This is a genomic window from Phyllobacterium calauticae (genome assembly GCF_019991125.1).
Taxonomy (GTDB): Bacteria; Pseudomonadota; Alphaproteobacteria; order Rhizobiales; family Rhizobiaceae; genus Phyllobacterium; species Phyllobacterium calauticae.
The window spans coordinates 169,150-223,256 of record NZ_JAGENB010000003.1 but is presented as its reverse complement, the minus strand read 5'-3'; the positions used below and the strand labels follow the sequence as shown (position 1 = coordinate 223,256).

61 protein-coding genes and 1 other RNA gene (2 of these 62 only partly in view) are annotated in these 54,107 nt (G+C 61.3%); 37 read left to right on the top strand and 25 right to left on the bottom strand.

Annotated features, from left to right (window positions below):
• Both J1W56_RS12940 and J1W56_RS12935 read left to right on the top strand, forming a co-directional pair.
• Positions 1 to 735, top strand: the 3' portion of a protein-coding gene (locus J1W56_RS12940; protein ID WP_223613698.1) for an MFS transporter. 507 nt of this gene lie to the left of the window's left edge; only the last 735 of its 1,242 coding nucleotides appear in the window; the start codon falls outside the window, past its left edge; it ends in the stop codon at positions 733 to 735.
• 64 nt (positions 736 to 799) lie between these two features.
• Entirely contained in the window at positions 800 to 1,063 is a 264-nt protein-coding gene (locus J1W56_RS12935; protein ID WP_223613697.1) for an ArsR/SmtB family transcription factor, read from the top strand.
• A gap of 119 nt (positions 1,064 to 1,182) precedes the next feature.
• Here the strand turns inward: J1W56_RS12935 and J1W56_RS12930 are convergent, their stop codons facing one another.
• Positions 1,183 to 1,362 (bottom strand): YdcH family protein, encoded by a 180-nt coding sequence (locus J1W56_RS12930; RefSeq protein ID WP_105734402.1) that lies wholly within the window; start codon positions 1,360 to 1,362, stop codon positions 1,183 to 1,185.
• A 226-nt stretch (positions 1,363 to 1,588) separates the two neighbouring features.
• On the opposite strand from J1W56_RS12930, the gene J1W56_RS12925 reads away from it, so the two are divergent.
• The 5 genes from J1W56_RS12925 (at position 1,589) to J1W56_RS12905 (ending at position 4,441) form a co-directional block, all read left to right on the top strand.
• Entirely contained in the window at positions 1,589 to 1,792 is a 204-nt protein-coding gene (locus J1W56_RS12925; protein ID WP_008128260.1) for a YdcH family protein, read from the top strand.
• Between the two features lie 95 nt (positions 1,793 to 1,887).
• Complete coding sequence (gene purE, locus J1W56_RS12920; protein WP_223613696.1) at positions 1,888 to 2,385, top strand: 5-(carboxyamino)imidazole ribonucleotide mutase; 498 nt, start codon at positions 1,888 to 1,890, stop codon at positions 2,383 to 2,385.
• Between the two features lies 1 nt (position 2,386).
• Positions 2,387 to 3,460 carry a 5-(carboxyamino)imidazole ribonucleotide synthase gene (locus J1W56_RS12915; protein WP_223613695.1) on the top strand — a complete coding sequence of 358 codons (1,074 nt, stop codon included), beginning with the start codon at positions 2,387 to 2,389 and terminating at the stop codon, positions 3,458 to 3,460.
• Positions 3,461 to 3,628: 168 nt separating this feature from the next.
• The gene (gene ykgO, locus J1W56_RS12910) at positions 3,629 to 3,754 is read left to right on the top strand and encodes a type B 50S ribosomal protein L36 (RefSeq protein WP_091880250.1); all 126 of its coding nucleotides are present in this window, start codon (positions 3,629 to 3,631) and stop codon (positions 3,752 to 3,754) included.
• A gap of 60 nt (positions 3,755 to 3,814) precedes the next feature.
• The gene (locus J1W56_RS12905; RefSeq protein WP_226904672.1) at positions 3,815 to 4,441 is read left to right on the top strand and encodes a tetratricopeptide repeat protein; all 627 of its coding nucleotides are present in this window, start codon (positions 3,815 to 3,817) and stop codon (positions 4,439 to 4,441) included.
• A 55-nt stretch (positions 4,442 to 4,496) separates the two neighbouring features.
• On the opposite strand, the gene pyk is transcribed toward J1W56_RS12905, so the two are convergent.
• Entirely contained in the window at positions 4,497 to 5,933 is a 1,437-nt protein-coding gene (gene pyk, locus J1W56_RS12900) for a pyruvate kinase (protein ID WP_223613694.1), read from the bottom strand.
• Positions 5,930 to 6,433, bottom strand: a complete 504-nt coding sequence (locus J1W56_RS12895) for a DUF1036 domain-containing protein (protein WP_226904671.1) — start codon at positions 6,431 to 6,433, stop codon at positions 5,930 to 5,932. The genes pyk and J1W56_RS12895 overlap by 4 nt, the downstream gene beginning before the upstream one ends.
• 176 nt (positions 6,434 to 6,609) lie before the next feature.
• Here J1W56_RS12895 and J1W56_RS12890 point away from each other — a divergent pair, with 176 nt between their 5' ends.
• From J1W56_RS12890 to J1W56_RS12875, 4 genes are all read left to right on the top strand, one after another.
• Complete coding sequence (locus J1W56_RS12890; RefSeq protein WP_223613693.1) at positions 6,610 to 7,404, top strand: N-formylglutamate amidohydrolase; 795 nt, start codon at positions 6,610 to 6,612, stop codon at positions 7,402 to 7,404.
• 2 nt (positions 7,405 to 7,406) lie between these two features.
• Positions 7,407 to 7,712 (top strand): DUF1244 domain-containing protein, encoded by a 306-nt coding sequence (locus J1W56_RS12885; protein WP_223613692.1) that lies wholly within the window; start codon positions 7,407 to 7,409, stop codon positions 7,710 to 7,712.
• A 135-nt stretch (positions 7,713 to 7,847) separates the two neighbouring features.
• Positions 7,848 to 8,117, top strand: a complete 270-nt coding sequence (locus J1W56_RS12880) for a DUF2312 domain-containing protein (protein WP_175540565.1) — start codon at positions 7,848 to 7,850, stop codon at positions 8,115 to 8,117.
• Positions 8,118 to 8,322: 205 nt separating this feature from the next.
• Positions 8,323 to 9,672, top strand: coding sequence for an MFS transporter (locus J1W56_RS12875; RefSeq protein WP_223613691.1), 1,350 nt, complete (start codon positions 8,323 to 8,325; stop codon positions 9,670 to 9,672).
• Positions 9,673 to 9,746: 74 nt separating this feature from the next.
• Here the strand turns inward: J1W56_RS12875 and J1W56_RS12870 are convergent, their stop codons facing one another.
• The 10 genes from J1W56_RS12870 to J1W56_RS12825 all read right to left on the bottom strand — a co-directional run bounded on the left by J1W56_RS12870 (position 9,747) and on the right by J1W56_RS12825 (position 17,137).
• The gene (locus tag J1W56_RS12870) at positions 9,747 to 10,130 is read right to left on the bottom strand and encodes a hypothetical protein (protein WP_223613690.1); all 384 of its coding nucleotides are present in this window, start codon (positions 10,128 to 10,130) and stop codon (positions 9,747 to 9,749) included.
• A gap of 85 nt (positions 10,131 to 10,215) precedes the next feature.
• Complete coding sequence (locus tag J1W56_RS12865) at positions 10,216 to 11,517, bottom strand: CynX/NimT family MFS transporter (RefSeq protein WP_223613689.1); 1,302 nt, start codon at positions 11,515 to 11,517, stop codon at positions 10,216 to 10,218.
• Positions 11,514 to 12,191, bottom strand: coding sequence for a FadR/GntR family transcriptional regulator (locus tag J1W56_RS12860; RefSeq protein WP_223613688.1), 678 nt, complete (start codon positions 12,189 to 12,191; stop codon positions 11,514 to 11,516). The genes J1W56_RS12865 and J1W56_RS12860 overlap by 4 nt, the downstream gene beginning before the upstream one ends.
• A gap of 103 nt (positions 12,192 to 12,294) precedes the next feature.
• Entirely contained in the window at positions 12,295 to 12,624 is a 330-nt protein-coding gene (locus J1W56_RS12855) for a hypothetical protein (protein WP_162800130.1), read from the bottom strand.
• A gap of 30 nt (positions 12,625 to 12,654) precedes the next feature.
• Positions 12,655 to 13,803 (bottom strand): DUF1501 domain-containing protein, encoded by a 1,149-nt coding sequence (locus tag J1W56_RS12850; RefSeq protein WP_223613687.1) that lies wholly within the window; start codon positions 13,801 to 13,803, stop codon positions 12,655 to 12,657.
• Positions 13,804 to 13,805: 2 nt separating this feature from the next.
• A complete protein-coding gene (locus J1W56_RS12845) occupies positions 13,806 to 15,197 on the bottom strand; it encodes a DUF1800 domain-containing protein (RefSeq protein ID WP_223613686.1) in 1,392 nt (463 codons plus the stop codon).
• Between the two features lie 75 nt (positions 15,198 to 15,272).
• Complete coding sequence (locus J1W56_RS12840) at positions 15,273 to 15,743, bottom strand: periplasmic heavy metal sensor (protein WP_223613685.1); 471 nt, start codon at positions 15,741 to 15,743, stop codon at positions 15,273 to 15,275.
• Entirely contained in the window at positions 15,744 to 16,154 is a 411-nt protein-coding gene (locus J1W56_RS12835) for a hypothetical protein (RefSeq protein ID WP_223613684.1), read from the bottom strand.
• Complete coding sequence (locus tag J1W56_RS12830) at positions 16,151 to 16,711, bottom strand: RNA polymerase sigma factor (protein ID WP_223613683.1); 561 nt, start codon at positions 16,709 to 16,711, stop codon at positions 16,151 to 16,153. The genes J1W56_RS12835 and J1W56_RS12830 overlap by 4 nt, the downstream gene beginning before the upstream one ends.
• Before the next feature lie 18 nt (positions 16,712 to 16,729).
• Positions 16,730 to 17,137 carry an EF-hand domain-containing protein gene (locus J1W56_RS12825; protein WP_223613682.1) on the bottom strand — a complete coding sequence of 136 codons (408 nt, stop codon included), beginning with the start codon at positions 17,135 to 17,137 and terminating at the stop codon, positions 16,730 to 16,732.
• A gap of 395 nt (positions 17,138 to 17,532) precedes the next feature.
• Here J1W56_RS12825 and J1W56_RS12820 point away from each other — a divergent pair, with 395 nt between their 5' ends.
• From J1W56_RS12820 to phoB, 6 genes are all read left to right on the top strand, one after another.
• Positions 17,533 to 18,579 (top strand): substrate-binding domain-containing protein, encoded by a 1,047-nt coding sequence (locus J1W56_RS12820; protein ID WP_223613681.1) that lies wholly within the window; start codon positions 17,533 to 17,535, stop codon positions 18,577 to 18,579.
• 89 nt (positions 18,580 to 18,668) lie between these two features.
• Positions 18,669 to 20,135 carry a phosphate ABC transporter permease subunit PstC gene (gene pstC, locus J1W56_RS12815; protein WP_223613680.1) on the top strand — a complete coding sequence of 489 codons (1,467 nt, stop codon included), beginning with the start codon at positions 18,669 to 18,671 and terminating at the stop codon, positions 20,133 to 20,135.
• The gene (gene pstA / locus J1W56_RS12810; protein WP_223613679.1) at positions 20,132 to 21,451 is read left to right on the top strand and encodes a phosphate ABC transporter permease PstA; all 1,320 of its coding nucleotides are present in this window, start codon (positions 20,132 to 20,134) and stop codon (positions 21,449 to 21,451) included. The genes pstC and pstA overlap by 4 nt, the downstream gene beginning before the upstream one ends.
• A gap of 66 nt (positions 21,452 to 21,517) precedes the next feature.
• A complete protein-coding gene (pstB, locus tag J1W56_RS12805; protein WP_223614121.1) occupies positions 21,518 to 22,291 on the top strand; it encodes a phosphate ABC transporter ATP-binding protein PstB in 774 nt (257 codons plus the stop codon).
• 23 nt (positions 22,292 to 22,314) lie between these two features.
• The gene (gene phoU / locus J1W56_RS12800) at positions 22,315 to 23,040 is read left to right on the top strand and encodes a phosphate signaling complex protein PhoU (protein WP_105734424.1); all 726 of its coding nucleotides are present in this window, start codon (positions 22,315 to 22,317) and stop codon (positions 23,038 to 23,040) included.
• A 20-nt stretch (positions 23,041 to 23,060) separates the two neighbouring features.
• The gene (gene phoB / locus J1W56_RS12795) at positions 23,061 to 23,747 is read left to right on the top strand and encodes a phosphate regulon transcriptional regulator PhoB (protein ID WP_162700294.1); all 687 of its coding nucleotides are present in this window, start codon (positions 23,061 to 23,063) and stop codon (positions 23,745 to 23,747) included.
• Here phoB and J1W56_RS12790 read toward each other — a convergent pair whose 3' ends face one another.
• Both J1W56_RS12790 and J1W56_RS12785 read right to left on the bottom strand, forming a co-directional pair.
• Entirely contained in the window at positions 23,748 to 24,938 is a 1,191-nt protein-coding gene (locus tag J1W56_RS12790) for a vWA domain-containing protein (protein WP_223613678.1), read from the bottom strand.
• Positions 24,939 to 25,003: 65 nt separating this feature from the next.
• Entirely contained in the window at positions 25,004 to 25,843 is an 840-nt protein-coding gene (locus J1W56_RS12785) for an AAA family ATPase (RefSeq protein ID WP_223613677.1), read from the bottom strand.
• Between the two features lie 684 nt (positions 25,844 to 26,527).
• Between J1W56_RS12785 and ssrS the strand changes: the two genes are divergently transcribed.
• The 5 genes from ssrS to J1W56_RS12760 all read left to right on the top strand — a co-directional run bounded on the left by ssrS (position 26,528) and on the right by J1W56_RS12760 (position 29,906).
• Positions 26,528 to 26,684: non-coding RNA, 6S RNA (ssrS, locus tag J1W56_RS12780), on the top strand.
• 27 nt (positions 26,685 to 26,711) lie between these two features.
• Positions 26,712 to 27,326 carry a 5-formyltetrahydrofolate cyclo-ligase gene (locus tag J1W56_RS12775; protein WP_223614120.1) on the top strand — a complete coding sequence of 205 codons (615 nt, stop codon included), beginning with the start codon at positions 26,712 to 26,714 and terminating at the stop codon, positions 27,324 to 27,326.
• Positions 27,327 to 27,386: 60 nt separating this feature from the next.
• A complete protein-coding gene (locus J1W56_RS12770; protein WP_223613676.1) occupies positions 27,387 to 28,211 on the top strand; it encodes a TIGR00282 family metallophosphoesterase in 825 nt (274 codons plus the stop codon).
• A 66-nt stretch (positions 28,212 to 28,277) separates the two neighbouring features.
• Positions 28,278 to 28,859, top strand: a complete 582-nt coding sequence (locus tag J1W56_RS12765; RefSeq protein ID WP_223613675.1) for a biotin transporter BioY — start codon at positions 28,278 to 28,280, stop codon at positions 28,857 to 28,859.
• A 297-nt stretch (positions 28,860 to 29,156) separates the two neighbouring features.
• Positions 29,157 to 29,906 carry a YebC/PmpR family DNA-binding transcriptional regulator gene (locus tag J1W56_RS12760; RefSeq protein ID WP_223613674.1) on the top strand — a complete coding sequence of 250 codons (750 nt, stop codon included), beginning with the start codon at positions 29,157 to 29,159 and terminating at the stop codon, positions 29,904 to 29,906.
• A gap of 89 nt (positions 29,907 to 29,995) precedes the next feature.
• Here J1W56_RS12760 and J1W56_RS12755 read toward each other — a convergent pair whose 3' ends face one another.
• Complete coding sequence (locus J1W56_RS12755) at positions 29,996 to 30,466, bottom strand: GNAT family N-acetyltransferase (RefSeq protein WP_223613673.1); 471 nt, start codon at positions 30,464 to 30,466, stop codon at positions 29,996 to 29,998.
• A 104-nt stretch (positions 30,467 to 30,570) separates the two neighbouring features.
• Between J1W56_RS12755 and J1W56_RS12750 the strand changes: the two genes are divergently transcribed.
• Entirely contained in the window at positions 30,571 to 31,308 is a 738-nt protein-coding gene (locus tag J1W56_RS12750) for a class I SAM-dependent methyltransferase (protein WP_223613672.1), read from the top strand.
• A 65-nt stretch (positions 31,309 to 31,373) separates the two neighbouring features.
• On the opposite strand, the gene rpmE is transcribed toward J1W56_RS12750, so the two are convergent.
• Positions 31,374 to 31,595, bottom strand: a complete 222-nt coding sequence (rpmE, locus tag J1W56_RS12745) for a 50S ribosomal protein L31 (protein WP_223613671.1) — start codon at positions 31,593 to 31,595, stop codon at positions 31,374 to 31,376.
• A gap of 206 nt (positions 31,596 to 31,801) precedes the next feature.
• On the opposite strand from rpmE, the gene J1W56_RS12740 reads away from it, so the two are divergent.
• The gene (locus J1W56_RS12740) at positions 31,802 to 33,607 is read left to right on the top strand and encodes an ABC transporter transmembrane domain-containing protein (protein WP_223613670.1); all 1,806 of its coding nucleotides are present in this window, start codon (positions 31,802 to 31,804) and stop codon (positions 33,605 to 33,607) included.
• A 3-nt stretch (positions 33,608 to 33,610) separates the two neighbouring features.
• On the opposite strand, the gene J1W56_RS12735 is transcribed toward J1W56_RS12740, so the two are convergent.
• Positions 33,611 to 35,299 (bottom strand): FAD-binding dehydrogenase, encoded by a 1,689-nt coding sequence (locus tag J1W56_RS12735; RefSeq protein WP_223613669.1) that lies wholly within the window; start codon positions 35,297 to 35,299, stop codon positions 33,611 to 33,613.
• Between the two features lie 68 nt (positions 35,300 to 35,367).
• On the opposite strand from J1W56_RS12735, the gene J1W56_RS12730 reads away from it, so the two are divergent.
• Positions 35,368 to 35,718, top strand: a complete 351-nt coding sequence (locus tag J1W56_RS12730; RefSeq protein ID WP_223613668.1) for a DUF1304 domain-containing protein — start codon at positions 35,368 to 35,370, stop codon at positions 35,716 to 35,718.
• A gap of 3 nt (positions 35,719 to 35,721) precedes the next feature.
• Here the strand turns inward: J1W56_RS12730 and J1W56_RS12725 are convergent, their stop codons facing one another.
• The 7 genes from J1W56_RS12725 to J1W56_RS12695 form a co-directional block, all read right to left on the bottom strand.
• A complete protein-coding gene (locus J1W56_RS12725; protein WP_223613667.1) occupies positions 35,722 to 36,753 on the bottom strand; it encodes a peptidoglycan -binding protein in 1,032 nt (343 codons plus the stop codon).
• A gap of 2 nt (positions 36,754 to 36,755) precedes the next feature.
• Complete coding sequence (locus tag J1W56_RS12720) at positions 36,756 to 37,778, bottom strand: MotA/TolQ/ExbB proton channel family protein (RefSeq protein WP_223613666.1); 1,023 nt, start codon at positions 37,776 to 37,778, stop codon at positions 36,756 to 36,758.
• Between the two features lie 151 nt (positions 37,779 to 37,929).
• The gene (locus J1W56_RS12715; protein WP_223613665.1) at positions 37,930 to 38,721 is read right to left on the bottom strand and encodes an inositol monophosphatase family protein; all 792 of its coding nucleotides are present in this window, start codon (positions 38,719 to 38,721) and stop codon (positions 37,930 to 37,932) included.
• Positions 38,722 to 38,790: 69 nt separating this feature from the next.
• A complete protein-coding gene (gene efp / locus J1W56_RS12710; RefSeq protein ID WP_223613664.1) occupies positions 38,791 to 39,354 on the bottom strand; it encodes an elongation factor P in 564 nt (187 codons plus the stop codon).
• Positions 39,355 to 39,503: 149 nt separating this feature from the next.
• The gene (locus tag J1W56_RS12705) at positions 39,504 to 40,667 is read right to left on the bottom strand and encodes a M20 aminoacylase family protein (RefSeq protein ID WP_223613663.1); all 1,164 of its coding nucleotides are present in this window, start codon (positions 40,665 to 40,667) and stop codon (positions 39,504 to 39,506) included.
• A gap of 50 nt (positions 40,668 to 40,717) precedes the next feature.
• Positions 40,718 to 41,818 (bottom strand): tetratricopeptide repeat protein, encoded by a 1,101-nt coding sequence (locus tag J1W56_RS12700; protein WP_223613662.1) that lies wholly within the window; start codon positions 41,816 to 41,818, stop codon positions 40,718 to 40,720.
• A gap of 4 nt (positions 41,819 to 41,822) precedes the next feature.
• Positions 41,823 to 42,479, bottom strand: coding sequence for a thiamine phosphate synthase (locus J1W56_RS12695; RefSeq protein ID WP_223613661.1), 657 nt, complete (start codon positions 42,477 to 42,479; stop codon positions 41,823 to 41,825).
• A 236-nt stretch (positions 42,480 to 42,715) separates the two neighbouring features.
• Between J1W56_RS12695 and J1W56_RS12690 the strand changes: the two genes are divergently transcribed.
• From J1W56_RS12690 to tolB, 12 genes are all read left to right on the top strand, one after another.
• Positions 42,716 to 43,483: a sulfite exporter TauE/SafE family protein gene (locus J1W56_RS12690; RefSeq protein WP_223613660.1), complete on the top strand. Its 768-nt coding sequence runs from the start codon at positions 42,716 to 42,718 to the stop codon at positions 43,481 to 43,483.
• 140 nt (positions 43,484 to 43,623) lie between these two features.
• Positions 43,624 to 44,847 carry an OpgC family protein gene (locus tag J1W56_RS12685; RefSeq protein WP_223613659.1) on the top strand — a complete coding sequence of 408 codons (1,224 nt, stop codon included), beginning with the start codon at positions 43,624 to 43,626 and terminating at the stop codon, positions 44,845 to 44,847.
• A 99-nt stretch (positions 44,848 to 44,946) separates the two neighbouring features.
• Positions 44,947 to 46,593, top strand: a complete 1,647-nt coding sequence (locus J1W56_RS12680) for an acyl-CoA synthetase (protein WP_223613658.1) — start codon at positions 44,947 to 44,949, stop codon at positions 46,591 to 46,593.
• 359 nt (positions 46,594 to 46,952) lie between these two features.
• Complete coding sequence (gene rcdA, locus J1W56_RS12675; RefSeq protein ID WP_404928138.1) at positions 46,953 to 47,483, top strand: protease adaptor protein RcdA; 531 nt, start codon at positions 46,953 to 46,955, stop codon at positions 47,481 to 47,483.
• A 95-nt stretch (positions 47,484 to 47,578) separates the two neighbouring features.
• A complete protein-coding gene (ruvC, locus tag J1W56_RS12670) occupies positions 47,579 to 48,106 on the top strand; it encodes a crossover junction endodeoxyribonuclease RuvC (protein ID WP_105734445.1) in 528 nt (175 codons plus the stop codon).
• A complete protein-coding gene (ruvA, locus tag J1W56_RS12665; RefSeq protein WP_223613656.1) occupies positions 48,103 to 48,720 on the top strand; it encodes a Holliday junction branch migration protein RuvA in 618 nt (205 codons plus the stop codon). Before ruvC ends, ruvA begins: the two co-directional genes overlap by 4 nt.
• A gap of 40 nt (positions 48,721 to 48,760) precedes the next feature.
• Complete coding sequence (ruvB, locus tag J1W56_RS12660) at positions 48,761 to 49,801, top strand: Holliday junction branch migration DNA helicase RuvB (protein WP_223613655.1); 1,041 nt, start codon at positions 48,761 to 48,763, stop codon at positions 49,799 to 49,801.
• Positions 49,802 to 49,886: 85 nt separating this feature from the next.
• Positions 49,887 to 50,354 carry a tol-pal system-associated acyl-CoA thioesterase gene (gene ybgC / locus J1W56_RS12655; RefSeq protein ID WP_223613654.1) on the top strand — a complete coding sequence of 156 codons (468 nt, stop codon included), beginning with the start codon at positions 49,887 to 49,889 and terminating at the stop codon, positions 50,352 to 50,354.
• 354 nt (positions 50,355 to 50,708) lie between these two features.
• A complete protein-coding gene (tolQ, locus tag J1W56_RS12650; RefSeq protein ID WP_105734448.1) occupies positions 50,709 to 51,419 on the top strand; it encodes a protein TolQ in 711 nt (236 codons plus the stop codon).
• A gap of 33 nt (positions 51,420 to 51,452) precedes the next feature.
• Entirely contained in the window at positions 51,453 to 51,899 is a 447-nt protein-coding gene (gene tolR, locus J1W56_RS12645; RefSeq protein ID WP_105734449.1) for a protein TolR, read from the top strand.
• Between the two features lie 6 nt (positions 51,900 to 51,905).
• Positions 51,906 to 53,009, top strand: a complete 1,104-nt coding sequence (locus tag J1W56_RS12640; protein ID WP_223613653.1) for a cell envelope integrity protein TolA — start codon at positions 51,906 to 51,908, stop codon at positions 53,007 to 53,009.
• A 29-nt stretch (positions 53,010 to 53,038) separates the two neighbouring features.
• On the top strand, positions 53,039 to 54,107 hold the 5' portion of the coding sequence (tolB, locus tag J1W56_RS12635; RefSeq protein WP_223613652.1) for a Tol-Pal system beta propeller repeat protein TolB. It continues 248 nt past the right edge of the window; 1,069 of the gene's 1,317 nt are visible here — the first part of the coding sequence; the start codon lies at positions 53,039 to 53,041; the stop codon falls past the right edge of the window.

Sequence of the window (54,107 nt, the reverse complement as noted above, 5' to 3'; positions counted from 1 at the left end):
CTGGCGCTGATTCCGACGGCCATTTCCACCGCCAGCAGCCCGAAACCGCTGACGGAAGTGCAGCTCGACCTCAAGGCGCTTTACCGCAATTCGCCGGTTGCCTTCGTCGGCTGCATGCTGATCGGCGTTGCCAATGGCGCGTTCGGTACGCTCGGTGCCGTCTACGGCGCGGCGACGGGCATCACCACCACGGAAATCGCCCTGATGATGAGTGCCTCCGTCATGGGCGGTGCCTTGATGCAGATACCGGTGGGACGCATGTCCGACCGTACCGACCGGCGCTATGTCCTGGCGTTCGTCGCGGGTGCTGCGGCCATCATCGGCATCCTGATTTTCCTGATCGGCTCGCGTCAGGCAACGGTCATCCTGTTCATGACGGCGATCTATGGCGGACTGGCCTATACGCTTTATCCGGTGGCCGTGGCCCATGCCAACGACTATTCGGACTCGCAGAATTTCGTCAAGGTAACCGGCGGCCTGCTGCTGCTCTATGGCTTCGGCACCATGGTCGGGCCGATCCTTGGCGCCTGGGCCATGGAATATGTTGCGCCCGAAGGCCTGTTTGCGATCACGGCGCTGGCACATGTCTCGATCATGACCCATGCCATCATCCGCTCACGCATGCGGGCAGCCATGCCGATTGCGATGCGGGACAATTTCCAGACCGTTCCCTCGGAGCGGGCAACGCCCGAGGGCATCAAGCTCGATCCCCGGGCGGAAGCCCAGCCGGACTGAGGTTCGCAGCGCTTTTCGTACAAAATGCGTTGACATTGACGGCAGTTTAAAACGACTATTCGGCATGGCCGAAACCGATGCATTTGCCGCCATTTCCGATCCGAACCGCCGCTATCTGCTGGAAGAGTTGCGGCGCGGTCCCAAGACCGTGAATGAACTGGCGCTTGGCCTGCCCATTTCACGCCCGGCGGTATCCCAGCACCTGAAGGCGCTGCTGGATGCGCAACTGGTCAAGGTCAAGTCCGAGGGGACACGCCGGATTTATGCCGTCGACGACAGCGGCTTCTTTCACCTGAATTTATGGCTGGATCAGTTCTGGAGCGAATGATGGCCGCACGGCGTCCGGCCAATAAAAAAACCCGGTCGCAGACCGGGTTTTTGTTTTAGTGCCAGCCCCGCTGCCTCTCCGGCAACCGGCTGAAATTCTTCTTCTGTCGGCCAAAGGCTCTAATGGCGCGTGGCGGTCGATCTCAGTTTTTCGATTTGCTCTTTCAGCATGAGCTTGCGACGTTTCATATCGGTAATCTTCAGGTCGTCGGTGGCAGGACTTGCCAGCGCTTCGGAGATTTCCTTCTCGAGTGCACCATGCTTACGTTCAAGCGTTTCAAGATGAGACTCAATGGCCATCCGGCTTCTCCCTTGGTTGGTTTCCTACTCGTTCATGCTCTGTCGGCCAAAGGGCGAGATTATGACAGAGCCGTGACACTCTGCCACCACTTGAAGCAATTGTCGAATTTGTTTCGTAGGATTTTCTTGTCATGTAAAATATGGTATTGCCACGTGCTGATCCGGTATTCTCGAACGCCGGACCAGACATTGGCTTCTTCTAAAGCAAAATACCGGGAATCACTGCATGTCCGACCAGGATCAGGCTGACATTCGATTGGCAGTCGCACGATTGAAACAGGAGCATCTGGATTTTGATGCCGCCATACAAGCGATGATCCAGGTTGGTTGTGACCAGCTTCGAATCCAGCGGATGAAAAAGAAGAAGCTCATCATCAAAGACAAGCTCATCGAGCTTGAAGACAAGATCATCCCGGACATTATTGCCTGATTTTCAACAGCTTGTGACCGGCGGGCTGCCGATAACTTGCAGCGTCCCCACTTTTCCGTTAATCCCTGCACGCTCCGCTGATCAGAGGATGTTCAATGGCCGATAAACGCGCTGACGTCGCAATCATCATGGGTAGCCAGTCCGATTGGGCAACCATGCGCCACGCCGCCGAGACGCTCGATGCGCTCGGTATTTCCCACGATGACCGCATCGTTTCCGCCCACCGCACGCCGGACCGTCTGGTAGCTTTTGCCAAGGGCGCGCGCGATGCCGGTCTCAAGGTTGTGATCGCCGGTGCCGGCGGTGCCGCCCATCTTCCCGGGATGGCCGCTTCCATGACGCCGCTGCCGGTGTTCGGCGTGCCGGTGGAATCGAAAGCTCTTTCCGGACAGGATTCCCTCCTGTCCATTGTCCAGATGCCGGCCGGCATTCCCGTCGGCACCCTGGCGATCGGCCGTGCCGGTGCGGTCAATGCCGCCCTTTTGGCTGCGGCTGTTCTGGCACTGAACGATGCCGCACTGGCAAAACGGCTTGACGACTGGCGCACGGCGCAGAGCGAAAAGGTCGCCGAACGGCCATCTGACGAGGCATGAGATGATTGCAGCAGGATCGACTATCGGCATTATCGGCGGGGGACAGCTCGGCCGCATGCTTGCCATGGCAGCGGCGCGTCTCGGCTATCGCACCGTCATTCTCGAACCGCAGGCGGACTGTCCGGCCGCGCAGGTTGCCAATGAGCAGATCGTGGCGGCCTATGACGATCCCGATGCGCTGGAGCGCCTGGCTGAGCTGAGCGATGTCATCACCTACGAATTCGAAAATGTGCCGGTCGATGCCGCCGAGACACTGAATGAAAGCACCCCGGTCTTTCCGCCGCCCGAGGCGCTGAAAGTGTCGCAGGACCGGGTGACCGAAAAGCGCTTCCTCAACAAGGCCGGCATCCCGACAGCGCAATGGCGCATCGTCGAGAATGAGGGCGATCTGGAAGCGGCGCTTCTCGCCTTCGAGGGCAAGGGTATCCTCAAGACCCGCCGCTTCGGCTATGACGGCAAAGGCCAGGTCAAGTTTTCCGGCGCCAAGGGCGAAGACGCCAAGGCGGGCTTTGCCGCCATCGGCAGCGTCCCGGCCATTCTGGAAGGTCTGGTCGATTTCACCCGCGAGATTTCGGTGATCGCGGCGCGCGACGAGGCGGGCAATATCCGCATCTACGACATTGCCGAGAACGTGCACAGGGACGGCATTCTGGCGACGTCGACCGTGCCGGTGTCCGTATCGTCGACGATTGCAGGCCTTGCGGCCGATTCGGCGCGCAAGCTGCTCGAGGCTCTCAATTATGTCGGTGTTCTCGGCATGGAGTTCTTCGTGCTGGCCAACGGGACACTGCTGGCCAATGAGTTTGCCCCGCGCGTGCACAATTCGGGTCACTGGACGGAAGCCGCTTGCGCGGTCTCGCAGTTCGAGCAGCATATCCGTGCTGTTGCCGGGCTGCCGCTGGGCGATACACGGCGTCATTCCGATTGCGTGATGGAAAATCTCATCGGCGATGATGTAGACAAATTGCCGGCGATTCTGGCGGAAAGCGGGGCCGTCGTGCATCTCTACGGCAAGGCCGATGCACGTCCCGGCCGCAAGATGGGCCACGTCACGCGCATTACAAAGCGGCTGTAGGGGCAAATAAATTCACTCCCGATGCATGAATCGCCATATGAATCATGAGTCGGGAGTTGACAATCGGGGCAATCCTTGGCTATTTCCCCGCAACGTGTTTCCGGCGCGCTTCAGAGGCGCGCTTTATTATTGGTGCCCGGTTTCGGGCGTAAAGATACCGGTGCTGAAATGAAGATCAAGAATTCGCTCAAGGCTCTCAAAGGCCGTCATCGTGACAATCAGCTGGTGCGCCGCAAGGGCCGCATCTACATCATCAACAAGACTGCGCCGCGTTTCAAAGCGCGCCAGGGCTGATTTACCGTTTCACGGTTATTTGCATTTGACGTTTCGCTGATACGGACTACGATCCGTATCATGCGGAACGTTTTTGCGTTTTTTATCGGATCTGTCCTGATGATGTCGCCGGCGCTGGCACTGGCGCAGGAAACGTCCGGGACTGACGTTCCCGCAGCCGCACCGCAGGCCACCGCGCTGCCGGGCAAGACCCTGGCCGAAAAGCGCGCCGCCCGCCTCGATGAGCTGTTCTTTGCCCTGAAGCGCGAGCGCAATGAAGCCAAAGCCACCCGCATCGCCGAACAGATCCAGGCACAGTGGCAGAATTCCGGCAGTGCGACCGTCGATCTCATGATGCAGTGGGCGGCCCTCGCCATGACGGAAAAGAAATATGCCGTCGCGCTGGATTTTCTCGATCAGGTCACCGTGATGAAACCGGATTTTGCCGAGGGCTGGAACCGGCGTGCCACGGTCAATTTCCTGATGAATGATTACGGGCGGTCGATGGCCGACATCCAGAAGACGCTGTCGCTGGAGCCGCGTCATTTCGGGGCGCTGGCGGGGCTGGCGGCGATCCTGAAGGATACCGGCAACAAGGAAGGCGCCCTGCATGCCTTCGAGCAGGTTCTTGCGGTCTATCCGATGATGCGCGAGGCGCAGAAGCAGGCGGGCCAATTGGCCGAGGACCTCACGGGTCAGCGTACCTGACTTTTTCGGGGGTTCCGGGCCGGCGGCCTGTCGCCGCCAACCCGAATGATCTTTTTCAGATTCCTGTCAGCCCATCCGAGCCGATATAGGCAATGCGCAGCATGTTGGTCGAGCCGGGCGTGCGCAGCGGCACACCGGCCGAGATGATGATGCGGTCACCCGGATTGCCGAACTCTTCCTGATAGGCGATGTGGCAGGCACGGTCGACCATGTCGTCTAGGTCAGTCGCATCTTCCGTGACAACGCAGTGCAGGCCCCAGACGAGCGAGAGCTTGCGCGCCGTCTCGACAACCGGCGACAGGGCGATGATCGGCAGCAATGGCCGTTCACGCGCTGCGCGCAGGCCGGTGGTGCCCGATGCCGTATAGGTGACGATGGCGGACAGGTTGAGCGTTTCGGCGATCTGCCGGGCGGCAAGCGAAATGGCGTCCGCGCCGGTGGCATTCGGCTCGGGGCGCTGCGCATGGATGATGCCGGGATAGTTCGGGTCGCGCTCGACCTCTTCGGCGATGCGCGCCATGGTGGAAACCGCTTCGACCGGGTAGTCACCGGCGGCCGATTCGGCAGACAGCATCACGGCATCGGCGCCTTCGAACACGGCGGTTGCCACGTCGGACACTTCGGCGCGGGTCGGGACCGGCGCGGTGATCATCGATTCCAGCATCTGCGTGGCGACGACAACCGGCTTGCCGGCGCGGCGGCAGGCGCGGATGATCTGTTTCTGGATGCCGGGAACGGATTCCAGCGGCATTTCAACGCCAAGATCGCCACGGGCAACCATCAGCGCATCGGAGAGCTCGATGATCTCAGCAAGGCGGGTGACGGCCTGCGGCTTCTCGATCTTCGAGAGCAGCGCAACGCGGCCGCGCGAGATCTTGCGCACTTCGGCAAGATCCTCCGGCCGCTGGATAAACGACAGGGCCACCCAGTCGACCTCTTCCTGCAGCACGGCATCGAGATCGCGGCGATCCTTTTCCGTCAGGGCGCCGACGCCCAGCGTGGTATCGGGCAGGCTGACGCCCTTCTTGTCGGAAATCTTGGTGCCGGACACGACGCGGCAGGTGATCGACTTGCCATCGGACGATTCGGCGACCAGCGCCAGCTTGCCGTCATCGATCAGCAGGCGGTGGCCCGCTTCGACGGCTTCGAGAATTTCCGGATGCGGCAGGAACACGCGGGTGTTGTCGCCCAGCGCTTCATTGTTGTCGAGGGTGAAGATCTGGCCGGGAACGAGGTCGACCTTGCCCTCGGCGAACTTGCCGACGCGCAGCTTTGGTCCCTGCAGATCGGCGAGAATGCCGATCGGGCGGCCCACTTCCTTTTCGACATTGCGCAGGCGGCGCACGAGTTCGCGCATGAGATCATGGCTGGCATGGCTCATGTTGATGCGGAACACGTCGGCACCGGCTTCGAACAATTTGCGAATCATCGCTTCGTCGGATGAAGCGGGACCCAGTGTGGCGAGGATTTTGACCTTACGGCGGCGTCTCATCGAGGAGGGGTATCCGTTACAATTGGAGCTGAGGGAGGATTTTCTTCCGTAAGCTGGACCATCCAGCTTGATTGTTCGCCGGTATCATACTCCTGAAATCCCGCCCGCTGAAACCCGCGTGCAAAACAGTCATTGATACCGGTAATCTTGAATTGGTTTTCCGCCACGCACATGTTGACCTTGCCATCCCAGCGGCCGCCGCTCTGGGCGTCCTCGGCATAGAGGTAGTAATAGCGCGACGTCAGCGGACCGACGACCAGCGTGGTGCAGGAGGATGCGTTGACATGCCACCAGCCCTCGGTGATCCAGCCGGTCTTCGCCCGGTAGCCAAGCGCGACGCCCACCAGATTTTGCGTGGTGTTGCACACGCGGAAATCCGCATGGGCCTCATCCGGCGCAAAGACACTGCCTGCTGCGAAAATGAATAAAAAAGCCGCTAGAAAGCTGCTCCATCGCGTCCGCTGATGCTGGTCAGCGCGGAAAATGATGCCCCTGCGCAATATTGCCTCCGTCCGTCTTAGACTCCTTTTCCGCAGTTTCACATGCATTGTCAACGCGCTAATGGGCGGAACATGCCGTTCCTGCTGACCTGTGACAAAAGATTGATGGTTGCATTCCCGATCAGGGCATGAAACACAAAAAATTCTCCCGAATAATCGCGCAAGAGAACGTTCCAATGCCGTTTTCCCCCTTTCATCTCGTCCATGGCAGCAATGACAGAGGACTGGTGCTTCTGGCCGATCATGCCCACCGGAATCTGCCGGAGGAATACGGCTCCCTCGGGCTGCCGCCGCAGCAGTTCGAACGGCATATCGCCTATGATATCGGCGTCGAGCCGTTGACGCGCAAACTGGCGGCAATGCTCGGTGCTCCGGCTGTGCTGGGCGGGTTTTCCCGCCTGCTGATCGATCCGAACCGCGGCGAAGACGATCCCACCCTGATCATGCGCCTGTCCGACGGGGCGATCATTCCGGGAAACAACCCGATGCCGGACGCGGAGCATCAAAGACGCGTGAATGATTTCTATCGCCCCTATCACACGGCTGTTTCGGACATGATCCAGGCGGTTGCCGGGGCGAGCGGCAAGGCGCCGCTGGTCATTTCCATCCATTCTTTCACCGCCTTCTGGAAAACGACGCCGCGGCCATGGCATGCGGGCATTCTCTGGGACAGCGATCCGCGCGCGGTCGTGCCGCTCATAAAAGCCCTGGAAGCCGATCCGCAGCTGGTGGTCGGTGACAACGAGCCCTATGACGGTGCACTGCGCAATGACACGATGTTCAAGCATTGCATCGTGCCGGGGCTCGCCCATGCGCTGATCGAGGTGCGGCAGGATCTGATCGCCGACGAGAAGGGTGTCGATGAATGGGCAGACCGGCTTGCCCCGATCCTTGACGCGATCAACGCCGATCCCGATATACATGTTGCCCGGCAATACGGCTCGCGCACCGGCCCACTGGAAGAGGTTTGACCATGAGCAATGTCAGCGAAGAACAGCGTACCGCCCTTGAAGCTGCCGCGTTCCGGCGGCTGCTGGAGCATCTGCGCGCGCGCAGCGACGTGCAGAACATCGACCTGATGAATCTGGCCGGTTTCTGCCGCAACTGCCTGTCCAACTGGTATCGGGAAGCGGCGGATGCGGCGGGCGTGCCCCTGTCGAAGGATGAATCGCGTGAGATCATCTATGGCGAACCCTACGCGGAATGGCAGGCCAAGCACCAGCGCGAGGCCAGCGATGCGCAGAAGGCCGCCTTTGAGGTCAATAAGCCTTCGCATTGACGAACCACGCCGCAGCGGCGGTCGAAACCGCCCTGATCCCGACTCTATTGTCTTGACTCATTGCGCTGTGGTCGGGCATCGGAACCGCAGAGGCGGCGTTCGCGAGTCGCACAATCAATTTTTACGGAGCAAGATATGAGCATGGATGATGTAGCGCCACAGGGCGGTGTCGAAGGTGTTGCGGCTGCGGAATTGCGGCAGTTCATCGAGCGCATCGAGCGCCTTGAGGAAGAAAAGACCACGCTTCAGGACGACATCAAGGAAGTGATGGCGGAAGCCAAGGGCCGCGGCTACGACACCAAGATCATCCGCACGATCGTCCGCCTGCGCAAGAAGGACGCCAATGAGCGCAAGGAAGAGGAAGCGATCCTCGAGCTGTACATGAACGCCCTCGGCATGGTCTGAGCCAGTTTTGCAAAACGCAGCCGCAAGGCTGCGTTTTTGTTTGGGGCCGTTGTTCCCGCTATTGATAGGCCTTGAACTGGCCCGGCGACGGGTATAATCGTCTCGCTGCCCGCCTATCTTTTCATGGTCCATTTCTCTTCCGACTGATGTGATCTGCCGGCATTCGCGTTGGGGCAGCCGCCTCAGCCGTCAGGGAGTAAAATCAATGTCCGTATCCACTGCGCAGCTGTCCATCAAGGCGCCCGCCAATTCGCGGTCCCGCGTCATCCTGGCCAGTCTGATTGGCACCACCATCGAATTCTACGATTTCTACGTCTATGCGACCGCCGCCGTGCTGGTCTTCCCGCATCTGTTCTTTCCGCCCGGCAACGAAACGACGGCCCTGTTGTCATCCTTCGCCATTTTCGGCGCCGCCATGGTGGCACGCCCGCTCGGCGCGATCTTCTTCGGCCATCTCGGCGACAAGCGCGGCCGCAAGATCACGCTGGTCGGCGCGCTTCTGACCATGGGTATCGCCACCTTCCTCATCGGCGTCATGCCGACCTTTGCAACCGTGGGCTGGTTTGCCCCGGCCATGCTGGTCGTGCTGCGGCTGGCACAGGGGTTCGCGCTTGGCGGTGAATGGAGCGGTGCGGCGCTGGTCGCCACCGAGAACGCACCCGAGGGAAAGCGCGCGATCTTCGGCACGTTTCCGCAACTGGGCGCCCCCATCGGCTTCATCATCGCCAATGGCCTGTTCCTGATCATCGCGGCCATCCTGCCGTCGGATGATCCGTCGCGGCCCTCCCTCGCATTCCTCGACTGGGGCTGGCGTATTCCGTTCCTGTTTTCCGCCGTCATGGTGATCGTCGGCCTGTGGGTCCGGCTCAACCTGGTCGAAAGCACCGCCTTCGAGAAAACCGTCAGCAAAGGCGAGATCAAGAAGGTGCCGCTGGTGTCCGTGTTCCAGTCGCACTGGAAGCAGCTCGTGCTCGGCACGTTCTACATGCTTGCCACCTATGTGCTGTTCTACCTGATGACCACATTCTCGCTCAGCTATGGCCGCGCCGCCACGGCCGGACCGATTGCCGGTCTCGGCTATGACTACACGACCTTCGTCCTGATGATGATTGTCGGCGTGGTGTTCTTCGGCATCTTCACCCTGGTGTCCGGACCATGGGCGGACCGCTGGGGCCGCCGCAAGACACTGATCTGGGTGACGCTCGCCATTATCGTGTTCGGCCTCTTGTGGGTGCCGATGCTGTCTCTGGGCAATGTTGGCGTCATGGCCTGGCTGATCCTCGGCTTCGCCCTGATGGGAATGACGTTTGGTCCGATGGGCGCCCTGCTGCCGGAACTGTTCCCGGTGAGCATGCGCTATACCGGATCGGGCATTTCCTACAATGTCTCGTCGATCCTCGGCGCCGCGGTTGCCCCCTTCATAGCGATTGCATTGTGGAAGCTCGGTGGCGGCAGCCCGTTCTGGGTTGGCGTCTACCTCTCGGCCATGGCCGTGCTGACATTGATCGCGCTGATCATCGGCAAGGAAACCAAGGACGTCGATATCGAGGCCTAGTTTTCCGGTCGCTGAATACAAAAGGCGCGGCCCGCTGAAAAAGCGGGCCGCGCCTTGTTTTTATGATGACAGATTTAGTAGTTCGGATCGTAGATCAGGCGGTCGCGGCTTGCCGGGCGGTCATAGACCGGCGCGCGGTTCTGATTCTGCTTGGCAAGCGATCCGATGATCACGGCACCGAGCGCCAGTCCGGCAACACCGGCAATGATGGCCGTGTCGCGGTTCTTGTGACGGTCGGAACGCTCGGACCGGTAGTCCCGGTTGCGGTTGTAGTCCCGTTCGCGATAGTAGTCATCGCCGCGATCGCGGTAATAGCTGTCGCGATAGGAGCGCTCGCCGGACCAGCCGCCATCATAACCGTCGGAATAGTAGCCGCCAGCCTGCGCCGGAGCTGATTGGAGGCTGATTGCGCTGATCGAAACGGCAGCAACCAGAAGAGCAGCGAGTATCTTTTTCATCATGCGGTCCTCAACGTTAATTCGTTGAGCACAGATATAGAGCCCGCCGGCTGAACCGGTGATGAATGCTGCCGTTAGCTGTCGTTCACAGGGTAACGGTGCGGGCCTGCACCTGCAGGGCACGGCCAGCGCCCCAGCCGAAAATGGCAACGCCAATGCCGAGCAGCACAAACAGGATGGCCGTTGCCGCATAGCTTTCCGTGACGCTGTGGATCAGTCCGACAAGCAGCGGACCGATGGCGGCGAGCATGTAGCCGACGCATTGGGCCATGCCGGAGAGGTGCGAGGCGACATGCGAGTCGGGCGAGCGCAGCACGATCATGGTCATGGCGATGGCGATGAGCCCGCCCTGGCCGATGCCCTGGACGACAGCCCACAGCCAGATCGTGGAGAGCGGCGCAAACAGCAGGCCGAGCAGGCCGGCAACGGCAATCGTGACCAGCGCCACATTGATCAGGCTCTGATTGCGGCAACGCACGGCAATCGACGGCACGAGCAGGCAGGTGAAGACCTGCGCCATGACCGACACGGAAACCACGACACCGGCGGTCGTCCCGTCAAGGCCGCGATCGCGCAGGATGGGCGCCAGCCAGCCGAAGACGCAGTAGGCGAGTGCCGACTGCAGGCCCATGAACAGGGTGACCTGCCATGCCAGACGGTCGTTCCAGAGGCCGATCACCTTGAAGCCCGCATGTTTGGTGCGGACCTTGCGGGCAAGGGCCTGCGGCAGCCAGATCGCGGTGACAACCAGCGCCGGCAAGGCCCAGGCGCTGAGCGCCAGCGACCATGATCCGCCGAGCATCTTCTGCACCGGCAGGGTCAGGCCGGCGGCACTGGCCGCGCCCGCGCACAGCGCCATGGTGTAGAGGCCGGTCATCATGCCGGTGCGGCTGGCGAAATCGCGCTTCACCAGACCGGGCAGCAGGACATTGCCGATGGCGATGCAGCCGCCCGCCAGCGCCGTGCCGATGAACAGCAGCGGCAGGGATTCGAGCCCGCGCAGGGCGGTGCCGAGCGCCAGCAAAAGGAGAACGCCGAGGAGCGTGCGCTCCGCGCCGATGCGCTGGGCGAGACGCGGCGCCAGCGGGGCAAACAGGCCAAGGCAGAGCACCGGCAGCGTGGTGAGCACGCCCGCCCCGAAGGATGACAGTCCGGTCTGGGCGATGATCTCCGGCAAAAGCACCGACGCGCTGGAGAAGACCGGGCGCAGATTGTAGGCGATGAGAACGAGGCTGAGGCCGAACAGAATCTGCGCGCCAGGGGTTTTGAAATCCGGCACGCGCGGCTGGGGAACGCTGTCCACCTCGGCATCGACAAGCTGTTCGGCGGCAATGTTCAGATCCGCTGCCAGGCGGCTGGGGTGTTCAGGCGGAAGATGCTGGTTCATGATGCGAGCAACCGATCGAGTTCGATGAGAAGGGGGGCCATGAAGGCGCGGGCGGTGGATGCCGCCTTGTCCGGATCGCCGGATTCGATCGCGTCGATGATGGCCGCATGGGCCGCCATATCCGGTTCGGGCAGTTCGCCCGTGACCGTGGCCCGGATGATTTCCTGGGTGGAAACCGAGAAGAATTCGTAGACTTCGATGAGGGCGAGGTTGCACGAGGCGGCGACTACCGCCTTGTGGAAGGCGAGATCGTGCTCGACATAGTAATCGTGCCGTGCCGTAGCGTATTCGCCGCGATCGGCCAGCAGCTGGCGCAGGTCGGCGACGACCTCCGGCGTGTGGCGCAGGGCCGCCAGCCGCGCTGCTTCGACTTCCAAGGCGCAGCGCGCCTCGACCTGGTCGCGCAGGCCGGTGCGCCTGATCCGCAACAGGCTTTCGTCCGGGTTGATGATCGAGCGGACATAGGTGCCGGAGCCCTGTTTGGTCTCGAGAAATCCCTGCGCGACGAGAACCCGCACCGCTTCGCGCACGGTCCCTCGGCTGACGCCGAGCATGTCGGCGAGGGCCGCCTCATTGGGGATGCGGTCGCCGACCGGCCAGCGGTTGCTGACGATTTCGGCGCGTATATTGTCAATCGCCGTATCGGCCAGATTGGTGCGGGCGGCAGGCTGCATGGCTTAAAAGTCCCATAGTCATCAGATGACTTGATAATTATGGGACTGCGAGGCGCCTGTCAAGGCGCCCTCAGATGGACAGAGACCGGCAAAGACCGGTGTCTCAGCGGTAGATCACGATCGGCCGGCGATGAACAATGATGGGAGCCGGGCGCTCGATGATCACGGTTCTTGGCCCGAATGCTTCGAGCGGGAACCAGTAGCCGCGATAGAAGCGGTAGCCCGGCCGGTAATAGCCGTAGCCGCGGTGGCCATTGTAGTAGTAGCCGTCGTGCCAACCGTAATAGCCGTGCCGCCAGTAGACGGGCTCGGCCTGGGATTGCAGGTGTTCGCCCTGTACCGGCAGGAGCGGCAGGGCGCTGGCGCTTTGTGCTCCGGCAAGCGTGGCAATAGCGACAAGACCGCCGGTAATCATGCTCAGGATGGTTCTCATGATAGCCTCTTCAAAGGGTTGGTTGGTGGTTCACGTTCTGATCAGCCCTTGCAGGGACCGGTCAAAGGGGCGGTTCGGAAAGAGCGTTTGCATGGTGCGCTCGGGTTCGAGACCAAAGGTCTCTGCGGCAAGCGCCGCGATCAGCGCGTCGAGATCCATGGTGGGTTTCAGGTCGCGGTTTTCATAAAGTGCATTCGGGGCAAGGCCCGGCCAGTCGGCCAGGATGCGGCCGCCGTTGACGGCGCCGCCGAGGATGAGCGCGGTTGTCGCCGTGCCATGGTCGGTCCCGCCGGTGCCGTTGGCGGCGGCCGTGCGGCCGAATTCGGTTGCCACCAGCACGGTCGTCTGCTGCCAGACGTCGCCAAGCCCGTCGCGCATGGCATCGATCATGGCATCGAGCGCCTTCAACTGGTTGGCAAGCCGGTTCTCCTGGCCGCTATGGGTATCCCAGCCGCTGGTTTCGATCATGGCGATGCGCGGGCCGTCAGGCCGGACAAGTGCCTCGGCGGCGGTTCTGCCGGCGGCGGCGGGATTCTGGCGGGTTTCCATATCGTGGAACAAGCCGCGCGCCTCCATCGCCGCACTCCAGACCGGATGAAACTGCTGGTCCCGGTCGTAGAGCTGCGCCACCCGCAGCAGGAGATCGTCGGATGCTTCCGGCAGGGTCGAGGGCGCGTAGGAGGTAACATCAGCCGGGCCGCGCAGGGCAGCGGGTATGGTCGGGGCGAAGGCAATGGCCTTGTCGGCCGATTTCGGCAGCAGCGTCACCAGACGGTTCAGCCAGCCATCCCGGATCTGGTAGGGGCTGGTGCCGCCGGTCTCCAGGACGTTCTGCCCGTCGAAGTGCGAGCGTTCGCGGTAGGGCGAGGCGACGGCGTGCACGAACAGCGCCTGCCGGTTGCCGTAGAGCGTGCCCATGCCGGCGAGCGCGGGATGCAGGGCGAACATGCCGTCGAGCTTGATGGCATCTGAAGTCTGGATCGCGAGGCTGCCGCGCAGCTGCGCATAGGCGGGGTCGGCATAGGGCACGACGATGTTGAGGCCATCGGCGGCGCCGCGCTGGATAATGAAGACGAAGCGGCGGTCGCTCGCCACATTGGCAAAGACGATACGCGGCGCCACAAGCATCGATCCCGCCCCGATGGCGGCCAGACGCAGAAAATCCCGGCGGTTGGTCATGCTCATCTCCGTTGAAAATCAGGTGAAACAAGCAGAAGGGCGATGCCCGTCTGGACGGATTCGGCGCGGTTGATTTCCGTTGCCGTGCTGTCGGTCAGCGTGTTTCCGAGCAGGTTGTTCGCCAGCTCTTCCGGTTTCAGCGACCGGTCCGCCCTTGCCGCCAGCCTTTGCGAAACCTCCACCCGCCGCACCAGCGCATCGGGAGCCAGCCAGCTCGCCGCGATATCGTCGTAACCGGCGGGTGAACGCGGCAGCCAGACCGGTTGCCCCAGCTGGTTCAACAGGTTGGCGGCGTTGGCTTTGCCAAGGTCGGGATAATCCAGCCCGCGCATGGCTGAAACCAGCCATTCCCAGGGAGTCTTGATCTTGGCAGACGGCACCGCCCATGCCTCCGGTGCTTCGACGAGCGCGCGATACACCGCCGGTAAATCACCGCCGAAGGCAAGAAACGCCTTTCTGACCCGGTCAATGGCTGCCTGCGGGGGTGTGTCGGCGATGAAATGGCGGCAGAGCTTTGTGGCGATGTGGTTTGCCGTTGCCGGATCGCTGGCCAGATCTTTCAGGACTGCGCCTGCCTGATCCTCACCGGTTGCGCCGTAGACGCGGCGGCGGATCAGCCGTTTGCCCGGCTGATGCAGGCCGGGGCGATACTGAAATACACCGGCCTGACTGGCATCGGCCTTGCCGCCCATGCGTCCGGCGGACCAGCCGGTGAGGGCCAGGGCGAACTCCGTGACATCCTTCTGCGTATAGCCGGACCCGACGCCGACCGTGTGCAATTCCATGATCTCGCGGGCCAGATTCTCGTTGATCCCCGGCAGTTTGTCGGCATTGCGCCGCTTGGCGCGCGTGGCGAGGGGGCTGTCGGGACCCGCCGAACGGATCTGGTCGAGATAGATCAGCATGGCCGGATGCTGCTCGACGGCAAACAGCAGGTCGGTGAAGCGCCCGGTGACATGGGGGCGGATCGCGTCCCGCTCGAAGGCGCCGGCAAGGCTCAGCATCGCGGGATTGTCGGCCGACACGGCAAAGTGGTTCGACCAGAAATGCACGAGCGCTTCCAGGAAGGGCGTGGGCGTTGCAAGGGCATTGCGGCTGCGCGCGTCGATCTCGCCGCGGTAAAGCAGGCGGGCCGCCTTGTTCAGCTCCTTGCGCAGGGCGATTTTCTCGTCGCCGTCGAGCGCCTGCAGTTTTTGCCGGTCACTGGCATACTGCGTCGCGATTTCGTGTGTGGTCTGGAGCTGGGCAAAGGCTGCCGGGCGCGGTTCGTAGCGGCCGATCTGATCGAGCAGCCAGTGCCTGGGGTCGGCTGGAAGCGGCTCGCTAGCCCGCTTTCCCAAACCGAAGCGATTGACCGCAATGGCCGCCGTCGCATCTGTTGCCGTTGTAACCATGATCTTCTCCGTTCGCAGCCTGTCTGGCATTGACAGTCATTGAACGGGGGCACCGGAAAATTCCGTCGCGGGCATTCATTGTTTTTTTGCCGGCGTCTGCCGCAAAATGACATTGCGCTTTTTCAAGCCCTCGACAAGCGTCTTGCGGTCCTCCGGCGATAGGCTTTCAGCAAAGGCGACGATGGTCTGCTCGATGCGCGTCCGCAGGGCGAAATCGGCTTCGCGGGCTTTGGTCAGTTCCGCGTTGACCGCAGCGGGATCGATGACATCCTGTGCCAGCAGCCGGGCAATCTCGGCACGGCTTGCCCGCCCGGCATCGGCCAGCGGTACATTGTCCTTGCGGGCCGCTGCCAGATTTTGCCGCAGGGTCTTCTGTTGTTCCGGCGTCAGATATTCGGCGGCAAAGCGAACGCCGCGCCGGTTCTCCGTCGTCCAGGAATGACCGAATGTGTGCCAGATGTAGCCGCCGCCGATCACGCCGCCGGCAATGAAGACATTGAGGGCAAGCGAAGCGACGAGAAGGATGTTGCGTGACCGTTCACTCATTTACTCGTCCAGTTCATCAGAGATGTTGAAGGCGGTGACCGCATAGGCCTGGTCCTCATATCCGCGCGATTCGGCGGAATGGATGACACCGATGAGCAGGGCGCCGGTGATCGCGCCCGCCAATCCAATGCCGGCGAGCCCGGTGCCCTGCCACCAGAGACGGGCGCGCTTCCAGCCGGACCAGGACTTGCCGGAAGAGGCGATGATGCGCTCGCGCAGTGCAGTTTCCGCCGGGGCGGTCCGGTACTGCGCCAGCATCCCGTCGAGTTCCGCCGCCAGCCTGAGGGCCGGTTGGGCGATATCGGGATGCTCCCTGACGAAGGCGACGGCGCCGGCCTGTTCGGGCGGCGGCCAGCGCCGCACCTCGGCACCATAGATCTCGGTCAGTTCCTGAAAGCGTTGCGGGGTCATTTTGCCTTCTCCTGTTGGGCAGTCTCTTCCAGGGCTGTCCGCAAATTGCGCCGGGCACGGGCCAGAAGGCTCTCCAGGGCTTCAATGCTGATATCCATGATCTGCGCTGCCTCGATATTGCTGAACTCCTGATAATATTGAAGCACGATGGCCTCCCTCTGCCGGTCGGGCAGGGAGGCGAGGGCCCGTTTGATCCGGTCGCTCTCGTCCCGGGTTGAAAGCGACTGTTCCGGGTCGGGGGCTGGATCTGCCCTTTCGGGTGTCTCGGCCACCGGCTGTTCCCGGTGCCGGCGCAGGCGGTCGTAGCAGAGATTGAGCGTGACCCGGTGCAGCCATGTATCGAAGGTCGCCCGGCCGCTCTGCCAGCTGCCCGCCTGCCGCCACAGCCGGATAAAGGCTTCCTGGGCGACATCCTCGGCTTCATTCCGGTCGCCAAGCATCCGCGCCGCCAGGGCGAGCAGGCGCGGCAGCTTGCGTGTCACCATGGTTCGGACGGCCGCATCGTCATGCTGGCCGATCTTCACCAGCAGTTCTTCATCCGTGTTGCGATTGTCCAAGGTTTTGCACGCTTGCCGTTACTCCTGTGAACTGTCGGTGGCACCCTTCCTGTGTCCGTGGCGTTCCTCTTTGGTCAATTGGCCATCGGAATTCGTGTCGAGGCGCTCAAACCGCTTCTTCGCTACAGTATCCATTTCCGCCGTATCGATGAAGCCGTCATGATTTGCATCGATCCGGTTGAACACCGCCGTGGGATCGCGCTTGGCATTCTTTGCGGCGGGGCGCTTCAGCCACTCCTCGAGCGAGAGTTTGCCGTCGCCGTCGGTATCGAATTTGAGCAGCCGCGCCCGGGCGGCGGCCTGATATTCGGCCAGTGAAATTGTGCCGTCGCCATTGGTGTCGGCCTTGGGTGCCGCCATCGCCAAGGTTGCGGGCAGGGACAGTGGCACCATGGCAAGAAGAACCGCAGCTACTCTCGATTTCATCAAACTTTTCCTTTCAGCAGACTGTCATTTGTCGTGGCTTAAACGGCGGGAGCGGGACAATCCGTCGCTTGCGCTGAATTTTTTTGAAACCGCAGTGGGGGGACGGTATTGTCCCCCTGCGGCGTATGGCAGGGATGTCTGCGCGAGTGTCGCAATTGAGCGTCATGAACCCACTGGAATCGTTGAGCTTATCTTCACTGTGCCAAGCTGTGCAAAGTCCATAGACGGTTAACTTGATGGTTTTAGAAGGAATTTTGATTCCGTCGCGGGCGCGGCTCATGCACAGGCCGCGCTACAGAACTGTAACAATAGTGTCATATGACTGTTATATTGGTTCTATAGACGGCAGACGACGTCGGAGGCGTCACACAGTTAATCCAACAGGAGCTGCTCCTATGAACAAGCTTATTTCCACCACTGCTCTGATTGCGATCTCGGTGATTGCCACGACAGTTGGCGCATCCGCTCGCGACCAGATCCAGGTCAGCGGTTCATCCACAGTGCTGCCATATGCCAAGATCGTCGCCGAAGCTTTTGGCGAAACATTCCCCAAGTTCAAGACCCCGGTCGTTGAATCCGGCGGTTCGGGTGCCGGCATCAAGGAATTCTGCAAGGGCGTTGGTGAAAACACCATCGATATCGCCAATGCCTCGCGTCCGATCAAGGACACAGAGTTGAAGTCCTGCGTTGACGCTGGCGTCAAGGACGTTGAAGAAATCCGCATCGGTTATGACGGCATCGTGTTCGCAACCGACATCAAGGGCCCGGATTGGGCGCTGGAGCCAAAGGACGTCTATACCGCTCTTGCTGCGCAGGTCGTTGTCGACGGCAAGCTGGTTGCCAACCCGAACACCAAGTGGAACCAGGTTAATCCGAAGCTGCCCGATTGGGACATCGCCGCCTACATTCCTGGCGAAAAGCACGGCACACGTGAAGTTTTCGAAGAGAAGCTGATGACTGGCGGTTGCAAGGCCACCGGTGCAGCCGATGCGATCAAGGCTGCCGGTCTTGACGAAAAGGCCGCTGCTGCCGCCTGTATCGCTGTCCGCAAGGATGGCAAGGCTATCGACATCGATGGCGACTATCCGGAAACACTGGCTCGCATCGATGCCAACAAGACCGGCGTTGGCGTCTTCGGTCTGGCCTTCTACGAAAACAATGCGGACAAGCTGAAGGTTGCAACTGTCAACGGCATCAAGCCAAGCACGGAAACCATTGCCACCGGCAAGTATCCGGTATCGCGCCCGCTGTTCTTCTACGTCAAGAAGGCGCATCTCGGCGTCATCCCCGGCCTGAAGGAATATGTGGACTTCTTCCTTGCTGACCAGATGGTCGGTCCGGATAGCCCGCTGGTAGAATACGGCCTGGTTGCTGCACCGGATGCAGAGCGTGAAGCTCAGCGCTCCGCATTCGCCGCCGGCAAGACCATGGCTGGCAAGTAAGCCGATAACCGGCGCGGACAGAACCCTGTCCGCGCCGGATATTTCTCGGGGCCTATGCTCTCGTTGCAGGACAGATCGGGGAAGCGTTGATGTCCACCTTGTTGGTTTTAGTGATTGTCGTTGCGATTGGTCTTGTCGGGTTCTTTCTTGGACGCCAGCGTGCCATCAGCAAAGATGACAGAAGTGTCAAAGCCCATTCCCTGCCGCATTATCACGGCTGGTGGGTTTTTCTGGTTTCCGTATTGCCAGCAATTATCTTCATCCTGGTCTGGGCCATCGGGTCGAGCTTCTATATCGAGCGCCAGGCCATCAACAGCCTGCCGGTGCACAACAGCGAAAGCGTCATTGCCAGCCAGAGCCTCGAGCTTGGCATGGTCGGCGGCATCGCGCGGGGTCTCGACAAGCTGACGGACCAGGAACGGGCGAACCTTCCAACCACTTTCTCCGAATTGCGGCCGCTGCTGTCGAGCAAGGGCGTGGCCCTGGCGACGGAAGGCCAGGACTTCATGATCCCCGTTGCCGTGCAATGGAACAAGAGCACGGCGCGCGCGCATAATATCGGCGCCGTGGTGGCCATTGTCCTTGCAGTCGCCGGTGCGATCTTCGGTCTGTCCGGCGTCAATGTCCGGACCAGGGCCCGCAACAATGTCGAGCGGATCATCCTCTGGGGACTGCTCGCGGCCTCGACTATCGCCATCCTGACGACGGTCGGCATCGTTCTGTCGATGCTGTTCCAGACCATCACCTTCTTCCAGTCCGTAACCCCGTCGAGCTTCTTCTTCGGCACCGTGTGGGATCCGCGCTTCTCCGCAGCCGGCGGCAATGGCGCGCAGGGTCAGTTCGGTCTCATTCCGCTGCTTGCCGGCACGCTCTATATCGCGCTGGTCGCCATGCTGTTTGCCGTGCCGGTCGGCTTGTTCGCCGCCATCTACATGGCCGAATATGCCAGCCGGAGCGTGCGGTCGGTGGTCAAGCCGCTGCTTGAAGTGCTGGCGGGCATCCCGACGATCGTCTACGGCTTCTTTGCCCTTGTCACCGTCGGACCGTTCCTGCGCGATATCAGTGCGGCCATATCGGGCGGCTATCCCTTCATCATGGCGCAAAGCGTGCTGACCGCCGGTATCGTGATGGGTGTGATGCTGATCCCTTTCGTTTCCTCCCTGTCGGACGACATCATTACCGCCGTTCCGGGGTCGCTGCGTGACGGCTCGCTCGGGCTTGGATCGACGCGTTCGGAGACGATCCGCCGCGTCGTGCTGCCTGCCGCTTTGCCCGGCATCGTCGGCGCGCTGCTGCTCACCGCATCGCGCGCCATCGGCGAAACGATGATCGTGGTTCTGGCTGCCGGTGTTGCGGCGAATCTCAACATCAATCCGTTCGACGCCATGACGACCATCACCGTCAAGATCGTCAACCAGCTGACAGGCGATCTCGAATTCAATTCACCGCAGACGCTGGTGGCATTCGCCCTTGGCCTCACCCTTTTCTTCATCACGCTGGCGATGAACATTTTCGCGCTTTACATCGTGCGTAAGTACCGGGAGCAGTACGAATGACCGACACAACACTCAATCCTGCTGCAGTTGCTCCGGCAAAGGTCGTCCGGCGTGACATCGGTCTGAAGCGCCGCTATGCCGCCGAGCGCCGGTTCAAGATTTACGGCATCACCGCGATTGCCATCGGCCTGTTCTTCCTGGTTGCGCTGCTCTACTCGGTGATTTCCAACGGCTACACGGCGTTCTGGCAGACGGAGGTCAGCCTCTCGGTCAAGCTCGACGAGAAGGTGATAGACCCCACGAACAAGCGTGCGACCGACCCGACCGTTCTGCTCACCGCAAACTATCCGATCCTGGTGCGCAATGCCCTTGCCGAAAAGCTGGGCGTCAGCCTTGACGACAAGCCGGCGATCCGCGAACTGAGCAAGCTTGTCTCCGACGGCTCGCGCAGCCAGCTGCGGGAACTGGTTTCAGGAAATCCGGCACTGATCGGCACGACACAGAACCTCTGGGTGCTGACCGGCGGCGACATCGACTCGGCCTTCAAGGGCCAGATCGACCTGAGTGTCGATCAGGCAAACCGCAAGGTATCGGACCGCCAGGTTGCCTGGATGAACACACTGGCCAAGGAAGGCGCCATGGCGCAGCGCTTCAACAGCGGCCTGTTCACCTTCGGCGCATCGAGCCGTCCGGAAACGTCGGGTCTCGGTGTCGCGCTCATCGGCTCGCTCTACATGATGCTGATCGTTCTGTGCCTTTCCCTGCCCATCGGCGTGGCCGCATCGATCTATCTGGAAGAATATGCCAAGAAAAGCCGCCTGACCGATATCATCGAGGTCAACATCAACAATCTGGCCGCGGTCCCGTCCATCGTCTTCGGTCTGCTCGGACTGGCCGTGTTCATCAATTTCTTCGGCCTGCCGCGCTCCGCATCGCTGGTCGGCGGCCTGGTGCTGACGCTGATGACGCTGCCGACGATCATCATTGCGACCCGCGCCGCATTGCGCGCCGTGCCGCCATCCATCCGCTCGGCGGCGCTGGGTATCGGTGCCTCGAAGACGCAGATGGTGTTTCACCATGTGCTGCCGCTGGCCGCACCCGGCATCCTGACCGGCACGATTATCGGCCTTGCCCACGCGCTGGGCGAGACCGCACCGCTGCTCCTGATCGGCATGGTGGCCTTCGTCGCCAACTATCCCGTCACGCCGCTTGATCCGTCAACGGCCCTGCCGGTGCAGATCTACATGTGGGCGAACGAAGCGGAGCGGGCCTTTGTCGAACGTACATCCGGCGCTATCATCGTGCTGCTTCTGTTTCTTGCAGTCATGAACATTGGAGCCATCATTCTGCGTCGCCGCTTCGAGCGGCGCTGGTAGGTAAAACGGGAGCGAACAATGAATCTGATGACAGAACGATCTCTCGAAAAAGCGGTAAACGACAAAATGAGTGCACAGGTCAATACGATCAAAATGCAGGGCAAGGATGTCACCGTTCACTACGGTGAAAAGCAGGCCCTGTTCGGTGTCAGCCTCGACGTGCCTGAGAAAATGGTGACGGCACTGATCGGCCCGTCCGGTTGCGGCAAGTCGACCTTCCTGCGCTCGCTCAACCGCATGAACGACACGATCGAAGGCTGCAAGATCGGCGGCAAGATCACGCTCGATGACGAGGATATCTACAATCCGAAGATCGACGTGGTCGAGCTGCGCGCCCGGGTCGGCATGGTTTTCCAGAAACCCAATCCGTTCCCGAAGTCCATTTTCGAGAATGTGGCCTATGGCCCGCGCATCCATGGTCTGGCCAAAAACCGGCACGAGCTGGAGGAAATCGTCGAGAAGAGCCTGCGCCGCGCCAGCCTGTTCGACGAAGTGAAGGACCGCCTGCATGAAGCCGGTACCGGTCTTTCCGGCGGCCAGCAGCAGCGCCTGTGCATCGCCCGTGCCATTGCCGTCAGCCCGGAAGTCATCCTGATGGACGAACCCTGCTCGGCGCTCGATCCGATTGCCACGGCAAAGGTCGAGGAACTGATCGACGAACTGCGCCAGAACTACACCATCGTCATCGTCACCCATTCGATGCAGCAGGCGGCCCGCGTTTCGCAGCGCACCGCCATGTTCCATCTCGGAAACCTCGTCGAGGTGGGCGATACGGAAATGATGTTCACCAATCCGACGGAAAAGCGCACGCAGGACTACATCACCGGACGCTTCGGCTAATCACGGGAAACAGGGATAAGAATATGACCGAGTCGCAGCATACCGTCCGTTCCTATGACGACGAACTGAAGTTCCTGACGCACAAGATCGCCGAAATGGGCGGCCATGCCGAGCGCATGGTCGAACAGGCCGTCACCGCCATGGTGAACTCCGACAATGCGCTGGCCCAGCGCGTCATTTCGGATGATCTCATCCTCGATGCCGGACAGCGCGAGATCGACGAGAAGGCCATCACCATCATCGGCAAGCGCCAGCCCATGGCGATCGACCTGCGTGAAATCATCGGCGCCATCCGCATTTCCTCCGACCTCGAACGGGTCGGCGATCTGGGCAAGAACATCGCCAAGCGCGTTGTCGCCGTCACCGATACGCGTCAGACGCTGTCGGTCTATCGCGGCCTGCAGACCATCGCGGAACTCGCCCTGACGCAGCTCAAGGACGTGCTCGACGCCTATGCGACACGCTCCGTGCAGCAGGTCAACATCGTGCGCGAGCGCGATGACGAAATCGATGCGCTGTACACCTCGCTGTTCCGCGAACTCCTGACCTACATGATGGAAGACCCGCGCAACATTTCCGCCTGCACGCACCTTCTCTTCTGCGCCAAGAACATCGAGCGCATCGGAGACCATGCGACGAACATTGCTGAAACGGTCTACTACATCGTGACGGGTGCCCAGCTTCCGGCCGAACGGCCCAAGGAAGACCAGACCCACAGCATCATCGTCGATGAAGCCAGACAGCCTTAAACAGAATCAGGATTCCAGCAATGGCGATAGCTCCCAAAATCACTGTTGTCGAAGACGAGGAAGCGCTCAGCGTCCTTCTCCGGTACAATCTTGAAGCCGAAGGCTATGTCGTCGAGACAATCGCACGCGGTGACGAGGCGGAAATTGCGCTGCGTGAAAAAGTGCCGGATCTGCTCATTCTCGACTGGATGCTGCCGGGGCTTTCCGGCATCGAACTCTGCCGCCGCCTGCGGGCGCGGCGCGAGACCGAAATCCTGCCGATCATCATGCTGACGGCACGCGGCGAAGAGAGCGAGCGGGTGCGCGGCCTTGCCACCGGCGCCGATGACTACATGGTCAAGCCGTTCTCGACCCCGGAACTGCTTGCCCGCATCAAGGCCATGCTGCGCCGGGTCAATCCGAGCCTGCTGTCGCATGTGCTCAGCTTCGGCGACCTGAAGCTCGACCGCGAGCAGCACCGCGTGTTCCGCAAGGAACGTGAGCTGAAGCTCGGGCCGACCGAATTCCGCCTGCTGGAATTCCTGATGCAGTCCCCCGGCCGGGTGTTCTCGCGCGGCCAGCTCCTGGACAATGTCTGGGGCGCCGACATCTATGTGGACGACCGTACCGTCGACGTGCATGTCGGGCGGCTGCGCAAGGCCATCAATATCGGCCGCTCCATCGATCCGATCCGCACCGTGCGCGGTGCTGGGTACTCGTTCGGGTAATCAGTGCCTGCGCGAGAGTTCGCGCGTCGCCCCTTCGATGCCCGCCAGGGTCATGGGATACATGCGATGCGCGAAAATCTTGCGGATCATCGCCGTCGAGGCGGTGTAGTCCCAGTACTGTTCCTTTGACGGATTGAGCCAGGCGGCGTTCTTCCAGTGGTCGAGCACCCGGCCGAGCCAGATCGCGCCGGCTTCTTCATTCCAGTGTTCGACCGATCCGCCCGCATGGGAAACCTCGTAGGGCGCCATGGCGGCATCCCCGACGAAGATGACCTTGTAGTCCGGTCCATATTTATGGATGAGATCGAGCGTCGGGATTTTTTCCGCGTGGCGGCGGCGGTTGTCCTTCCACACACCCTCGTAAAGGCAGTTGTGGAAGTAGAAATATTCCATGTGCTTGAATTCGGAGCGGACGGCGGAGAACAGTTCCTCGGCGATCCGGATATGCTCGTCCATGGAGCCGCCCACATCGAAGAACATCAGCAGCTTGACATGATTGCGCCGTTCGGGCCGTGTCTGCACGTCGAGATAGCCGTGTTCGGCGGTTGACCTGATGGTGCCGGAAAGGTCGAGCTCGTCATCGGCGCCTTCGCGCACCCAGCGGCGCAGCCGCTTCAGGGCAACCTTGATGTTGCGGGTGCCCAGCTCGACGCTGTCGTCAAAATTTCTGAATTCGCGCTTGTCCCACACCTTGACCGCCCGGCCGTGCCGGCCCTCGTCCTGGCCGATGCGCACGCCTTCCGGATTGTAGCCATAGGCACCGAAGGGCGACGTTCCGGCCGTGCCGATCCATTTCGAGCCGCCCTGATGCCGGCCCTTCTGCTCCTCAAGCCGCTGGCGCAGGGTTTCCATCAGCTTGTCGAAACCGCCCAGCGCCTCGATCAGTTTCTTCTCTTCTTCCGTGAGGTGCTTTTCGGCGAGCCGGCGCAACCATTCCTCGGGCAGATTGGCAATGTCGACACCGCTCTCGCCGCCGAGCAGTTCCAGCCCCTTGAACACGTGGCCGAAGACCTGATCGAAGCGGTCGAGATGGCGCTCGTCCTTCACCAGGGCGGAACGGGCGAGATAGTAGAACCCTTCCACATCGTAGGTCACCAGCCCCGCATCCAGCCCCTCAAGCAACGTCAGATACTCCCGCAGGGATACGGGAATTTTGGCCGCCTTAAGCTCGAGGAAGAAGGGGAGGAACATTGTGGGACCCTTTTACTGCATGCGATGAACGATGCCGGTTCTCTCGATGGGGCGGATGGCGAGCGTCATCCCTGCCTCCTTGCCATGAAGGCCAGCCGCTCGAACAGATGCACGTCCTGCTCGTTCTTGAGCAGGGCGCCGTGCAGTTTCGGCAAGGCGTTCTTCGGGTCGGCGCGCAGATCTTCCGGGGCGATGTCGTCGGCGACCAGCAGGCGGATCCAGTCCAGCGCTTCGGAGGTCGACGGCTTCTTCTTCAGGCCGGGCACATCGCGGATCTCGTAAAACTGGGTGAGGGCGGCGCGCACGAGGTTCTGCTTGATGCCGGGATAGTGCACTTCGACGATCCGGGTCAGCGTCTCGACATCCGGGAAGCGGATATAGTGGAAGAAGCAGCGGCGCAGAAAGGCGTCGGGCAGTTCCTTCTCGTTGTTGGAGGTGATGATGACGATCGGCCGGTGCATGGCGCGGATCGTTTCGCCTGTTTCGTAGACGTGAAATTCGTTGCGATCGAGCTCCTGCAGGAGATCGTTGGGAAACTCGATATCCGCCTTGTCGATCTCGTCGATCAGCAGCACGACTTTCCTGTCGGTCGTGAAGGCATGCCACAGCTTGCCGGGCTTGATGTAATTGGCGATGTCGTTGAACTTGGCATCGCCAAGCTGCGAATCGCGCAGGCGGCTGACGGCATCATATTCGTAAAGGCCCTGCTGCGCCTTGGTGGTGGATTTGACGTTCCATTCGACCAGTTCCAGATCGAGCGCCGCCGCGATCTGCCGGGCAAGCTCGGTCTTGCCGGTGCCGGGTTCGCCCTTGACCAGCAGTGGCCGTTCAAGCGCAATCGCCGCATTGACCGCCACCATCAAGTCCTTGTCGGCCACATAGGCCGCTGTACCTTCAAACCGCATCGCATTCCCTTTCGTGATCGGCAAAGATTAAGGGGCGTGCCGGAGGAGGGCAAGAGCCGTCCGGGAATGCGGCGATATGGTTTTCCCGTTGCCACGCCCGCTTTCGCGTCTGGCTGTTGAAGGAGGGAGAGACGGGCGTCCCTGGAACGCGGGTCTTGGGGTATGTGGTATGCTATGCTTGCGATCCAAGGACCACCCGCCCCGGCGTTTTTGAGGGTTTTACCCAATGCGCAACCATTGAGCCAAACCTCCCCGGCCGCACAGGTTTTCCTCCCTGTGAGGCCGAAGCGCCGATCCTTTCCCGACTTTCGAAAGTTTCCGGAAGCATTCCCGCCGGAAAGGACACGTTGAGAATAACGTGGGTTGGGACGTGTTGGATAAGTTGGTGGTGAATTTCTTATAAAACAACAACTTGGCTGTTCCAACCCCCCTCTGTCCTGCCGGACATCTCCCCCACAAGGGGGGAGATCAGCTGTCACGATTGTTTCAGCCAATTTCCAACATTGCAGAATAAGCAGAGCCGCTAATGCCAATGCGATCTCCCCCCTTGTGGGGGAGATGGGCGGCAGCCCAGAGAGGGGTGTTCCACGCATCCACAATGATTATGCGACAAAGATTGTGCGGGGAGGGAAAATCGTTTGCCGCGCACTGGTGCAATGCCTGCATCCGTCCTATATTCGGATCGGCGCTCTGCGCTTCTCGACAGGAGAGACATATTCCCCGGGGCCTTAATGATCCCTTAGGGAGCTGTCCCTGAGGAGGCCCGTGGGCTTCTTCACACGGCACCCACCTACTTTGTAGGTTCCCGGGATCGACTTCTCCATCGGTTGTGTGGACGCCACTTTTGTTTCATCCCGAGCCGGTTCGCGTGCCGGCGCCCCATGAAATCAAGCCCGTGCAGCACCACTCCCCCATCAAAGAGCTGAAGAAGAAACTGCGCCTGGAGGCCCTTGGCCGCCGCGATGCGCTGACGACGGAATTCCGCGTCGAAGCCTCGATGCGCATTGCCGATTTCGGCCTGGCGGCGCTTGCCGTCGATGCAGGCACCATTGTTTCGGGCTTCTGGCCGATCCGCTCGGAGGTGGATCTGCGCCCGCTGCTGTTCGGCCTGCGCGAGCGCGGTGCACGGCTTTGCCTGCCCGCCATCATCGACAAGCAGACGATCCTTTTCCGTGAACTGGTGCGCGGCGCGCCGATGATCGATACCGGCTTCGGCACGGCGGGGCCGCCGCACGACGCCGCCGTGCTCGACCCATCCTTCATGCTGGTGCCGCTGGCGGCCTTCGATGTCAGGGGGCACCGCATCGGCTATGGTGCGGGCTACTATGACCGGGCCATCGCGCATCTGCAGATCAAGGGCGTGAACCCGCGCCTGATCGGCGTGGCGTTTGACTGCCAGCAGGTTGAAACCGTACCCGATGAGCCGCATGATGTGCCGCTGGAGGCGATCCTGACGGAAAGCGGGTTGCGCCGCTTCGGCTAGACAGATAAATCGATCATTTCAGGCCCCGGCAAGGACCGGGCTCTCTTTCAGGATGTGCGCGTGAGATTACTGTTTCTTGGGGATATGGTGGGGCGTTCGGGCCGGACGGCGGTCTATGAGCAATTGCCGGGACTGATATCCGACCTGAAGCTCGATTTCGTCATCGTCAACGGCGAGAACGCCGCGGGTGGCTTCGGCATCACCGAGGAAATCTTTCACGACACGATCAATGCCGGGGCCGACGTGGTCACGACAGGCAATCACGTCTGGGACCAGCGGGAAGCGCTGGTTTTCGCCTCGCGCGAACAGCGGTTCCTGCGCCCGGCGAATTTCCCGCTCGGCACGGCCGGGAAGGGCTCCGGTGTGTTTCTCGCCAAGAACGGCGCGCGCGTGCTCGTGTCCAACATCATGGGCCGCGTCTTCATGCATCCGGACCTGCATGACCCCTTCACCATCGGCGAGGAGATTCTCGCCGCCTGTCCGCTCGGCGAACAGGCCGATGCCGTGGTGTTCGACTTCCATGCGGAAGCCACCAGCGAAAAGCAGTGTTTTGGCCATTTCGTCGATGGCCGCGCCAGCCTCGTCGTCGGCACGCACACCCATGTGCCGACCGCCGATGCGCAGATCCTCAATGGCGGCACCGCCTATATGTCTGATGCCGGCATGTGCGGCGATTACGATTCATCGCTCGGCATGGACAAGGAAGAACCGCTGAACCGCTTTCTGTCGAAGGTGCCGAAAGGCCGGTTTGAAGCCGCCAGCGGCAAGGCGACGATCTGCGGCGTCGGCGTCGATATTTCCGACCGCACCGGACTTGCCGAAAGGATTTCTCCTCTGCGCATTGGCCCGCGGCTGGAGGAAACCATTCCTGCCTTCTGGAAATAGCTCGATACAACCCGGCGCAACCAATCACGCCCGATTCTGTAACACTCGTTTGAGGATAGACCTTCCATGACCCAGACCGCATTTCCCACCGCTTTCGTCCCGCTGAGGCTGGCGGACCGCTCCATTGCCTTCAAGGCTCTGGCCGTTCTGATCGGCACGGCCTTCCTTGCCGTCAGCTCGTGGATCGAAGTACCGATGTTTCCCGTGCCCGTCACCATGCAGACATTTGCCGTGACGACGGTCGGCGCGCTTTACGGCTGGCGTCTGGGCGGCCTGACCGTGCTTGCCTGGCTGGGTGAAGCGATGATCGGCATGCCGGTTCTGGCCGGTGGCGCCGGCGGGTTCCTCTATTTCGCCGGACCGACTGCCGGTTACCTCGCGGCCTTCCCGGTCGTTGCCGCCGCCGTCGGCTTCCTGGCGGAACGCGGCCTGACGCGCAACCCGTTTGTATCGGCTGCGGTCATGCTGTTCGGCAACCTGCTTTGCCTCGCCCTCGGCGCCGCGTGGCTGGCGCATCTCTTCGGTTTCGAAGCGGCCTGGGCTTCCGGCGTTGCGCCGTTCCTGATCGGTGCCGTGTTGAAGTCGGCCCTGGCTGCTGCTGCGATCGAAATGCTCCGCCGTTCGGGCATCGCAGCGCGCCTGTTTTGACCATCCGCCAGCGTGCACATCACTTTCTGTGCACGCTGATCTCTATCGGCAAAGGCCATACACCGGCCTTTGCCGGCAATGACGATAAAATCGTCGTGCGGCTGTTTCCAAAGCCGGCTATGGCGATATGCGGCTGCAACTTCCCCCATTGTGATCGCGCGGGTGCTGGACGAGACGCCGGTTTTTACCTATAAGGGCGCCATTCCAGACGCCTGTTTCCGCCTGAACTGCCTGCAGACTTGGTTCGCAGGCTTCCGAGGGAAACGGCAGAACCATATCTAAGCACGCAGGGGTGCCATGGCAGGCCATTCACAGTTTAAAAACATCATGCACCGCAAAGGGCGTCAGGACGCCGTTCGGTCGAAGATTTTCTCCAAGCTCGGACGCGAAATCACCGTGGCCGCCAAGCAGGGTCTGCCGGACCCGGCGATGAACCCGCGTCTGCGCCTCGCAGTGCAGAACGCGCGCGCCCAGTCGATGCCGAAGGACAACATCGAACGCGCCATCAAGAAGGCCGCGGGCGGCGACGCCGACAATTACGAAGAAGTGCGCTATGAAGGCTACGGCCCGGGCGGCGTTGCCGTCATCGTCGAAGCGCTGACGGACAACCGCAACCGCACCGCATCGAATGTGCGTGCCGCATTCACCAAATCAGGCGGTGCGCTGGGCGAAACCGGTTCGGTCGGCTTCATGTTCAGCCGCGTCGGCGAAATCACCTACAAGCCGGAAGCCGGCAGTGCCGACAAGATCATGGATGCGGCGATCGAGGCCGGTGCGGATGACGCGCAGACCGATGAGGACGGCCACACCATTCTTTGCGCATTCGAAGACATTGGCGATGTGTCCAAGGCGCTGGAAAGCGCGCTCGGCGAAGCCGAGTCCATCAAGGCCATCTGGAAGCCGCAGACGACGGCGCCGGTCGATGAGGAAAAGGCCCAGTCCGTGCTGCGCCTGATCGCAACACTCGACGACGACGATGACGTGCAGAACGTCTACGCCAATTTTGAAGTCAGCGACGAAGTTCTGGCCAAGCTCAGCGCCGCCTGATTATCTGGCGAGGTTCCCAAAGAAGCCCGCTGGTTGCAGACCAGCGGGCTCTTTATTTGCGCTCAAGGCGAGTGACGCGGAAGAAGAATTCAGGCGTAGCGGGGAATGGGCTTGCTCATATGCACGGCGATGCCGCCCAGGAAGGGTTCCTCGCGGTCGATGGTGTAGCCAAGCTTCAGGTAGAGCGCGACGTTCTCGGCAAACATCTTGTTGGTGTAAAGCCGCAATTTGCGCAAACCGAGCGAGCCGGCAAGCGCCTCCGCGTGGGTGAGAAGCAGCCTGCCATAGCCGCGGCCCTGAAAGGCCGGTGCGACGGCGACGTTCTCGATCAGGAGACAACCGGATTCCCGGATCATTTCGATGAGGCCCGCCAGTTCGCCGTCGGCGTAGAGAAGGTCGACAAGATGGTGCTGGACGGCATGTTCGTAGTCGGCACCCATCGGCTTGGGTTCACGGCCGATCACCGGTATCCACTTGGCATAGGACGCGCGAACGAGGTTGCGGACGGCGTCTGCATCGTCAATGGTTGCCCGTACGAGTTTTTCGTGTCCGCTCCGCATGATGTTCTCCGCGCCAGATGGTGGGGGCAGCAAACATGGTTTCCGGCGCGGGGACAAGGACATGGATGCAATCTTTGTGCAAAGACAGGACGGACCGCAACCGCATGCTGGATGATATCTATACCAATGGGGAACTTGCCGCGCTTTACGACAGCCTGAACCCGGCAGGGGAGGACAGCGCATTCTATCTGCGCAGCGCCGGAACGCCGAAGCGGGTGCTCGATCTGGGCTGCGGCACCGGCCTCCTCGCCTGCATGCTGGCGGCGCGCGGCCATGCGGTCACGGGCGTCGAACCGGCGCGGGCAATGCTGGATATCGCACGGGGCCGGGAGGGCGGCGGAGCCGTCACCTGGATCGAGGCGGATGCGCGGACGCTTGATCTGGGCGAGCGCTTCGACCTGATCATCATGACCGGCCACGTTTTCCAGGTGTTCCTCAGCGATGACGACGTGCATGCCGTCCTCAGGGCTGCCCATGCGCATCTGGCAAAGGAGGGGCGGCTGATATTCGAAAGCCGCAATCCGGCGGTGAAGGCATGGGAAAGCTGGACGCCGGAGCAGACGGCCCGGACAGTGTCAGTCGCTGGCGTGGGAGAGGTCGGTGTCCAACACCGCCTGATCGCGGTGAATGGCGATCGGGTTGCTTTCGAGACGGATCATGTTTTTCACGGGACGGGCAAAACGCTGGCCAATGCCAGCACCCTGCGCTTTCTGTCCCAGGCGGAAATCGGCACGCATCTGCGGGACGCGGGATTTATCCGAACCGCGTGGTATGGCGACTGGATCGAAGGCCCGGTTCTGCCGGAAAGCCGCGAACTTGTCATTGTCGCGGAGCGGGACTGATCGCCCACAAAGCAAAACGGCCCCGCATGAGCGGAGCCGTTTTGAAATCCGGTATGCCGAAGGGATTAAATACCCAGATTGGCGAAACGGCTCTTGAACTTGGAAACGCGGCCGCCACGGTCGGTGAGCTGCTGCGAACCGCCGGTCCATGCGGGATGCGTGGTCGGATCGATATCGAGGTTCATCGTATCGCCTTCCTTGCCCCATGTGGAACGGGTCATGTATTCGGTGCCGTCTGTCATCACAACCTTGATGGTGTGGTAGTCTGGATGAATATTGGCTCTCATCTGTCTTATCCTGAACTTAAGGGGCACAAAACCAGAGCCACACAGGGTGCGGAGGGCCGGTTCGGAGCCGATTGGTAGAGATGAAGCCAAACGTCACAGAAACGTGGGCTTCCAAAACTGTTGGCGAGCCTATACATCAGCCTTAAAACAATAACAAGGCCATCCGGCAGCAAAGTCACGATGCGATACAGGAAGACTTGAAAAATATGGCCGACACGGCTTACGCAGAAGCAGAAAAGAAACGGCGCTCGCTCAAGCCGCTGCAGCGCATCTTCCCCTATATGTCCCGATACAAGGGTATGGTGATTGGCGCCCTGATCTCGCTGAGCATTGCAGCGGTGACGACGCTCATCCTTCCGCTCGCGGTGCGCCGGATGATCGATCACGGTTTTTCCGGTTCGAACGGCGCCTTTATCGACAATTATTTCGGCATGCTGATCGTTCTGGCGGCCGCGCTCGCCGTTGCATCCGCCGGGCGCTACTATTTCGTCATCACACTGGGCGAGCGCATTGTCTCGGATCTGCGCCGCGATGTTTTCGCGCACCTCACCAAATTGTCACCGGCCTTTTTCGACAGCACGCAGTCGGGTGAAATCGTCTCGCGGCTGACGGCCGACACCACGCAGATCAAATCGGCCGTAGGCGCCACCGCCTCCATTGCCCTGCGCAACCTCATTCTGGCCTTCGGCGCGATCGTCATGATGGTCATCACCAGCGCCAAACTGTCCGGGCTGGTGATCGCCGCCATTCCCGTGATCATCATCCCGCTGGTGGCCTTCGGCCGGTCGGTGCGCCGCCGTTCGCGCAATGCCCAGGACACGCTGGCCAACGCCACGGCCTATGCCAGCGAATCCATCATCTCCGTGCGCACCCTGCAGGCCTTCACCAACGAGGCGTTGGCGACGGGGCGGTTCGGCTCCGCCGTCGAGGATGCCTTTGCCGCGGCCCGTTCTTCGGTCAAGGCGCGCGCCGTGCTGACCGCCTTTGCGATCTTCATGATCTTTTCCAGTGTCGTGGCGGTGCTCTGGTTCGGCTCGCGTGACGTTTTGGCCGGAACCATCACGCCGGGTACGCTCGGTCAGTTCCTGCTCTATGCGGTGTTTGCCGCCGGGGCGCTCGGGGCGCTGTCCGAGGTCTGGGGCGAGCTGTCGCAGGCATCCGGCGCGGCGGAACGGCTGATGGAAATCATGGCGGAAAAGCCCGCCATTGCCACGCCGCTCAACCCCGTGGCGCTGCCGGAACCGCCGGTCGGTTCCGTTGTTTTCAGGGATGTCCGCTTCAATTATCCGACGCGGCCCGATGCTCCGGCATTGCGCGGTCTCGATTTCGAGGTCAAGCCGGGCGAGACTGTCGCCATTGTCGGGCCCTCCGGCGCCGGTAAGAGCACGGTGTTTTCGCTGCTGCTGCGCTATTACGACCCGGTGTCGGGCAGCATCCGGGTGGATGGCGTCGACCTGCGCGAAGCCGATCCTGCGGTGGTGCGGTCGCGCATTGCCATCGTGCCGCAGGATACGACCATCTTTGCCGCGACGGCGCGGGAGAATATCGGCTTCGGCCGGCCCGGCGCCAGCACGGCCGATATCGAGGCGGCGGCCAGGGCGGCGCTCGCCCATGACTTCATCGAAGCGCTCGACCACGGTTATGCGACGCAGGTCGGCGAACGCGGCGTGACGCTGTCCGGCGGTCAGCGCCAGCGAATCGCCATTGCGCGGGCGATCCTGCGCGATGCGCCGATCCTGCTGCTGGATGAAGCCACGTCGGCTCTCGACGCGGAAAGTGAAATTCTGGTGCAGAAGGGCCTCGAACACCTGATGCAGGGCCGCACGACGCTGGTCATCGCGCACCGGCTGGCGACGGTCCTCAAGGCGGATCGCATCCTTGTCATGGATGACGGCCGCATCGTCGAGGAAGGCACGCACCAGAGCCTCGTCAAGAAGAACGGGATCTATGCAAACCTTGCCAAGCTGCAGTTCGAAGCGGGTGCAGACGCATTCAAAGGCGCGGCCGAGTAAATTTCAGCCTCTGCCGGCCGCCGCCCGACCGGCGGACCGCCCGGAAAAGATGCAGCCGCCGAGAAAAGTGCCTTCCAGCGCGTTGTAGCCCTGATAGCCGCCGCCGCCGAAGCCGGCGGCTTCGCCTGCGGCATAAAGGCCGGGAACAGGCGCGCCCGCCGCATCCAGCACCTGTGACTTCAGATTGGTGTGCAGGCCGCCGAGTGTCTTGCGGGTCAGGATATTGAGCCGCACGGCAATCAGCGGACCAGCCTTCGGATCGAGTATCCGGTGCGGCTTGGCGATGCGGGTCAGCCGGTCGCCGATATAATTCTGCGCGCCGCGCATGGCGGTGACCTGCGCATCCTTGGCGTATTTGTTGCCGATCTGGCGGTCGCGTGCCTCGATCTGGTATCGGAGATGGTCGTGGTCGATCAGATTGTCGCCGGTCAGCGCGTTCATGCCCTTGACCAGTTCCTGCAGGTTGTCGCGCACGACAAAGTCCTCACCGTGCCGTTTGAAGGCCTCCACCGGTGGCGGCGCGCCCTTGCCGAGGCGGTTCTTGAGGAGCAGCTTCCAGTCCTTGCCCGTCATGTCGGGGTTCTGTTCGGAACCGGACAGGGCAAATTCCTTCTCGATGATTTTTTGCGTCAGCACGAACCAGGAATAGCCGTATCCGGTCGACAGGATGTGCTTGAGCGTTCCCAGCGTATCGAAACCCGGAAAGTAAGGCGCCGGGAAGCGATTGCCCCTGGCGTCGAACCACAGCGACGAGGGGCCGGGCAGAATGCGGATGCCGTGGTTCGGCCAGATCGGGTTCCAGTTCCTGAGGCCTTCCGTGTAGTGCCACATGCGGTCCGCATTGATGACGCTGCCGCCCGCCTTGACCGCGATGTCGATCATCCGGCCATCCACGTGGTGCGGCACGCCGACAACCATATTCTCGGGCGGATTGCCAAGCCGGTCGCGCGGCCAGTTGCGCTTGACCAGCTCGGGATTGCCGCCGATGCCGCCCGACGTGACGATCACGGCCGGCGCGGACAGCGCGAAACTGCCTGCCACCTCGCGTCCCGACTGCTGGCCGCGTTCCACCGTCGACGGCTCCAGCACATCGCCGCTGACCCCCGTCACGGCACCGTTGGTCGTCACCAGTGCATTGACGCGGTGGCGGCATTTGAGCGTGATCAGGCCCTTGGCAATGGCCTCGCGCAGCAGGCGTTCGAACGGCGCGACGACGCCGGGGCCCGTGCCCCAGGTCAGGTGAAAGCGCGGGACCGAATTGCCGTGACCGTTCGCCAGCGCGCCGCCGCGCTCGGCCCAGCCGACAACCGGGAACCAGCGCATGCCGAGCGAATGCAGCCAGCTGCGCTTTTCACCGGCGGCGAATTGCAGATAGGCATCGGCCCATTGTTTCGGCCAGTGATCCTCGGCACGGTCAAACTGTGCCGAACCCAGCCAGTCCTGCCGCGCGAGTTCGAAAGAATCGCGGATGCCGAGCCTGCGCTGTTCCGGGCTGTCGATGAAGAACAGGCCGCCGAGCGACCAGAAGGCCTGCCCGCCGACGGAGTTCTCGCCTTCCTGTTCGAGGAGGATGACTTTCTTGCCGGCCTGTGCCAGCTCGTTTGCGGCGACGAGCCCCGACAATCCGGCCCCAATGATGATCGCATCGGCATCCATTGCCATTCGCCCCTCCCAATGCTTTGCTCGCTGCATGATTGCGCGGCTCAGGTTGGCACGCAAGGGTGGAAATTGGGACATCAAGGGGTGAAAAGGGGACAGGGATGATTGCGAACATTCTCATCGGGCTGGTTGCCCTGCTGCACGTCTATTTCATGTATCTGGAAATGGTGGTGTGGGATAAGCCGCTGGGGCTGAAAACCTTCCGGCTGACGCCGGAATTCGCCGCCGCATCCAGGGCGCTGGCGCTCAATCAGGGCCTCTACAACGGGTTTCTCGTTGCCGGACTGATCTGGGGGCTGTGGCTCGGCCAGGCGGGCTTTGCCATCAAGGTCTTCTTCCTCGGCTGCGTCATTGTCGCCGGGATCGTCGGTGCGCTCACCGTCAATCGCCGCATCTTCTTCGTGCAGGGCGTGCCGGCGATCGTCGCGCTGGCAGCCCTCATCCTTCTGTAGGGATCAGCGCTCCGTCAGCTTGAGCTCGATACGGCGGTTGCGCGACCGCACTTCCGGCGTATCGCCCGGCTCCAGCGGCTGGAATTCGCCGAAACCCGCCGCCACGAGGCGGTTGGCGGAAACGCCGTTGGCGATGAGGAACTTCACCACGGAAATGGCGCGCGCGGCGGAAAGGTCCCAATTGTCCTTGAACTGGCCGGTGCCCGAGAGCGCCACATTGTCCGTGTGGCCGTCGACGCGCAGAACCCAGTTGATGTCGTCGGGGATTTCCTTCTGCAGGTCGATCAAGGCCAAAGCCAGCTTCTTCATTTCCTCGCTGCCTGCCTCGTTCAGCACTGCCTGACCCGAGGGGAACAGCACTTCGGACTGGAAGACAAAACGGTCGCCGACGATGCGGATATTCTCGCGGTCGGAGAGGATTTCACGCAGGCGGCCGAAGAAATCGGAGCGGTAACGGTTGAGCTCCTGCACGCGCTGGGCGAGCGCGACGTTCAGCCGTTTGCCGAGATCGGCAATCTTGGCATTGGATTCCTTGTCGCGGGATTCCGAGGCGTTGAGGGCTTCCTCCAGCGCGCCGATCTGCTTGCGCAGTGCCAGTATCTGCTGGTTGAGAATTTCCACCTGCGACAGGGCCCGCGCGCTCAGCTGCTTTTCGTTTTCAAGGCCGGCGGTGAGGTCGCTGATCTTGCCTTCCGCGGCTGCACCGGCGCCCGCACCCTGCGACAGCATCGACTGTAGCCGCGACTGCTCGCTCTGCGCCTTGGTCAGCGATGCCTGCAGATTGGCGATGGTGTCTTCCAGATCCTGCTTGTTGCCCTGTTCGAGCGACAGCATCTGGGTCAATTCATTGATCTGCGAATTCAGGCGGTTGAGCACGGCATCCTTGCCGGTGATTTCCTGGCTGAGCAGGAACTGCGCCAGCACGAAAACCGACAGCAGAAACATGATCGCCAGCAGCAATGTCGACAGGGCATCGACGAAGCCGGGCCAATAATCCACATGACGGATAGCGCGGCGGGTGCGACCGAGCGCCATTCTCAGTTGTCCCTGCGGCGGGCGACGGAGTCGCTGAGCTTGGCGAGGGTTTCGCGCATGGATTTCTGTTCTTCAGCCTGTTTTTCCACCCAGTCGCGCATCATCTGCTGTTCGGAGCGCATGTTCTTGACCAGGCCCTGGATGCCTTCGGCGAGGCTGGCCAGCGCGGCGGTCGTGCGCTGGCTGGAGCCGCCGGTCTCCTGGATGTTCTGCAGGCGCTCGGAGAGCGAGCGCAGTTCGTCCGACGTGCCGCTGTTGACGCCATCGAGCGCATGCAGGTCCGATCCGAGATCGGTGACGCTGGACAGCCAGTTTTCGAGTTCGGTGTAGAAGCGGTTCTGGGCGCGGCCCGCCTGCAGGTCGAGAAAGCCGAGGACAAGCGAGCCGGAAAGGCCGAACAGCGAGGACGAGAACGCGGTGCCCATGCCCTTGAGCGGCGATTGCAGGCCGGCCTTGAGCGCATCGAGGACGCCGTTCGCGTCGCCGGCGCGCGGATCGAGCGACTGGATGGTCTGGCCGATGGAGCCGATGGTTTCCAGAAGGCCCCAGAACGTGCCGAGCAGGCCGAGGAACACCAGGAGGCCGATGAGATAACGCGAGACATCGCGCGTTTCATCGAGGCGGGTGGCGATGGAATCGAGCATGGAGCGCATGGCATTGGTCGACAGCGCCATGGATTGGCGCCGTCCGATCAGCGCGCGCATGGGAGCCAGCATCACCGGCTTGGAATTGGGATCCGAATTGCCGTGCCGGAAGGAGTTGACCCAGCGCACCTCCGGAAACAGCCGGATCACCTGACCGAACCCCAAGAGAATACCGACGATCAGCACGCCGATGATCAGGCCGTTGAGGCCGGGATTGGTGGTGAAGAACACGGAAATCTGGCGGAAGAGAATGGCGGCGAGAAAGGCGACAATGGCCAGGAAGATCGCCATCGATAGAAGCACAAGCCGCGGGCTGGACAGCCGGTACGGGTCATAATCGTCACCGTCCATGACCCGGCGGGTTGAACTGAAATCAGCCATTGCATCGTCTCCGCATTCGCCACGCACCAAGCAACCTCGTTCGCGTCACTGGACGAACGGAAATCGCACAAACCCAAATCGGTTTGTGCGACCCTAACCGAAATCAAGGTAAAAATGGAAGGTGCAATGCGGCTGGCGGGCCGGATATTGTTCAGATCGGCTTCTTGAGTGTCTTCAGGAGCGCCCGCTGGATGGCTTCATTGCCGGCGACGATCGATTTGCTTTCGACCACATCCTGGCTGCCGTTGAAATCGGTGACAAAGCCGCCGGCCTCGCGCACCATGATGATGCCTGCACCCGTATCCCAGGGGGAGAGACCGTCTTCCCAGAAACCGTCGAAGCGGCCTGCTGCGACGGCGGCCAGATCGAGCGCTGCCGCGCCCATGCGGCGGATGCCGGAAACCTCGCCCATGACGTTGCGCAACTGCACGAGATAGTCGCCGTGATGACCGCGGCCGAGATGCGGCACGCCCGTGCCGATGACGGAATCGACCAGCTTGATGCGGCCGGAGACGCGCAGGCGGCGATCGTTGAGGAAGGCGCCGCCGCCGCGTTCGGCGGTGTAAAGCTCGTCCATGGCAGGGTTGAAGATCACGCCGGCGACGATCTGGCCCTGGCGTTCCAGGGCGATGGAAACCGCGAACAGCGGAATGCCGTGCAGGAAGTTGGTGGTGCCGTCGAGCGGATCGACCAGCCAGCGATGCTGGCTGTCGGTGCCTTCGACCGTACCGGTTTCTTCCATCAGGAAACTGTAGTCGGGACGGGCCCGGCGCAGTTCGGCATAGATGATTTCTTCGGCCTTGCGGTCGGCCTGGCTGACATAGTCGCCGGGACCTTTCAGCGAAACCTGCAGATTCTGCACTTCGCCGAAATCGCGCGCCAGGGAGCGGCCAGCCTTCATAGCTGCCTGCACCATTACATTGAGGATCGCTGAACGCGCCATTTCAGGTCATTCTCCGTCTGAATTCGTTGATGCGGGCGCCATTCTTAAGCGGCGCCCGATAATGCCTGCTTAGTCAGCGCGGCGGACGTAGGTCAGTTCGTTGGTGTCAACGATGATGCGCTCGCCCGACGAGATGAATGGCGGAACCAGAACGCGAATGCCGTTTTCAAGCACGGCAGGCTTGTAGGATGAAGCCGCCGTCTGGCCCTTGACGACCGGGTCTGCCTCGGTGATGGCAAGCGTGACGTAATCCGGCAGCGAAATGCCGATCGGGCGTTCGTCGTAAAGTTCGACAGTGACCATCATGCCGTCCTGCAGGAACGCCGCGCGGTCGCCGACGAAATCCTTCTGCAGCTCGAGCTGCTCGTAGCTGGCGGTGTCCATGAATATAAGTGCGTCGCCCTGCTCGTAGAGGAAGGAGAAATCCTTCTGTTCGAGGCGGACCTTTTCGACGGTTTCAGCGGCGCGGAAGCGCTCGTTGAGCTTGGTGCCGTTGAGGAGGTTCTTCAGTTCGACCTGGTTGTAGGCGCCGCCCTTGCCGGGTTTGACTGCGTTCGTCCTGACGGCGACCCAGAGGCTGCCATCATGCTCGATCACATTGCCAGGACGGATTTCATTGCCGTTGATTTTCATTTGTTTATCCGGATTGGTGTTGGAAACCGGGCGCCGACGTCTCGGCGGCAGCCGATATTGGCGCCTCCAAGACCACAAAATCGCGCGATAGGCAAGAGAAAGCGCAAAAAGAGCCGGGTAAGGCCCTTTTCGCGGCTAAGCCTCCGGAACTAGGCGGCGAGCGCCGTTTCCGCCACGGAAACCCAATAGCTGATGCCGTAGGGAATGGCATCGTCGTTGAAATCATAGGCTGAATTGTGCAGGGCCGCCGTGTCGCCATTGCCAAGGAAAATGAAGGCGCCGGGCCGCTTTTCCAGCATGTAGGAAAAATCTTCGGCACCCATGACCGGCGGCATGTTGGTGTTCACCGCGCTGTCGCCGGCAATCAGCTGTGCGACACCCGTGGCAAAATCCGTCTCGCGGTCATGGTTGAACGTGACCGGATAGCCCTGATCATACTTGACTTCCGCCCGGGCGCCGAAAATGGCAGCCGTGGCTTCGGCCACTTCGGTCACGCGCTTGCGGGCGAAGTCGCGCACGTCAGGCATCAGCGTGCGCACCGTGCCCGAAAGGGTCACGGCGTTCGGAATGACATTGGTCGCATCGCCGCCGTGAATCATCGCCACCGAGATGACCAGCGACTTGAGCGGGTCGGTTTCACGCGACACCAGTGACTGCAGGGCGAGAACCGTATGGGCGGAGACGACCACGGGATCGACTGTCGTATGCGGCTTGGCGGCATGGCCGCCGCGGCCGATGACCTTGATCTCGAATTCGTCGGTGGCCGCCATGATGGAGCCCTTGCGCAGCGCGAACTGGCCGACGGGCAGACCCGGCGCATTGTGCATGCCATAGACTTCCTTGATCGAGAACCGGTCCATCAGGCCGTCATTGATCATGGCCAGCGCGCCCGCACCACCTTCTTCGGCGGGCTGGAAGATGACCGCGACCGAGCCCTTGAAGTTGCGGGTTTCGGCAAGATACTGCGCCGCGCCGAGCAGCATGGCGGTGTGGCCGTCATGGCCGCAGGCATGCATCTTGCCCTTGGTCTTCGAGGCCCATGGCTTGCCGCTGGCTTCAAGGATGGGCAGGGCATCCATATCGGCGCGCAGGCCGATCACCGGTCCGTCGCCATGGCGGCCGCGGATGATCCCGACCACGCCGGTCTGGCCGATGCCCGTATCGACACTGTCGCAGCCGAAGGAGCGCAGCTTCTCCGCGACAAAACGGGAGGTTTCATGCACGTCGTAAAGGATTTCCGGATTCTCATGCAGATGCCGGCGCCATTCGGCGACATTCGGTTGCATTTCATGAACTCGGTTGATCAACGGCATGGTGAAGTTCCCTTTCTGATCGTGTCGCGCACTGCTAGTCCGGCTGCCGGTCAGCGCATCCTGTTGGCTTCCGTCAGGGCGGCCTTTATCTGGTCGTCGTCGAGGCCGTCCATGAAAGAGTCAAGTTCGGGGTCGGTCAATCCGGCCCGTCTGGCGACCATGTACCAGGCGGCTGCCTTGACCGAGTCACCTTCCACGCCAAGGCCCTGATAGTAAAGCTTTGCCAGCTGTGCCTGTGCTGCGACATTACCGCCTACGGCGGCGCGCAGGGTCCAGCCGAAACCCGACACATAATCGCGCGGGCCGCCGCGCCCCTCGACCAGCCAGCGGCCGAGATCGAGCTGCGCCGTGTCGTAGCCGCGATTTGCCGCCTTGGCGAGATATTCCCGGGCCTTGGCGTCATCGCGCGGAACGGCGAGCGTGCCGTTGGAAAGGATCTGGCTGACGGCATAGCTGCCATCGGGCAAGCCCTGTGCCGCTGCTTTCAGGAACCAGGGATAGGCATTGTCGATACCGATGTCGCCGGGGTGCTCCTGCAGCAGGATCTGGCCGTAATTGAACTGGGCCATGGCGTTGCCGCCGTCGGCGGCAGCCTTCATGAGCGCTTTGGCCTTGGCCGGGTCCTTGGGGGCATACTTGCCCTGGAGCAGGATCGCGCCATAGCGGAACTGGGCTTCGGGAACACCCTGGTCGGCGGCCTTGCCATACCATTTGGCCGATTCGGGCAGGTTGACAGGTATGCCGAGGCCGCGGGCCAGCATATCGGCCACCAGCACCTGGGCGGCGCCATCGCCATTTTCCGCGCGCGGCAGGGCGAGATTGTAGGCCGTCTTGTACAGGCCGCGCTGGTAGGCACCGAATGCCTCATCCACCGCGCCCTTGCCAAAACGCGTCGGGTTGACGATGTCGACCGCCGGATCGCTGGCGAGTTTCGGCCTGTCATGCTTGGGGGTTGTCTGCGGCGTTTCCAGGTGCTGGGGCGCGTCGGTCGGCGCGGATGTCACCGAAGGCGCCTGGCTTGTTGCGGGCGCCGGTGAACCCTGGGCGGCGGGTGCCGGAGCCGTCTGGGCCGTGGCGCCATGCGTCAGGACCGGGAAGGCTGCAAGCACGGCCGCGACGGCGCAAACGAGGTTTGCGGATTTTGCTCCCATGGGCCTATTCCTCAAATCGCGGCGCGTGCTCGTCGAGCAGCCGGTTCGCTTCCTTGATGGCATCAGCCGGTTTGTCGTTGCCGAAAACCGCCGCACCAAGGGCAATGAACTCCGCACCGGTTGCGGCCGCGTCGGTGATGCTTTCCAGCGTGTTGCCCGCCTGGACGATGCAGGGAATCTCGATCATCGATGCCCACCAGTCCGCCAGTTCGACATTGCGCGGATGGGCTTCGGGTGTCGTATCCGCGCCAATCTTGCCGAACAGGACATAATCCGGCTGGGCTTCGCCGATTTCCAGCGCCGTGTGCCGGTTCTTGATATTGCCGGTCCCGACGATCAGTTTGGGCGAAAAGCGCTCGACATTGGCGGCAAGATCGCTGGCCGGGCCTTCAAGATGCAGGCCGTCGGCCTTGACCCGTCCGGCAACCTGCGTGTTGCCGACGATGATGGCGGCAGCGCCCGCATTCTGAATGATCGGAACGGCGGCTTCGGCCATGGTCTGGAACAGGGTTTCGTCCGTCTCGTAGGCGGGCAAAAGCACGGAGGCGACATCGCCGCCGGACAAGGCTTCGCTGAGTTTCCTGGCCAGTTCGTCAGCAGTCGCGGCCGGAGGCGCGATCAGAACGATACGGCAGCGTTGGGGTGTTTGTTCGTTGTTCATGGGCTGCAACCTTACAATCGTTCTCTATAGAATGGGCAATCGTGATGGAATTCGGGCATAGAGGATGGCCGTTCATTTGAACAGCCTTTTCGATGATCCAAGCCATCACACCCTGTTGCATATTAGTCTTACGACGTAATTACTTAGTAGCAAACAGGCACATGTTGCCAAAAAGCATTTTTCAAATGCCGCGGCGATCGGCTAGAGATGGAAGGCCCTCCTTGTGGATTTCCATCATGCACGATCTCCTGTTGAACCCATGGTTCTATGCTGCCGCCGTTCCGGCCACGATCCTGATCGGGCTGTCGAAGGGCGGGCTTGGCGGAGCCATGGGGCAGGTGGGGGTGCCATTGATGGCGCTGGTGATGCCGCCGGTGCAGGCGGCCGCGATCATGCTGCCGATCCTTATCATCATGGATGTCGCCAGCCTGTGGAGCTGGCGCGGCTACCGCGATGCGAAAACCCTCAAGCTGATGCTGCCGGGTGCATTGCTGGGTGTCGGAATAGGCTGGCTGACCGCATCGGTGGTGACCGATGACATGGTCAAGCTCATTGTCGGTGCTGTCGCGATCATCTTTTTTGCCCGTTATGTCTTTGCCAGTGCCGCCAAACGCGCCACCGCACAACCGCACAATGCCGGCGCCGCAACCTTCTGGTCGACCATCGCCGGGTTCACAAGTTTCGTCGCCCATGCGGGCGGCCCGCCCTATCAGGTCTATGCCCTGCCGCTGCGGCAGGATCCGAAGGTTTACAATGGCACGAGCGTGATTTTCTTCGCGATCGTCAATGCCGTGAAGGTCATCCCGTATTTTGCGCTGGGGCAGTTCGATGCCGAGAACCTCAAGGCGGCGGCGGTTCTGGTGCCGATTGCACCGCTGGCGACCTTTGCCGGCGCGTGGATCGTCAAACGCATGCGGCCGGAGGTGTTCTATCCCTTCATGTACATCATGATCCTATTGATGGGATTGAAGCTTTCCTACGATGGATTAGCCGCCTTGTTATAATTATGAACGAAAGTTGATCAGCCGAATCGCAACTTTCGGACTATTTAAACATTATCAACTGCAACCGTCGGACCAACCGCTCCCTCACGAGGCCGGGAGTGCTGTGATTGAATATTGCATGACAGGAATTGGTGAACGCTATGACACAGACGCAGCTCAAACAGCGGGACACCCGCATTGATGTCTTCCGGGCTTTGGCACTGCTGACCATCTTCATCAATCACGTGCCGGGAACCGTTTTCGAACATCTCACCCACAGGAATTTCGGATTTTCCGATTCGGCCGAGGCCTTTGTGCTGATCTCCGGCATTTCCGTCGGTCTTGCCTATGGGGCCAAATTTGAACCGGGCAGCCGCTTCCTGATCACGCTGAAGGCATGGCGCCGGGCGGCGACGCTGTACAGCGCCCATATCCTGACGACGGTCGCGACGCTGGCGATCTTCTGCGCCGCCGGGCTTTATCTCAACCGCCCGGAATTCATGTCCTTCATCAATATCGGGCCGTTGATGGACAGCCCGGCCGAGGCGCTCATCGGCCTTGCGACGATGGGGCATCAGCTTGGCTACAACAATATCCTGTCGATGTACGGCGTGCTGCTGCTCATGCTGCCGCTGTTCCTGTTCCTTGCCAATATCAACCTGTCGCTGATGGTCGGGGCGTCCGGGCTCCTGTGGCTGGTGTCGGGTGTCTACCGGATTGCACCGCCGAATTACCCGACCGAAGGCGTCTGGTTCCTCAACCCGTTGTCATGGCAGTTCCTGTTCGTCATCGGCATTGCCGGTGTGATGCATGTGCGCCGGGGCGGGCAAATCCCGTTCAACAAATACCTGTTCGGTGTCGCGGTCGGCTATATCCTGCTGGCGTTGATCTGGGTGCGGGTACCGCTGTGGGGTGTCAATACATCGATGGGATTGCCCATGGTGATCACCGGTTTCGACAAGACGTTCCTGTCGCTGACCCGCCTGGCGCATATCCTGGCGATCGCCTATGTCATCGTCTCGGTACCGGCCATTTCCAACCTGGCGCGGACGCCGGAAGATCACCCGCTCGCCATCCTCGGCAAGCATTCGCTGCCGGTGTTTGTTGCCGGAACGATCCTTGCCATGGTCGCGCAGATCGTCAAGGTGATGAACCCCGGCGACGAACTGGATGACACGCTGCTGATTGCCAGCGGAATCATGGCGCAGTTTGCCCTGGCGCATTACCTGGAATGGCTGCCGAGCATCGGATGGGGCAACACGCGTCCTGCCCTGCAGCAGGCGCAGCCGGTGAAATCGAAGCTGGTGATTGCCGGCCGGCCGGTCAATGCCGCCGCGATGAGTTCAGGCATGAAATCCGGAACCGCCAAGTCGGCGGTCTCCTGACCGCACGCACCGCCTTTTGCCGGGTGGCCCGGAAAAACCGATAGCCATCTTTTGCTGGCTTGGTCTAAGCTTTGCCCATGGAAGCGTTGGGAGGCGTGCATGGGTGGAATCTTTGATCGTGATCTTGAGCGCAATGCGGCCAATTACCAGCCGCTGACGCCGCTGACCTATCTGGAACGGGCAGCGCGGGTCTATCCGTCGAGAACGGCGATCATCCATGGTGCGCAGCGCTTCGATTATGGCACGTTTTATCGCCGCACCCGGCAGCTGGCATCGGCACTGTCGCGCCGCGGTATCGGCAAGGGCGATACGGTCACGGTGATGCTGTCCAACACGCCGCCCATGCTGGAGGCGCATTTCGGCGTGCCGATGACGAAGGCGGTGCTGCATTCGATCAACACGCGCCTCGACGCGGCAGTCATTGCGTTCCAGCTCGATCACGCGGAAACCAGGATCGCCATTGTCGATACGGAATTTTCCGGCGTTTTCCGCGAGGCGCTGGCACTCGCCAGGGTCAAGCCGCTGGTCATTGATTTCGTCGACACGCAATATCCCGCCGACGCACCCTATCCACAGGGTGAGCCGTTCGGCGCGGTGGACTATGAGACCTTCGTTGCGGGCGGGGACCCGGATTACGCCTGGGCGATGCCCGACGACGAATGGGATTCGATCACCCTCAACTATACATCCGGCACGACAGGCGATCCGAAGGGTGTTGTCTATCACCATCGCGGCGCGGCGCTGATGGGCTATGGCAATGTGGTGGCCTCCGGCATGGGGCGCTATCCCGTCTATCTGTGGACCCTGCCGATGTTCCACTGCAATGGGTGGTGTTTTCCATGGACGCTTGCCCTGCAGTTCGGCACTCATGTCTGCCTGCGCTGGGTGCGGGCAAAGCAGATCTACGATGCCATTGCCGATCTGGGCGTCACGCATCTGTGCGGGGCGCCGATTGTCATGTCGGTGCTGATCAATGCGGCGGAAAAGGACAAACGCGATTTTCCGCAAACGGTGACGTTCAACACGGCTGCCGCACCGCCGCCGGAATCCATTCTGGCCGGCATGGCCGAGGCGGGATTTGCGGTCACGCATCTCTATGGCCTGACAGAGACCTACGGCCCTGCCGTCGTCAATGAATGGCAGGATGAATGGGATGCGCTGGAGGCATCCTCGCGCACAGCCAAGAAGGCGCGGCAGGGCGTGCGCTATACGGCGCTCGAAGATCTGACGGTGCTCGATCCAGAAACCATGCAGCCCGTGCCGGCCGATGGCGAGACCCTCGGCGAGGTGATGTTCCGCGGCAATATCGTCATGAAGGGGTACCTGAAAAACCGGCCGGCCAGCGATGCGGCCTTTTCAGGTGGCTGGTTCCACTCCGGCGATCTCGGCGTGATGTATCCGGACGGTTATATCCAGCTGAAGGACCGTTCGAAGGACATCATCATTTCCGGCGGCGAAAACATTTCATCCATCGAGGTGGAGGACGCGCTCTACAAGTTCCCGGCCGTGGCCGCCTGTGCGGTCGTGGCGCGGCCGGACGACAAGTGGGGCGAGACGCCGCTTGCCTTCGTCGAGCTGAAGCCGGGCCAGACGGCGACGGAAGAGGAACTGATCGCCCATTGCCGCACCCTGCTCGCACGTTTCAAGGTGCCGCGGCGCGTGCTGTTCGAAGAGATACCGAAGACATCGACCGGGAAAATCCAGAAGTTCGAGCTGCGCAAACGCGCCAGGCTGATGCAGGATTGAGGCGTTGCGGGGCGGATTGATTGCAACTGCGCTGTCGGCATTAACCACTTGTTAAGCATTACAAGCTATAAATTGATCATCCAGTTTTCTGGATTCTTACCAAGTGGTTTGGCCACTTTGTTTGACGCCTCCCTGTTAGACTCCTGAGAGCCGCCACGTTTTGCGGCTCTTTTTTTATGTTCATATCTCTGCGGCGGCCCTGACGTTAACCCTTTATTAAGGATAAACTTGCGCTCATGTGTGCATACGGGCAGGTTGATGGGGAATACTACCCGTTGGCCGTTGTGGTGATCCGCTTGCTGTCCCAGTAAGAGAGCGCTGCTTTGAGAATCAGCGGATTTTTAATGACAGGGCATGACATGGTTGAACAGGAATACGGCGCTGACAATACAATCCGGCTGGCCGACCGCATGGTCCGCTCGGAAACGTTCAATCATATCTATGACGAAGGCATGGGTCTGGTCGAGGAGGCGGCTGCCTATCTCGACGGCGAGGGCCGGGCGGAAGCCAAGCGGCTGAGCCGCGTTGCCGCCACGCTTTATGCGGCCGAATCCATGCGGCTGACGACGCGTCTCATGCAGGTTGCCTCGTGGCTGCTGTTGCAGCGGGCATCGCGCAGCGGAGAAATGACCCAGGAACAGGTGCTGTCCGAAAAGGCGAAAGTGCGGCTCGATACGGATTCCGCCCCGGAAACCGTCGAAGGCTGGGACGAGATTCCCTTCGATTACTGCGATCTGGTGCACCGTTCCCTGCGCCTGCAGGCCCGCGTCCGCCAGATGGATGACGAGATCTACAATGAAGGCGCCAGCACGACCCACAGGCGGATGCTGACGACCAACCCGGTCTCGGATCAGATCAGCCTGCTGGCCACGGCCTTCGCCCATCGCTGATGACAGCACGATAATCGTGCATAACAGGGTGGTTTGTTTCTCTTTTGTTCACCTTTCTGCTGTCAAGTTCCCTGACAGCTCGATAAGGTCCCGACATGAAAGAAGCGATTCGCATCATTGGCATTGATCCCGGCCTGCGCCGCACCGGCTGGGGCATCATCGAGACGCTCGGCAATTCGCTGCGCTTTGTCGCCTCGGGTACGATCCTTTCCGACGCCAAGCTTGATCTCGCCTCGCGCCTTTGCCAGCTGCATGACGGCCTTGCCGGAATCATTCACGGCCAGATGCCGCACGAGGCGGCGGTCGAACACACCTTCGTCAACAAGGATGCCACGGCGACGCTGAAACTCGGACAGGCGCGCGGTATTGCCCTACTTGTTCCCGCGCTGGCGGGATTGCCCGTTGCCGAATATGCGCCCAATGCGGTCAAGAAAGCGGTGATCGGCGTCGGGCATGGGGAAAAGAAACAGATTCACATGATGGTCAAGGTGCTGATGCCCAAGGCAACATTCGATACGGATGATGCGGCGGATGCGCTGGCGGTTGCCATCTGTCACGCGCATCACCGGCAAAGCGCCATCGGCCGCATTGCCATCGAACGCAAACTGGCGGCACAGCTATGATCGGAAAACTCAAGGGCACTGTCGATGAAATCGCCGAGGATCACGTGATTCTCGATGTGCACGGTGTCGGCTACGTCGCCTATTGCTCGGCGCGGACGCTGTCGAACATGCCGGGGCCGGGTGAAGCGGCGGTGCTGCTCATCGAAACCTATGTGCGGGAAGACCTGATCCGCCTGTTCGGCTTCGGCACGGCGCTGGAACGCGAATGGTTCCGCCTGCTGCAGAGCGTGCAGGGCATCGGTGCCAAGGTTGCGCTGAGCGTTCTGGGAACCCTGTCGCCCTCTGATCTCGCCAATGCGATTGCGCTGCGCGACATCGCCATGGTCAGCCGGGCGCCGGGTGTCGGCAAGAAGGTGGCGGAACGCATCGTCATCGAACTCAAGAACAAGGCGCCTGCCTTTGCCGGCGAGGCCATGGGCACCATCGGCCTCAAGCAGGAACTGGGCGAGGGCGTTGCCCCGGCGCCGGTGGCCGACGCCGTATCGGCCCTGACCAATCTCGGCTATTCGCGCGACCAGGCCGCCAATGCCATCAGCGCCGCCCTGCGCGATGCGGGTGAAGAGGCCGATTCCGCCAAGCTGATCCGGCTTGGCCTGAAGGAACTTTCCCGGTGACATGGTTGCCTGATACCGCACACTGTGCGAGGACATCCGCATGAGTGATGTCAGCCGATTGATAACCCCCGACAAGCGCGGCGAAGATGCCGATACGTCGCTGCGCCCGCAGACGCTGAACGATTTTGTCGGGCAGGCGGCGGCGCGCGCCAATCTGAAGGTCTTTATCGAAGCGGCCAAATCACGCGGCGAGGCGCTGGATCACGTGCTCTTCGTCGGGCCGCCCGGTCTGGGCAAGACGACGCTGGCGCAGATCATGGCCAAGGAACTCGGCGTCAATTTCCGCTCGACGTCCGGGCCGGTGATTGCCAAGGCTGGCGATCTTGCTGCGCTTTTGACCAATCTGGAAGAAAACGACGTTCTCTTCATCGATGAAATCCATCGTCTTAATCCGGCGGTGGAGGAAATTCTCTATCCGGCCATGGAAGACTACCAGCTTGACCTGATCATCGGCGAGGGGCCTGCGGCGCGCTCGGTCAAGATCGATCTGGCCAAGTTCACGCTGGTTGCGGCGACGACGCGCCTCGGGCTTCTGACAACGCCGCTGCGGGATCGTTTCGGTATTCCGGTCCGGCTGAATTTCTATACGGTCGAGGAGCTTGAGCATATCGTCCGGCGCGGCGCGCGCATCATGGGCATCGGCATGACCGATGACGGTGCGCTTGAGGTGGCGCGGCGCGCCCGCGGCACACCGCGCATTGCCGGGCGGCTTCTGCGCCGGGTGCGCGACTTTGCCATTGTCGACGGCAAGGATTCCATCGACCGCCAGACGGCCGATTCCGCGCTCCTGCGTCTCGAGGTGGATGCGCTGGGGCTCGATCAGCTCGACCGGCGCTACCTCTCGATGATTGCGCACAATTTCGGTGGCGGACCCGTCGGCATCGAAACCATCGCCGCGGGGCTTTCCGAACCGCGCGATGCGATCGAGGATATTATCGAACCCTACCTGATCCAGCAGGGCTTTATCCAGCGCACGCCGCGCGGACGCATGCTGACCGCCAATGCCTGGAAGCATCTGGGCCTGAACGCACCGTCCGACACCATCCAGCAGATCAGCCTGTTTCAGGAAGACGAGGATTGATGGGGCGTGACCCTGGAACGCGCATGCGGCACCGCGCATAATCGCACTGGACAAAACGCTGGCTGTACCGGCAAAAGGAGGGATCATGAGCGAAAACAATCCTTCCCTGCCGCCCCTCGGCGGCCTTGCCGGTGAACTCACGTCCTTCGGCCACCGTCTCCTGGCGCGGGTCTATTATGCCGACACGGATTTCTCCGGCATTGTCTATCACGGGCGCTATCTGGAATTTCTGGAGCGCGGCCGCACCGATTATCTGCGCCTGCTTGGCGTTCACCACTCGGAACTCGCCGACGGCAAGCATGGCGAAAGCATTGTCTGGGTGGTGCGGCGCATGGAAATCGATTTCCGGGGCGCCGCCCGCATCGATGACGTCCTGACGATCGAAACGCGCACGGCGGAAATCTCCGGCGCGCGGGTCAAGATGGCCCAGACCATCAAACGGGGCGATGACCTGCTGATTTCAGCTGCTGTCGAAGCGGCGCTGATCAACAATGCCGGACGGCCGCGTCGGTTTCCCGCAGAATGGATCAAACTTTTTCAGCCGGAATCCTGATGTCATGGCGTTTAAATGACGCACAGGCGCTGAATCATAACTGATCCTTAACCATAACAAACCATGAATAAGGCCATGAAACGAGGCGTTTTGCGTTAACGCCTTCGTTTTACCAAAATTAACCGTGAGAAGCCGCGGTATGAATACTGGAAAAAGTCCGGTCTCAGAACGTGGCTTTCGAAATTTAGTGAGCGACGATGGATGCCGGTCAGGCGTTCGGCCGGGTTCCAAAGAAATAAAGTGGCGCGTGGTCGTATTGCCGGACCATTTATACTTCGGTGGACCAAGCACGGGTATGAGAGACGATTGCAGCCCGGTTGAAATACCGGGTTTTCGGATTCGAGGGTAGTGGATATGGAAAATTTAGCGGTTGCTGTTCAGACATCGGACGTCTCCCTCTGGGGATTGTTCTGGCAGGCCGGATTCATCGTCAAGCTGGTCATGATCGGCCTTCTGGGTGCTTCCATCTGGACCTGGGCGATCATCATCGACAAGGTACTCGGCTATGGTCGCGCCAAGCGCGCCTTTGACCGTTTCGAACAGGTTTTCTGGTCCGGCCAGTCGCTGGAAGAGCTTTACCGCAACCTGGGCGAAAAGCGCACGACCGGCATGGGCTCCATTTTCATCGCCGCGATGCGCGAGTGGAAAAAGTCCTTCGAAAAGGGCGCCCGTTCCCCCATCGCCCTGCAGATGCGTATCGACAAGGCGATGGATGTCGCCCTTTCACGCGAAAGTGATATTCTCGCCGCCCGCCTCGGCTTTCTGGCGACCATCGGTTCGGCCGGCCCCTTCATCGGCCTGTTCGGCACGGTCATCGGCATCATGACATCGTTCATGGGCATTGCCGGTTCGAAGTCCACCAGCCTCGCGGTTGTCGCGCCCGGTATCGCGGAAGCGCTGCTGGCGACGGCCATTGGTCTGGTTGCCGCCATCCCGGCAGTTATCGCCTACAACAAACTGTCAAGCGATGCGGGCAAACTGACCGCACGCATGGAGGGCTTTGCGGACGAGTTCTCCGCCATACTCTCGCGGCAAATCGATGAGAAGCTGGCGCCGCGTTCTTAAGCAACTGATTTTACAAGTGCGGGATTGAATGCCATGGGCATGTCTGTTGGTAACAAGGGTTCAGGGGGACGCGGCCGTCGCGGCCGTGCCAGCAAGGCGTTGATGAGTGAAATCAACGTGACGCCGCTGGTCGACGTCATGCTCGTGCTCCTGATCATTTTCATGGTGACGGCACCGATGATGACGGTGGGCGTGCCCATCGACATGCCGGAAACCCAGGCCAAGGCGCTGAACAGCGAAACCAATCCGATCTATGTGACGATCAACCAGAAGGGCCAGGTCTTCCTGCAGGAAACCGAAATCCCGATCGAGGAAATCGTCCCGAAACTTCAGGCGATTGCCAAGACCGGCTATGAAGAGCGCATCTTTGTCAAAGGCGACAAGGCTGCCGACTATGGCACGATCATGAAGGTCATGGCGCGCATTTCCGGTTCCGGATTCAAGAATATCGGTCTCGTCAGCCTTCCGGAAGGCAGCTGATAAGTCATGAAGACGAGTGTTGCATCCTCCGCCATTATCCACGCCGTTATCCTCGGCTGGGGGCTGTTGACCTTTTCTGCGCCAAAACCGATGGATTTGGCCAATTCCGAATCGCTGCCGATCGAAATCATCTCCGATACAAGCCAGTTGCAGAAGGGTGACGTAAAGGCGCCGAAGGCTGAAAAGGCAACGCCGAAGCCGACGGAAAAGCCGCAGACCAAACCGGATGCGCAGATCATTGGCGACGCTGAAACAGATGTCGAGACCAAGCCGATCCCTTCGACCAAGCCAAAGGTAGTGGAGTCGGCCGAGGCCCCGAAGCAATCGGACGTGCCTGTTGCCAAGCCGGATCCGAAGCCTGAAGTGAAGCCGGAAACCAAACCGGTTCCGGTCCCGGCGACGGAAATAGCGCCTGAGGCAAAGCCGAAGCAGGACGTCACGCCGGACCCGATCACGGCGGCGATCAATGATTCCAAGCCGGCACCGACACCGGATGCGCCGAAGGTCGAGCCAACGCCGCAGGCGGAAAAGCCAGCCGAGGAAGCCTTCAAGCTGCCGCAGAACGTGGCGAAGCCTGAGGACAAGCCCAAGCCTGCCCAGGCACAGACCGCGACGACGCCGGAGCGCAAGGAAACCAAGGAAACGCCGAAACCCACCAAGACCGCGCCGACACCGTCCAAAGACAAGAGCGGGATTGCCGATCAAGTTGCCGAATTGCTCAATCACGAGAAGCCTTCCGGCGGCGGTGCCAAGCGTTCGACGGAGCAGGCATCGCTCGGCGCCACCAAATCGACAGGCGGCGCCAAGCTCAGCCAGAACGAGATGGACGCGCTGCGCGGACTTATCTCGAAGAACTGGATCAAGCCGGTCGGTGCGCCTGACTTCCCGGACATGGTCGTGGTGGTCAAGTTCCGCCTCACCAAGACCGGCGAAATTGACGGCACGCCGACCGTCACCGGCAGCGGCGGCGATGCCGCGGTGCTGAGTGCGGCAAAGAGCAGTGCGCTGCGGGCGGTGATGCGCACCGCTCCGTACAATCTGCCGCAGGACAAATATGCAGGTGGCTGGGACGTTGTCGAACTGACGTTCCATCCCGCTGTAGATGACTAATAGGCCAGCCAAAAGAGGGCCCTGAACTTATGCTGAAAATTACCCGGACTATTTTCCCAATCTTCGTGACGCTTGTTGCGACATTGGCAATCGCGATACTGCCAGCACGGGCTGAGCTCAAACTCGATATCACCAAGGGTGTTGTCGAGCCTATGCCCATCGCCATCACGGATTTCCTTTCCGGCGATCAGCTTGGTGCCAATATTACGGGCGTCATTGCAGCCGATCTGGAACGGTCCGGCCTTTTTGCCCCGATCGACAAGGGCGCGTTCATCGAGAAGATTTCCAATCCCGATGCCGCACCGCGTTTCGAGGACTGGAAAGTCATCAACGCGCAGGCGCTTGTCACCGGCCGTGTCACCAAGCAGCCGGATGGCAGGCTCAAGGCGGAATTCCGCCTCTGGGATACATTTGCCGGCCAGCAGCTTGACGGGCAGCAGTTCTTCACCTCGCCCGACAGCTGGCGCCGCGTCGCCCATATCATTGCCGATGCCATCTACCAGAAGCTGACGGGTGAAAAGGGCTACTTCGACACGCGCGTCGTGTTTGTCGATGAATCCGGCACCCGGGAAAAGCGCGTCAAGCGTCTGGCCATCATGGATCAGGACGGTGCCAATGTGCGCTATCTGACCAATGGCAAGGACCTGGTGCTGACACCGCGCTTTTCACCGAGCCGCCAGGAAATCACCTATATGTCGTTCGAAGGCGCCAAGCCGCAGGTTTATCTCCTGCAGCTGGAAACCGGGCAGCGTGAACTCGTCGGCAACTTCCCCGGCATGACGATTGCGCCGCGCTTCTCCTCCGACGGGCAGAAAGTGGCCATGAGCCTTCTGCAGGATGATGGCAGCGCCAATATCTACGCGATGGATGTGCGCAGCCGCACGACGACCCGCCTGACCAGCACCAGCGCCATCGATACCGGTGCATCCTATTCACCCGACAGTTCGCAGGTTGTGTTCGGATCTGACCGTGGCGGCCGGCCGCAAATCTACAAGATGGGCGCGGATGGTTCGAACCCGCAGCGCATCTCGTTCGGCGACGGTTCCTACTCCACGCCGGTCTGGTCGCCGCGCGGCGATCTGATCGCCTTTACCAAGC

What these genes read in the sequence shown, in the direction of transcription:
- J1W56_RS12840 (WP_223613685.1), bottom strand. Translation starts at nt 15,743, where the DNA reads ATGAGTGAACGGTCACGCAACATCCTTCTCGTCGCTTCGCTTGCCCTC.
- J1W56_RS12915 (WP_223613695.1), top strand. Translation starts at nt 2,387, where the DNA reads ATGATTGCAGCAGGATCGACTATCGGCATTATCGGCGGGGGACAGCTC.
- rpmE (WP_223613671.1), bottom strand. Translation starts at nt 31,595, where the DNA reads ATGAGAGCCAATATTCATCCAGACTACCACACCATCAAGGTTGTGATG.
- pstC (WP_223613680.1), top strand. Translation starts at nt 18,669, where the DNA reads ATGTCCACCTTGTTGGTTTTAGTGATTGTCGTTGCGATTGGTCTTGTC.
- ruvB (WP_223613655.1), top strand. Translation starts at nt 48,761, where the DNA reads ATGAGTGATGTCAGCCGATTGATAACCCCCGACAAGCGCGGCGAAGAT.
- J1W56_RS12885 (WP_223613692.1), top strand. Translation starts at nt 7,407, where the DNA reads ATGAGCAATGTCAGCGAAGAACAGCGTACCGCCCTTGAAGCTGCCGCG.
- pyk (WP_223613694.1), bottom strand. Translation starts at nt 5,933, where the DNA reads ATGAGACGCCGCCGTAAGGTCAAAATCCTCGCCACACTGGGTCCCGCT.
- ykgO (WP_091880250.1), top strand. Translation starts at nt 3,629, where the DNA reads ATGAAGATCAAGAATTCGCTCAAGGCTCTCAAAGGCCGTCATCGTGAC.
- ruvC (WP_105734445.1), top strand. Translation starts at nt 47,579, where the DNA reads ATGAAAGAAGCGATTCGCATCATTGGCATTGATCCCGGCCTGCGCCGC.
- tolR (WP_105734449.1), top strand. Translation starts at nt 51,453, where the DNA reads ATGGGCATGTCTGTTGGTAACAAGGGTTCAGGGGGACGCGGCCGTCGC.
- efp (WP_223613664.1), bottom strand. Translation starts at nt 39,354, where the DNA reads ATGAAAATCAACGGCAATGAAATCCGTCCTGGCAATGTGATCGAGCAT.
- J1W56_RS12725 (WP_223613667.1), bottom strand. Translation starts at nt 36,753, where the DNA reads ATGGCGCTCGGTCGCACCCGCCGCGCTATCCGTCATGTGGATTATTGG.
- J1W56_RS12690 (WP_223613660.1), top strand. Translation starts at nt 42,716, where the DNA reads ATGCACGATCTCCTGTTGAACCCATGGTTCTATGCTGCCGCCGTTCCG.
- J1W56_RS12905 (WP_226904672.1), top strand. Translation starts at nt 3,815, where the DNA reads ATGCGGAACGTTTTTGCGTTTTTTATCGGATCTGTCCTGATGATGTCG.
- J1W56_RS12715 (WP_223613665.1), bottom strand. Translation starts at nt 38,721, where the DNA reads ATGGCGCGTTCAGCGATCCTCAATGTAATGGTGCAGGCAGCTATGAAG.
- pstB (WP_223614121.1), top strand. Translation starts at nt 21,518, where the DNA reads ATGAGTGCACAGGTCAATACGATCAAAATGCAGGGCAAGGATGTCACC.
- pstA (WP_223613679.1), top strand. Translation starts at nt 20,132, where the DNA reads ATGACCGACACAACACTCAATCCTGCTGCAGTTGCTCCGGCAAAGGTC.
- J1W56_RS12640 (WP_223613653.1), top strand. Translation starts at nt 51,906, where the DNA reads ATGAAGACGAGTGTTGCATCCTCCGCCATTATCCACGCCGTTATCCTC.
- J1W56_RS12760 (WP_223613674.1), top strand. Translation starts at nt 29,157, where the DNA reads ATGGCAGGCCATTCACAGTTTAAAAACATCATGCACCGCAAAGGGCGT.
- purE (WP_223613696.1), top strand. Translation starts at nt 1,888, where the DNA reads ATGGCCGATAAACGCGCTGACGTCGCAATCATCATGGGTAGCCAGTCC.
- J1W56_RS12680 (WP_223613658.1), top strand. Translation starts at nt 44,947, where the DNA reads ATGGGTGGAATCTTTGATCGTGATCTTGAGCGCAATGCGGCCAATTAC.
- J1W56_RS12860 (WP_223613688.1), bottom strand. Translation starts at nt 12,191, where the DNA reads ATGCAGCCTGCCGCCCGCACCAATCTGGCCGATACGGCGATTGACAAT.
- ybgC (WP_223613654.1), top strand. Translation starts at nt 49,887, where the DNA reads ATGAGCGAAAACAATCCTTCCCTGCCGCCCCTCGGCGGCCTTGCCGGT.
- J1W56_RS12730 (WP_223613668.1), top strand. Translation starts at nt 35,368, where the DNA reads ATGATTGCGAACATTCTCATCGGGCTGGTTGCCCTGCTGCACGTCTAT.
- J1W56_RS12875 (WP_223613691.1), top strand. Translation starts at nt 8,323, where the DNA reads ATGTCCGTATCCACTGCGCAGCTGTCCATCAAGGCGCCCGCCAATTCG.
- J1W56_RS12880 (WP_175540565.1), top strand. Translation starts at nt 7,848, where the DNA reads ATGAGCATGGATGATGTAGCGCCACAGGGCGGTGTCGAAGGTGTTGCG.
- J1W56_RS12930 (WP_105734402.1), bottom strand. Translation starts at nt 1,362, where the DNA reads ATGGCCATTGAGTCTCATCTTGAAACGCTTGAACGTAAGCATGGTGCA.
- J1W56_RS12845 (WP_223613686.1), bottom strand. Translation starts at nt 15,197, where the DNA reads ATGGTTACAACGGCAACAGATGCGACGGCGGCCATTGCGGTCAATCGC.
- J1W56_RS12785 (WP_223613677.1), bottom strand. Translation starts at nt 25,843, where the DNA reads ATGCGGTTTGAAGGTACAGCGGCCTATGTGGCCGACAAGGACTTGATG.
- rcdA (WP_404928138.1), top strand. Translation starts at nt 46,953, where the DNA reads ATGGTTGAACAGGAATACGGCGCTGACAATACAATCCGGCTGGCCGAC.
- J1W56_RS12695 (WP_223613661.1), bottom strand. Translation starts at nt 42,479, where the DNA reads ATGAACAACGAACAAACACCCCAACGCTGCCGTATCGTTCTGATCGCG.
- J1W56_RS12720 (WP_223613666.1), bottom strand. Translation starts at nt 37,778, where the DNA reads ATGGCTGATTTCAGTTCAACCCGCCGGGTCATGGACGGTGACGATTAT.
- J1W56_RS12735 (WP_223613669.1), bottom strand. Translation starts at nt 35,299, where the DNA reads ATGCAGCGAGCAAAGCATTGGGAGGGGCGAATGGCAATGGATGCCGAT.
- J1W56_RS12855 (WP_162800130.1), bottom strand. Translation starts at nt 12,624, where the DNA reads ATGAGAACCATCCTGAGCATGATTACCGGCGGTCTTGTCGCTATTGCC.
- J1W56_RS12750 (WP_223613672.1), top strand. Translation starts at nt 30,571, where the DNA reads ATGCTGGATGATATCTATACCAATGGGGAACTTGCCGCGCTTTACGAC.
- J1W56_RS12755 (WP_223613673.1), bottom strand. Translation starts at nt 30,466, where the DNA reads ATGCGGAGCGGACACGAAAAACTCGTACGGGCAACCATTGACGATGCA.
- J1W56_RS12825 (WP_223613682.1), bottom strand. Translation starts at nt 17,137, where the DNA reads ATGAAATCGAGAGTAGCTGCGGTTCTTCTTGCCATGGTGCCACTGTCC.
- J1W56_RS12870 (WP_223613690.1), bottom strand. Translation starts at nt 10,130, where the DNA reads ATGAAAAAGATACTCGCTGCTCTTCTGGTTGCTGCCGTTTCGATCAGC.
- J1W56_RS12685 (WP_223613659.1), top strand. Translation starts at nt 43,624, where the DNA reads ATGACACAGACGCAGCTCAAACAGCGGGACACCCGCATTGATGTCTTC.
- phoB (WP_162700294.1), top strand. Translation starts at nt 23,061, where the DNA reads ATGGCGATAGCTCCCAAAATCACTGTTGTCGAAGACGAGGAAGCGCTC.
- J1W56_RS12850 (WP_223613687.1), bottom strand. Translation starts at nt 13,803, where the DNA reads ATGACCAACCGCCGGGATTTTCTGCGTCTGGCCGCCATCGGGGCGGGA.
- J1W56_RS12890 (WP_223613693.1), top strand. Translation starts at nt 6,610, where the DNA reads ATGCCGTTTTCCCCCTTTCATCTCGTCCATGGCAGCAATGACAGAGGA.
- tolQ (WP_105734448.1), top strand. Translation starts at nt 50,709, where the DNA reads ATGGAAAATTTAGCGGTTGCTGTTCAGACATCGGACGTCTCCCTCTGG.
- J1W56_RS12835 (WP_223613684.1), bottom strand. Translation starts at nt 16,154, where the DNA reads ATGACCCCGCAACGCTTTCAGGAACTGACCGAGATCTATGGTGCCGAG.
- J1W56_RS12765 (WP_223613675.1), top strand. Translation starts at nt 28,278, where the DNA reads ATGACCCAGACCGCATTTCCCACCGCTTTCGTCCCGCTGAGGCTGGCG.
- J1W56_RS12740 (WP_223613670.1), top strand. Translation starts at nt 31,802, where the DNA reads ATGGCCGACACGGCTTACGCAGAAGCAGAAAAGAAACGGCGCTCGCTC.
- J1W56_RS12865 (WP_223613689.1), bottom strand. Translation starts at nt 11,517, where the DNA reads ATGAACCAGCATCTTCCGCCTGAACACCCCAGCCGCCTGGCAGCGGAT.
- J1W56_RS12705 (WP_223613663.1), bottom strand. Translation starts at nt 40,667, where the DNA reads ATGCCGTTGATCAACCGAGTTCATGAAATGCAACCGAATGTCGCCGAA.
- phoU (WP_105734424.1), top strand. Translation starts at nt 22,315, where the DNA reads ATGACCGAGTCGCAGCATACCGTCCGTTCCTATGACGACGAACTGAAG.
- ruvA (WP_223613656.1), top strand. Translation starts at nt 48,103, where the DNA reads ATGATCGGAAAACTCAAGGGCACTGTCGATGAAATCGCCGAGGATCAC.
- J1W56_RS12820 (WP_223613681.1), top strand. Translation starts at nt 17,533, where the DNA reads ATGAACAAGCTTATTTCCACCACTGCTCTGATTGCGATCTCGGTGATT.
- J1W56_RS12935 (WP_223613697.1), top strand. Translation starts at nt 800, where the DNA reads ATGGCCGAAACCGATGCATTTGCCGCCATTTCCGATCCGAACCGCCGC.
- J1W56_RS12790 (WP_223613678.1), bottom strand. Translation starts at nt 24,938, where the DNA reads ATGTTCCTCCCCTTCTTCCTCGAGCTTAAGGCGGCCAAAATTCCCGTA.
- J1W56_RS12925 (WP_008128260.1), top strand. Translation starts at nt 1,589, where the DNA reads ATGTCCGACCAGGATCAGGCTGACATTCGATTGGCAGTCGCACGATTG.
- J1W56_RS12700 (WP_223613662.1), bottom strand. Translation starts at nt 41,818, where the DNA reads ATGGGAGCAAAATCCGCAAACCTCGTTTGCGCCGTCGCGGCCGTGCTT.